General features: G+C 68.1%; 51 protein-coding genes and 1 pseudogene (2 of these 52 only partly in view). 28 read left to right on the top strand and 24 right to left on the bottom strand.

Features of this window, described 5'->3' with window-relative positions; all coding sequences use genetic code 11:
• From HNP48_RS17085 to HNP48_RS17045, 9 genes are all read left to right on the top strand, one after another.
• Window positions 1-390 carry the 3' end of an alpha-D-ribose 1-methylphosphonate 5-phosphate C-P-lyase PhnJ gene (locus tag HNP48_RS17085; RefSeq protein ID WP_311773829.1) on the top strand. The gene continues 525 nt to the left of window position 1, outside the view, so the window shows 390 of its 915 coding nt (coding positions 526-915); its start codon lies beyond the left edge, outside the window; its stop codon occupies window positions 388-390.
• On the top strand, window positions 387-845 hold the full coding sequence (locus tag HNP48_RS17080) for a GNAT family N-acetyltransferase (RefSeq protein WP_184859131.1): 459 nt from the start codon (window positions 387-389) through the stop codon (window positions 843-845). Before HNP48_RS17085 ends, HNP48_RS17080 begins: the two co-directional genes overlap by 4 nt.
• A 5-nt stretch (window positions 846-850) precedes the next feature.
• The gene (gene phnK / locus HNP48_RS17075; RefSeq protein ID WP_184859130.1) at window positions 851-1,639 is read left to right on the top strand and encodes a phosphonate C-P lyase system protein PhnK; all 789 of its coding nucleotides are present in this window, start codon (window positions 851-853) and stop codon (window positions 1,637-1,639) included.
• Window positions 1,639-2,370, top strand: a complete 732-nt coding sequence (gene phnL / locus HNP48_RS17070) for a phosphonate C-P lyase system protein PhnL (protein WP_184859128.1) — start codon at window positions 1,639-1,641, stop codon at window positions 2,368-2,370. Before phnK ends, phnL begins: the two co-directional genes overlap by 1 nt.
• Window positions 2,367-3,524 (top strand): alpha-D-ribose 1-methylphosphonate 5-triphosphate diphosphatase, encoded by a 1,158-nt coding sequence (locus HNP48_RS17065; protein WP_184859126.1) that lies wholly within the window; start codon window positions 2,367-2,369, stop codon window positions 3,522-3,524. Before phnL ends, HNP48_RS17065 begins: the two co-directional genes overlap by 4 nt.
• 89 nt (window positions 3,525-3,613) lie before the next feature.
• Window positions 3,614-4,474 (top strand): phosphonate ABC transporter ATP-binding protein, encoded by an 861-nt coding sequence (phnC, locus tag HNP48_RS17060; protein WP_184859124.1) that lies wholly within the window; start codon window positions 3,614-3,616, stop codon window positions 4,472-4,474.
• A 70-nt stretch (window positions 4,475-4,544) separates the two neighbouring features.
• Window positions 4,545-5,492: a phosphonate ABC transporter substrate-binding protein gene (gene phnD, locus HNP48_RS17055; protein ID WP_184859122.1), complete on the top strand. Its 948-nt coding sequence runs from the start codon at window positions 4,545-4,547 to the stop codon at window positions 5,490-5,492.
• Window positions 5,493-5,517: 25 nt separating this feature from the next.
• Entirely contained in the window at window positions 5,518-6,324 is an 807-nt protein-coding gene (gene phnE / locus HNP48_RS17050) for a phosphonate ABC transporter, permease protein PhnE (protein WP_184859119.1), read from the top strand.
• A 3-nt stretch (window positions 6,325-6,327) separates the two neighbouring features.
• Complete coding sequence (locus HNP48_RS17045; RefSeq protein WP_184859117.1) at window positions 6,328-6,894, top strand: phosphonate degradation HD-domain oxygenase; 567 nt, start codon at window positions 6,328-6,330, stop codon at window positions 6,892-6,894.
• Here HNP48_RS17045 and HNP48_RS17040 read toward each other — a convergent pair.
• The 4 genes from HNP48_RS17040 to HNP48_RS17025 form a co-directional block, all read right to left on the bottom strand.
• Window positions 6,891-7,397 carry a hypothetical protein gene (locus HNP48_RS17040; protein WP_184859115.1) on the bottom strand — a complete coding sequence of 169 codons (507 nt, stop codon included), beginning with the start codon at window positions 7,395-7,397 and terminating at the stop codon, window positions 6,891-6,893. The two genes, HNP48_RS17045 and HNP48_RS17040, sit on opposite strands and share 4 nt — an antisense overlap.
• A 135-nt stretch (window positions 7,398-7,532) precedes the next feature.
• Window positions 7,533-8,399: a VOC family protein gene (locus HNP48_RS17035; RefSeq protein WP_184859113.1), complete on the bottom strand. Its 867-nt coding sequence runs from the start codon at window positions 8,397-8,399 to the stop codon at window positions 7,533-7,535.
• Window positions 8,400-8,442: 43 nt separating this feature from the next.
• Complete coding sequence (locus HNP48_RS17030; RefSeq protein WP_184859111.1) at window positions 8,443-9,471, bottom strand: tripartite tricarboxylate transporter substrate binding protein; 1,029 nt, start codon at window positions 9,469-9,471, stop codon at window positions 8,443-8,445.
• Window positions 9,472-9,582: 111 nt separating this feature from the next.
• Window positions 9,583-10,503 carry a LysR family transcriptional regulator gene (locus HNP48_RS17025; protein ID WP_184859109.1) on the bottom strand — a complete coding sequence of 307 codons (921 nt, stop codon included), beginning with the start codon at window positions 10,501-10,503 and terminating at the stop codon, window positions 9,583-9,585.
• An 82-nt stretch (window positions 10,504-10,585) separates the two neighbouring features.
• Between HNP48_RS17025 and HNP48_RS17020 the strand changes: the two genes are divergently transcribed.
• The 7 genes and pseudogenes from HNP48_RS17020 to HNP48_RS16995 all read left to right on the top strand — a co-directional run bounded on the left by HNP48_RS17020 (window position 10,586) and on the right by HNP48_RS16995 (window position 17,102).
• On the top strand, window positions 10,586-12,712 hold the full coding sequence (locus tag HNP48_RS17020; protein WP_184859107.1) for a xanthine dehydrogenase family protein molybdopterin-binding subunit: 2,127 nt from the start codon (window positions 10,586-10,588) through the stop codon (window positions 12,710-12,712).
• A 27-nt stretch (window positions 12,713-12,739) separates the two neighbouring features.
• A complete protein-coding gene (locus HNP48_RS17015; RefSeq protein WP_184859105.1) occupies window positions 12,740-13,720 on the top strand; it encodes a dihydrodipicolinate synthase family protein in 981 nt (326 codons plus the stop codon).
• Window positions 13,721-13,745: 25 nt separating this feature from the next.
• Window positions 13,746-14,237, top strand: a complete 492-nt coding sequence (locus HNP48_RS17010) for a (2Fe-2S)-binding protein (RefSeq protein WP_260420258.1) — start codon at window positions 13,746-13,748, stop codon at window positions 14,235-14,237.
• A pseudogene (locus tag HNP48_RS35825) lies at window positions 14,234-15,046 on the top strand (FAD binding domain-containing protein); the annotation flags it as partial. The gene HNP48_RS17010 and the pseudogene HNP48_RS35825, both read left to right, overlap by 4 nt.
• Window positions 15,035-15,661 (top strand): CoxG family protein, encoded by a 627-nt coding sequence (locus tag HNP48_RS35820; RefSeq protein WP_409362564.1) that lies wholly within the window; start codon window positions 15,035-15,037, stop codon window positions 15,659-15,661. The pseudogene HNP48_RS35825 and the gene HNP48_RS35820, both read left to right, overlap by 12 nt.
• Before the next feature lie 8 nt (window positions 15,662-15,669).
• Window positions 15,670-16,278: a 3-hydroxyanthranilate 3,4-dioxygenase gene (locus HNP48_RS17000; RefSeq protein WP_184859099.1), complete on the top strand. Its 609-nt coding sequence runs from the start codon at window positions 15,670-15,672 to the stop codon at window positions 16,276-16,278.
• Window positions 16,275-17,102 carry an aspartate dehydrogenase gene (locus HNP48_RS16995; RefSeq protein WP_184859097.1) on the top strand — a complete coding sequence of 276 codons (828 nt, stop codon included), beginning with the start codon at window positions 16,275-16,277 and terminating at the stop codon, window positions 17,100-17,102. The genes HNP48_RS17000 and HNP48_RS16995 overlap by 4 nt, the downstream gene beginning before the upstream one ends.
• A 215-nt stretch (window positions 17,103-17,317) precedes the next feature.
• On the opposite strand, the gene HNP48_RS16990 is transcribed toward HNP48_RS16995, so the two are convergent.
• Entirely contained in the window at window positions 17,318-17,806 is a 489-nt protein-coding gene (locus tag HNP48_RS16990; protein WP_221480241.1) for an Lrp/AsnC family transcriptional regulator, read from the bottom strand.
• A gap of 70 nt (window positions 17,807-17,876) precedes the next feature.
• On the opposite strand from HNP48_RS16990, the gene HNP48_RS16985 reads away from it, so the two are divergent.
• Entirely contained in the window at window positions 17,877-18,830 is a 954-nt protein-coding gene (locus tag HNP48_RS16985; RefSeq protein ID WP_184859095.1) for an EamA family transporter, read from the top strand.
• 14 nt (window positions 18,831-18,844) lie between these two features.
• On the opposite strand, the gene HNP48_RS16980 is transcribed toward HNP48_RS16985, so the two are convergent.
• The 7 genes from HNP48_RS16980 to HNP48_RS16950 all read right to left on the bottom strand — a co-directional run bounded on the left by HNP48_RS16980 (window position 18,845) and on the right by HNP48_RS16950 (window position 27,069).
• Window positions 18,845-19,822: a molybdopterin-binding oxidoreductase gene (locus tag HNP48_RS16980; protein WP_184859093.1), complete on the bottom strand. Its 978-nt coding sequence runs from the start codon at window positions 19,820-19,822 to the stop codon at window positions 18,845-18,847.
• 266 nt (window positions 19,823-20,088) lie between these two features.
• Window positions 20,089-20,490 carry a RidA family protein gene (locus tag HNP48_RS16975; RefSeq protein ID WP_184859091.1) on the bottom strand — a complete coding sequence of 134 codons (402 nt, stop codon included), beginning with the start codon at window positions 20,488-20,490 and terminating at the stop codon, window positions 20,089-20,091.
• The gene (locus HNP48_RS16970; protein ID WP_184859089.1) at window positions 20,487-22,148 is read right to left on the bottom strand and encodes an AMP-binding protein; all 1,662 of its coding nucleotides are present in this window, start codon (window positions 22,146-22,148) and stop codon (window positions 20,487-20,489) included. The genes HNP48_RS16975 and HNP48_RS16970 overlap by 4 nt, the downstream gene beginning before the upstream one ends.
• Before the next feature lie 19 nt (window positions 22,149-22,167).
• Window positions 22,168-23,367: an acyl-CoA dehydrogenase family protein gene (locus tag HNP48_RS16965; protein ID WP_184859087.1), complete on the bottom strand. Its 1,200-nt coding sequence runs from the start codon at window positions 23,365-23,367 to the stop codon at window positions 22,168-22,170.
• 4 nt (window positions 23,368-23,371) lie between these two features.
• The gene (locus HNP48_RS16960) at window positions 23,372-24,226 is read right to left on the bottom strand and encodes an enoyl-CoA hydratase family protein (RefSeq protein ID WP_184859085.1); all 855 of its coding nucleotides are present in this window, start codon (window positions 24,224-24,226) and stop codon (window positions 23,372-23,374) included.
• The gene (locus HNP48_RS16955) at window positions 24,223-24,714 is read right to left on the bottom strand and encodes a MarR family winged helix-turn-helix transcriptional regulator (RefSeq protein ID WP_184859083.1); all 492 of its coding nucleotides are present in this window, start codon (window positions 24,712-24,714) and stop codon (window positions 24,223-24,225) included. The genes HNP48_RS16960 and HNP48_RS16955 overlap by 4 nt, the downstream gene beginning before the upstream one ends.
• Window positions 24,715-24,717: 3 nt before the next feature.
• The gene (locus HNP48_RS16950; protein WP_184859081.1) at window positions 24,718-27,069 is read right to left on the bottom strand and encodes a bifunctional salicylyl-CoA 5-hydroxylase/oxidoreductase; all 2,352 of its coding nucleotides are present in this window, start codon (window positions 27,067-27,069) and stop codon (window positions 24,718-24,720) included.
• 320 nt (window positions 27,070-27,389) lie between these two features.
• Here HNP48_RS16950 and HNP48_RS16945 point away from each other — a divergent pair, with 320 nt between their 5' ends.
• Together HNP48_RS16945 and HNP48_RS16940 are read left to right on the top strand one after the other, a co-directional pair.
• Entirely contained in the window at window positions 27,390-27,716 is a 327-nt protein-coding gene (locus tag HNP48_RS16945) for a DUF1840 domain-containing protein (protein WP_184859079.1), read from the top strand.
• A gap of 30 nt (window positions 27,717-27,746) precedes the next feature.
• Window positions 27,747-28,358, top strand: a complete 612-nt coding sequence (locus tag HNP48_RS16940; protein ID WP_184859077.1) for a GyrI-like domain-containing protein — start codon at window positions 27,747-27,749, stop codon at window positions 28,356-28,358.
• Between the two features lie 30 nt (window positions 28,359-28,388).
• Here HNP48_RS16940 and HNP48_RS16935 read toward each other — a convergent pair whose 3' ends face one another.
• From HNP48_RS16935 to HNP48_RS16895, 9 genes are all read right to left on the bottom strand, one after another.
• Window positions 28,389-29,417 (bottom strand): tripartite tricarboxylate transporter substrate binding protein, encoded by a 1,029-nt coding sequence (locus HNP48_RS16935; protein ID WP_184859314.1) that lies wholly within the window; start codon window positions 29,415-29,417, stop codon window positions 28,389-28,391.
• A 287-nt stretch (window positions 29,418-29,704) separates the two neighbouring features.
• Window positions 29,705-30,691 (bottom strand): tripartite tricarboxylate transporter substrate-binding protein, encoded by a 987-nt coding sequence (locus HNP48_RS16930; protein WP_184859075.1) that lies wholly within the window; start codon window positions 30,689-30,691, stop codon window positions 29,705-29,707.
• Between the two features lie 406 nt (window positions 30,692-31,097).
• On the bottom strand, window positions 31,098-32,345 hold the full coding sequence (locus HNP48_RS16925; RefSeq protein ID WP_184859073.1) for a phenylacetate--CoA ligase family protein: 1,248 nt from the start codon (window positions 32,343-32,345) through the stop codon (window positions 31,098-31,100).
• 135 nt (window positions 32,346-32,480) lie between these two features.
• Entirely contained in the window at window positions 32,481-33,293 is an 813-nt protein-coding gene (locus tag HNP48_RS16920) for an ABC transporter ATP-binding protein (protein WP_184859071.1), read from the bottom strand.
• A 229-nt stretch (window positions 33,294-33,522) separates the two neighbouring features.
• On the bottom strand, window positions 33,523-34,851 hold the full coding sequence (locus tag HNP48_RS16915; RefSeq protein ID WP_184859069.1) for an ABC transporter substrate-binding protein: 1,329 nt from the start codon (window positions 34,849-34,851) through the stop codon (window positions 33,523-33,525).
• A 121-nt stretch (window positions 34,852-34,972) separates the two neighbouring features.
• Complete coding sequence (locus HNP48_RS16910; RefSeq protein WP_184859067.1) at window positions 34,973-36,049, bottom strand: branched-chain amino acid ABC transporter permease; 1,077 nt, start codon at window positions 36,047-36,049, stop codon at window positions 34,973-34,975.
• Window positions 36,050-36,200: 151 nt separating this feature from the next.
• Entirely contained in the window at window positions 36,201-37,130 is a 930-nt protein-coding gene (locus tag HNP48_RS16905; RefSeq protein WP_184859065.1) for a branched-chain amino acid ABC transporter permease, read from the bottom strand.
• A 21-nt stretch (window positions 37,131-37,151) separates the two neighbouring features.
• Window positions 37,152-37,937: an ABC transporter ATP-binding protein gene (locus tag HNP48_RS16900; protein ID WP_184859312.1), complete on the bottom strand. Its 786-nt coding sequence runs from the start codon at window positions 37,935-37,937 to the stop codon at window positions 37,152-37,154.
• Between the two features lie 41 nt (window positions 37,938-37,978).
• A complete protein-coding gene (locus tag HNP48_RS16895) occupies window positions 37,979-39,925 on the bottom strand; it encodes a long-chain fatty acid--CoA ligase (RefSeq protein ID WP_184859063.1) in 1,947 nt (648 codons plus the stop codon).
• 230 nt (window positions 39,926-40,155) lie between these two features.
• On the opposite strand from HNP48_RS16895, the gene HNP48_RS16890 reads away from it, so the two are divergent.
• On the top strand, window positions 40,156-41,916 hold the full coding sequence (locus HNP48_RS16890; protein WP_184859061.1) for an ExeA family protein: 1,761 nt from the start codon (window positions 40,156-40,158) through the stop codon (window positions 41,914-41,916).
• Between the two features lie 5 nt (window positions 41,917-41,921).
• The gene (locus tag HNP48_RS16885) at window positions 41,922-42,689 is read left to right on the top strand and encodes a general secretion pathway protein GspB (RefSeq protein ID WP_184859059.1); all 768 of its coding nucleotides are present in this window, start codon (window positions 41,922-41,924) and stop codon (window positions 42,687-42,689) included.
• A 12-nt stretch (window positions 42,690-42,701) separates the two neighbouring features.
• On the opposite strand, the gene HNP48_RS16880 is transcribed toward HNP48_RS16885, so the two are convergent.
• The gene (locus HNP48_RS16880; protein ID WP_184859057.1) at window positions 42,702-43,871 is read right to left on the bottom strand and encodes an ABC transporter substrate-binding protein; all 1,170 of its coding nucleotides are present in this window, start codon (window positions 43,869-43,871) and stop codon (window positions 42,702-42,704) included.
• Between the two features lie 140 nt (window positions 43,872-44,011).
• Between HNP48_RS16880 and HNP48_RS16875 the strand changes: the two genes are divergently transcribed.
• Window positions 44,012-44,761, top strand: a complete 750-nt coding sequence (locus tag HNP48_RS16875; RefSeq protein ID WP_184859055.1) for a Crp/Fnr family transcriptional regulator — start codon at window positions 44,012-44,014, stop codon at window positions 44,759-44,761.
• Here HNP48_RS16875 and HNP48_RS16870 read toward each other — a convergent pair.
• A complete protein-coding gene (locus HNP48_RS16870) occupies window positions 44,758-46,449 on the bottom strand; it encodes a methyl-accepting chemotaxis protein (RefSeq protein ID WP_184859053.1) in 1,692 nt (563 codons plus the stop codon). The two genes, HNP48_RS16875 and HNP48_RS16870, sit on opposite strands and share 4 nt — an antisense overlap.
• A gap of 392 nt (window positions 46,450-46,841) precedes the next feature.
• Between HNP48_RS16870 and HNP48_RS16865 the strand changes: the two genes are divergently transcribed.
• The 5 genes from HNP48_RS16865 to HNP48_RS16845 all read left to right on the top strand — a co-directional run bounded on the left by HNP48_RS16865 (window position 46,842) and on the right by HNP48_RS16845 (window position 53,006).
• Entirely contained in the window at window positions 46,842-47,741 is a 900-nt protein-coding gene (locus tag HNP48_RS16865) for a DUF4394 domain-containing protein (RefSeq protein ID WP_184859051.1), read from the top strand.
• Window positions 47,742-47,812: 71 nt separating this feature from the next.
• On the top strand, window positions 47,813-48,379 hold the full coding sequence (locus tag HNP48_RS16860; RefSeq protein ID WP_260420273.1) for a methylamine utilization protein: 567 nt from the start codon (window positions 47,813-47,815) through the stop codon (window positions 48,377-48,379).
• A complete protein-coding gene (locus tag HNP48_RS16855) occupies window positions 48,376-50,727 on the top strand; it encodes a bifunctional diguanylate cyclase/phosphodiesterase (RefSeq protein ID WP_184859047.1) in 2,352 nt (783 codons plus the stop codon). The genes HNP48_RS16860 and HNP48_RS16855 overlap by 4 nt, the downstream gene beginning before the upstream one ends.
• Window positions 50,728-51,192: 465 nt before the next feature.
• Entirely contained in the window at window positions 51,193-51,921 is a 729-nt protein-coding gene (locus HNP48_RS16850; protein ID WP_221480251.1) for a pseudouridine synthase, read from the top strand.
• Between the two features lie 149 nt (window positions 51,922-52,070).
• Window positions 52,071-53,006, top strand: coding sequence for an exopolyphosphatase (locus tag HNP48_RS16845; protein WP_184859045.1), 936 nt, complete (start codon window positions 52,071-52,073; stop codon window positions 53,004-53,006).
• 8 nt (window positions 53,007-53,014) lie between these two features.
• Here the strand turns inward: HNP48_RS16845 and aqpZ are convergent, their stop codons facing one another.
• Window positions 53,015-53,710 (bottom strand): aquaporin Z, encoded by a 696-nt coding sequence (gene aqpZ / locus HNP48_RS16840; protein WP_184859043.1) that lies wholly within the window; start codon window positions 53,708-53,710, stop codon window positions 53,015-53,017.
• Between the two features lie 284 nt (window positions 53,711-53,994).
• Between aqpZ and htpG the strand changes: the two genes are divergently transcribed.
• Window positions 53,995-55,589 carry the 5' portion of a molecular chaperone HtpG gene (gene htpG, locus HNP48_RS16835; RefSeq protein WP_184859041.1) on the top strand. It continues 382 nt past the right edge of the window, so only the first 1,595 of its 1,977 coding nucleotides appear in the window; its start codon is at window positions 53,995-53,997; its stop codon lies beyond the right edge, outside the window.

Here is a 55,589-nt window from a genome sequence, read left to right as displayed (position 1 = left end):
GACATCGCGCGCTACGGCCACATCGCCACCACCTACGACTACCCGGTGCTGGTCAACCACCGCTATGTGATGGCGCCGTCGCCCATCCCCAAGTTCGACAACCCCAAGATGCACATGAACCCCGCGCTGCAGCTCTTCGGCGCGGGCCGTGAAAAGCGCATCTACGCCGTGCCGCCCTACACGCCCGTGGAGAGCCTGGGCTTCGAGGACCACCCCTTCGAGGTGCAGCGCTGGGACTGCGGCTGCGCCCTGTGCGGCGCCACGGACAGCTTTCTCGACGAGGTCATCACCGACGACCAGGGCACGCGCATGCATGTGTGCTCTGACTCCGACTACTGCCAGGAGCGCCAGGCGTCTGCGGCTGCCGTGCCGGCCGGGGAAGGCGCATGAGCGCCGTGCTCGTGCGCGAGGCCACCGAGGCCGACCTGGACGAGGTGCTGGCCCTGTACCAGGGCATCGAGGACAGCCCCGAGCATGTGCTCACGCTCGCTGAAGCGCGGGCTGCGCTGGCGCAGTTCCGCGCTTACCCGAGCTACCGCCTGTGGGTGGCCTGCGAGAGCGCCGAACCCGGTGCCGACGTGCTCGGCACCTACAGCCTGCTGGTCATGCACAACCTGGCCCATCGGGGCGCGCCCTCGGCCATCGTCGAGGACGTGGTGGTCGCCGCTGACCGCAAGGGCCAGGGCATCGGCCGCCAGATGATGGCCCACGCCCTGCAGCAGGCGCGCGAGGCCGGCTGCTACAAGCTGGCGCTCTCGTCCCACCGCAAGCGCACCGACGCGCATGCCTTCTACGAATCCCTGGGCTTTGCGCAGCATGGCCTGAGCTTTTCCATAGAACCCTGATCGCCATGGACGCTACCCCTTCTTCTTCCCCACTGCTCAGCGTGCGCGGCATCGGCAAGCGCTATGGCCAGCGCGTGGCGCTGCAGGACGCCTCCTTCGACCTGTGGCCCGGCGAGGTGCTGGCCGTGGTCGGCGAGTCCGGCTCGGGCAAGTCCACCCTGCTCAACGCCGTGGCGGCGCGCAGTCGGCCCGATGCGGGCAGCGTGCACTTCCAGGACCGCAGCGGCGCCTTGCAGGACGTGCTGGCCATGAGCGAGGCCCAGCAGCGCCTGCTGGCGCGCACCGACTGGGGCTTCGTGCACCAGAACGCGGCCGACGGCCTGCGCATGGACGTGTCGGCCGGGGCCAATGTGGGCGAGCGCCTCATGGGCCTGGGCGAGCGCCATTACGGCCGTCTGCGCGCCGCCGCCACCGAATGGCTGCAGCGCGTGGAGATCGACGCCGGGCGCATCGACGACGCACCGCGCGCCTTCTCGGGCGGCATGCGCCAGCGCCTGCAGATCGCGCGCAACCTGGTCACCCGGCCGCGCCTGGTGTTCATGGACGAGCCGACCTCGGGCCTGGATGTTTCGGTGCAGGCGCGCCTGCTCGACCTCTTGCGCCAGCTTACGCGGCAGATGCAGCTGGCGGCCATCGTGGTCACGCACGACCTGGCCGTGGCCCGGCTGCTGGCCCATCGCATGGTGGTGATGCAGCGCGGCCGCGTGGTCGAGTCGGGCCTGACCGACCAGGTGCTCGACGACCCCCAGCACCCCTACACCCAGCTCCTCGTTTCCTCGGTACTGCAACCATGATGACGACCCCCACCAATGCACCCATCCTGGAACTCCAGGGCGTGGCCAAGCGCTTCACGCTGCACCACCAGAACGGCATCGAGCTGCCCGTGCTCGCCCAGGTGAATCTCTCCGTCGGTCCCGGCGAATGCGTGGTGCTCGATGGCCCCTCGGGCATGGGCAAGAGCACGCTGCTCAAGCTGGTCTATGCCAACTACCGCGCCAACGCGGGCCGCATCACCGTGCAGCCGGCGCACGGTCCGGCCGTGGACGTGACCCAGGCCACGCCGCGCGAGCTGGTGCAGCTGCGCCGCGACACCGTCGGCTACGTGAGCCAGTTCCTGCGCGTGATCCCCCGCGTGGGCGCGCTCGACGTGGTGGCCGAACCGCTGGCTGAAGATGCAGGTGACGACGAGGCCGCCCTGGAGGCGGCACGCGACACCGCGCGCGCCTGGCTCACCCGCCTGCGCATCCCGGAACGCCTGTGGCACCTGCCGCCCGCCACCTTCTCGGGCGGCGAGCAGCAGCGCATCAACATCGCGCGCAACATGATCAAGCCCAAGCCTCTCTTGCTGCTCGACGAGCCCACGGCCTCGCTCGACGCAGCCAACACCGATACAGTGATCGCCCTGGTCCGAGAGGCCGTGGAGCGTGGAGCTGCTCTGGTCGGCATATTCCATGATGCGCATGTGGGCGCGGCCGTGGCCACGCGCCGCGTGAATGTGGCGGACTTCCGCGGGGTGGTGGCATGAGTGCGAACGCAGTGTTCCACAACGCCCGCATGGTGCTGCCTGGCGAGGTGGTGCAGGGCTCGCTCTCGGTACAGGGCGGGCGCATAGCCGCCCTGGCATCGGGCGGCACGGCGGCGCTGCAGGGCATCGACCTGGGCGGCGACTACCTGCTGCCCGGTCTGGTCGAGGTGCACACCGACAACTTCGAGCGCCACCTCATGCCGCGCCCCAAGGTGCAGTGGGCTGCGATGCCCGCGCTGCTGGCGCACGATGCCGAGATCGCCGCGGCCGGCATCACCACCGTGCTCGACGCGCTGGGCGTGGGCGAGGCCGATGCGGAGAGCCTGCGCGGCAGCGCCTGGAACCAGGTGCTCGACACCATCGACACCTGCACCGAGCGCCATCTGCTGCGCGCCGACCACCACCTGCACGTGCGCTGCGAACTGCCGGCGCCCAACACCATCGACCTGTTCGGCCCCTTCCACGGGCACCCGCGCCTGTCGCTGATCTCGCTGATGGACCACACCCCCGGGCAGCGCCAGTGGGAGAACATCGAGCAGGCGCGCACCTACTACACCGGCAAGAAGGGCTGGAGCAGCGAGAAGTTCGAGCGCCAGGTGCAGCATGCCGCCACCCTGCAGGCGCAGTACGCCGAGCCGCACCGCGCCTACTTCGTGGACTACTGCCGCACCCATGGCATCGCCCTGGCCAGCCACGACGACACCACGGTGGCGCATGTGGAGCAGGCCCATGCCGAGGGGGCGGGCATGTCCGAGTTCCCGACCACGCTGGCGGCGGCCCAGGCGGCGCACGCGTGCGGCCTGCTCACCGTGATGGGCGGGCCCAACGTGGTGCGCGGTGGCTCGCACTCGGGCAATGTCGCGGCGTCCGACCTCGCGCGCCAGGGCCTGCTGGACATCCTCTCGTCCGACTACGTGCCGGGCAGCCTGCTCGGCGCCGTGATGCGCCTGGTGCACGACGGCATCTTCACGCTGCCCGAGGCCGTGGCCACCGTCACGCGCAACCCGGCGCGGGCCTCGGGCATGGCCGACCGCGGCGAGCTGGCAACCGGCCTGCGCGCCGACCTGGTGCAGGTGCACCTGGTGGAGCTGCCCGGCGGCGCGCAGCAGGCCGTGGTGCGCGGCGTGTGGCGCGAGGGCGTGCGGGTTCTGTGAGCTACTGACTTGCAAATTTCCCGCAACTGTCAACGCACTGTCACGCCGCGCTTCCACACTGCATTTGTATAGACGACCTGGAGCCGGCCATGCCCATTGCCCTTCGCATCGAGCAACTGAACAAGCATTTCGCCAATGGCAAGCACGCGCTGCGTGGCATCGACCTCACGGTGCATGCCGGTGAGATGGTGGCCTTGATCGGTGCCTCGGGCTCGGGCAAGTCCACCCTGCTGCGCCATGTGGCCGGCCTGGTGGTGGCCGATGGCGACAGCCACTCGCTGGTCGAGGTCGACGGCCGCTGCGTGCAGCAGGGCGGGCGCATCCACCGTGACATCCGCAAGGTGCGCTCGCAGGTGGGCTTCGTGTTCCAGCAGTTCAACCTGGTCGACCGCCTGCCCGTGATGATGAACGTGCTGGTGGGCATGCTGCACCGCACGCCCCGCTGGCGCGGCTGGCTGCGCGTGTTCCGCCCGCACGAGCGCGCCCTGGCGCTGGAGGCGCTGGCCCGCGTGGGCATTGCCGACTGCCATGCGCAGCGTGCCTCCACGCTCTCGGGCGGGCAGCAGCAGCGTGCGGCGATTGCGCGCACCCTGGTGCAGGGCGCCAAGGTGGTGCTGGCCGATGAACCCATCGCCTCGCTGGACCCCGAGTCCTCGCGCAAGGTCATGGACATCCTGGCGCGCATCAACCGCGAAGACGGCAGCACCGTCATCGTCTCGCTGCACCAGGTGGACGTGGCCATCAAATACTGCCCGCGTGTGGTCGCGCTGCACCAGGGCCGCGTGGTCTACGACGGCCCATCGGCCGATCTCACGCCCGCGCTGCTGCGTGAGCTCTATGGCGTGCAGGCCGACGAAATCCTGGGCGCGGCCTTGCCGCAGGCGCCTGCCACCGCCCCCGTGCAGCAGCCCGCCCATGGCTGGGTGCAGCCTCTGGCGCAGGCGGCCTGAGCCCTTCCCCGATCCCATCCCGCGGTTTCCGCATTCCTTCCGACCGTTCTCCCTTTCACTGGAGCCACCCATGTTCAAGAAACTGTGCGCAGCCCTGGCCCTTGGCCTGGGCCTGACGACGGGCGCCCACGCCCAGGACATCAACTTCGGCATGATCTCGACCGAGGCGACGCAGAACCTCAAGGCCGACTGGCAGCCTCTGCTGGACGACATGGCCAAGCAGACGGGCCTCAAGGTCAACGCCTTCTTCGCCTCCGACTATGCCGGCCTGATCGAAGCCATGCGCTTCAACAAGATGCAGGTCGCGTGGCTGGGCAACAAGTCGGCCATGGAAGCCGTGGACCGCGCCAACGGCGAGGTGTTCGCGCAGATGGTCAACGCCGACGGCACCCAGGGCTACTACTCGCACCTGATCGTGCACAAGGACAGCCCGCTGGCCACGCTGGACGATGTGCTCAAGAACGGCAAGTCGCTGAGATTCGGCAACGGCGACCCGAACTCCACCTCGGGCTTCCTGGTGCCCGGCTACTACGCGTTTGCGCAGAACAAGATCGACGCCAAGACCCACTTCAAGGTGGTGCGCAGCGCCAACCACGAGACCAATGCCCTGGCCGTGGCCAACAAGCAGGTCGACGTGGCCACGAACAACAGCGAGAACCTCGAAAAGATCAAGGAGCGCCAGCCCGAGAAATTCAAGGACCTGAAGATCGTCTGGACCTCGCCGCTGATCGCGCTCGACCCGCTGGTGATGCGCAAGGACCTGCCCGAGCCGCTCAAGGCCAAGATCAAGGACTTCTTCTTCAACTACGCCAAGACCGATGCGCGCGAGAAGGAGATCGTGATGAAGATCTCCAAGCTCTCGGGCTTCAAGCCCTCGACCAATGCACAGCTCATGCCCATCCGCCAGCTCGACCTGTTCGGCAAGCGCAACAAGATCGAAGGCGATACCACGCTGGCCGACGCCGACAAGAAGACCCGCCTGGCCGAGATCGACCAGCAGCTAGCTTCCCTGAAGTAAGCAACGCAGCCGGCCAGTGCCCACCATGTCTTTCGCATTGACCCCTTCGCTCGCAACCCTGGCGGGCACCACGGCGCCCAAGCGCAGCCTTGCCTGGTACCTGTCCTGGGGCATCCTGCTGCTGGTGCTGGCCGCATCGTGGAAGGGTGCCGACATGCGCCCGCTCGACCTCCTCCGCGATTCGGGCAACATGGCCCAGTACGCGTCCGAGTTCTTTCCGCCCAACTTCGGGCAGTGGCGCATCTATGTGCAGGAGATGCTGGTCACGCTGCAGATCGCGCTGTGGGGCACGGCGCTCGCGGTGCTCACGGCCATTCCGCTGGCGCTGCTGGCCTCCTCCAACATCGCGCCCTGGTGGGTCAACCAGCCGGTGCGCCGCGTGCTCGACGCCTGCCGCGCCATCAACGAGATGGTGTTCGCCATGCTCTTCGTGGTGGCCGTGGGCCTGGGGCCCTTCGCTGGCGTGCTGGCGCTGTGGATCCACACATCGGGCACGCTGGCCAAGCTGTTCTCCGAAGCCGTGGAAGCCATCGACCCTCAGCCCGTGGAGGGCATCCGCTCCACTGGCGCGAGCGCGCTGCACGAAATCATCTACGGCGTGATCCCGCAGGTGATGCCGCTGTGGATCTCTTACACGCTCTACCGCTTCGAGGCCAATGTGCGCTCGGCCTCGGTGGTGGGCATGGTGGGGGCCGGCGGCATCGGCGTGGTGCTGTGGGAGATCATCCGCGGCTTCCAGTACGCCGAGACCTGCGCGGTGATGCTCATCATCGTGGTCACCGTGAGCCTGATCGACCTGGTGTCGGCGCGCATCCGCAAGACCATGATCTAGGCCATGGCTGTGACCCTGCACGACATCGCCCTGCTGCTCGCCGAACGTGGGCAAAAGCAGTACGGCCGCGAGGCCGTGAGCCAACTCGACCACGCGCTGCAGTGCGCGCACCTGGCGGAAGAAGCGGGTGAAACCCCGGCCACCGTGGTCGCTGCCTTGCTGCACGACCTGGGCCATCTGCTCGCGCCCGCGGCCGCAGAGCACGAGGCCCGGGCGCCGCGCCAAGACGACCTGCACCAGTACGTGGCCCTGCCGTTTCTGCGCGGTGTGCTGCCCGAGGCGGTGCTCGAACCCATCCGCATGCATGTCGACGCCAAGCGCTATCTGTGCGCGGTGGATGCGGGCTACTGGGCCGCGCTCTCGCCCGCATCGCAGCACAGCCTGGAACTGCAGGGCGGTGCCTATGGCCTGGTCGAATGCGCCCGGTTCGCCGAGCAGCCTTTTGCGCAGGAGGCGATTCGCCTGCGCCGCTACGACGACCTGGCCAAGGTGCCGGGCCGGGGCACGCCGCCGTTGCCGCACTACCTGGCCATGCTGGACGCAGTGCGCCAGACCGCAGGCCCCGACTAGCGCTCGACGCGCAAGGGTGCTGACAGCTCCAGCTGGCGTTGGGCCACCCGGTCCGACAGGCGCGCGCGCACGGTGTAGCTTCCCAGGTCCTCCTCGCCATGGAAGGCTAGGGTCGCGCTGGCCGCCCCGAGCATGAACTTCTGCCCCAGCGGCGCGGCGGACCACAGCTTGGCCGAACCGGCGTTCTGCGCCTTGCCATCGGGGCCTGCGACCTCAAACTCGACGTCCACGTCGCAATGTCCCGCCGGGTCGGGCGCGCAGCCCTTGAAGATGATCACGGTGCTGGCGCTGGCACCCAGGCGTGCCCGGTCCGTGACGGGCAACCGGGGCGGGGTGGGCGATGTCTCCCAGATGTGCCGCAGCGCCTTCTCGTCTGCGGTCAGCAACAGGCGTGCCTGCAGGCCACCGGGGCTGCTTGCGCCATTCTCTGCCGCGTGGACCGGGAGGGATGTGAGTGCCGTGATGGCTGCCAGAGCGAGGCAGGCAGGGTGGTCGGTGGGCATCGTGGGTGGCCTGGTGGTGAAAGACCGCGACCCTAGATGCCCCGCAGCGAAAAGCCTGCGGGCAGGTGCCGCAGTATCGCGGCACGCTACCAGCGGGTGGCTCAGATGCTCCCGTCCCCTGGTGCCGGAAGCGCTTCAGCGGAACTCGGGGATATCCGGCACCGACCCCCACATGCAGAACGAGGTGGGGTGGAACGGGAACTGGCGCGGTGGTGCATCGGGGTCGGTGACCATGCGCACGCCGCTGGAGAACTCGTAGACCATGCCGTCCGGCCCCTCGAAGTAGAGGAACATGGCGCCCGAGGTCGGGTGTTTGCCCGGCCCGAACACCACGCGGATGCCGCGCGATTGCAGCAGGTACCAGGCGCGCATCAGGTCGTCGATCGAGGCCACTTGGTGGTTGATGTGCTGCACTCCGGCATACGCCGAGGGAAACAGCGCGATCTTGTGGTGCACCTCGTCGATGCGCAGGAGCGGCGCGGCGCCGATGCGGTCGCTGACCTTGGCGCTGAGCACCGTGGTCCAGAAGCGTTCGTCGCGCGCCGGGTCGGTGCTGCGCAGGCCCACGTGCGAGAAGCCGGTGTTGCCCGTGTCGCGTGTCGGGAAGAAACGCACGCCGCTGTGGAAGGGCGCGACGGCGAGCTCGATGGCGTTGCCGCTCGGATCGTTGAAGCCGATGAAGGCCTGCACCCGGCGCTGCTCGCATTCATCGGGCCGGCCTTCGCGCACGGCGTGGCCCAGGCGTTCGAGCTCCGCGGCGGCGGACTGCAGCTCGGCCATGGAGGAAAGCTCGAAGCCGGTCGTATGGTCGGCCGGGTCGCCGTCAAAATACACCAACGTCTGCTCGCGCGCGTCGCTGCGAAAACCCACGGCCCTGCCATGGCGCGGCGGCCCGTAGCGCTGGCCTTCGCGCAGGCCCAGGATGTCGTTGGCATAGCGGCAGGCGCCATCGAGGTCGCGCGTGCCCAGGCGCACGTAGCTGATGTCCTTGAGTGCAATCATCTTCGTTCTGTCTCCGTTGTTCTTGTGCCGGCCGCGCTGCTGCCTAGTCGAGCTTGAGCTTGGCCTCGGTGATCACGCGGCCCCACAGCTGGGTCTCGCGGCCAATGTACTCGCCGAATTCGTCGGGCTTCTGGTCGAAGCGGTTGTAGCCCAGGTTGCGGTAGCGGTCGGCGATGTCCGGCGTGGCCAGGATCTCGGTGATGTCCGCCGCAATCTTGTCGCGCAGCGGCTTGGGCGTGTTGCGTGGCGCGAACAGGCCGAACCAGGCATTGGCCACGAAGGCCTTGGCCTGCGTAGAGCCCGCCATGCCGGGAACTCCGGGGGCGAACGGCGAAGGCTGCGGCGCCGCCACGCCCACGAAACGGATGCGGCCCGATTTCTCCATGGGGCCGGCGCTGGCGATGCTGCCCAGGGCCCATTGCACTTCGCCGGTGGCGACGGCGGCGAACAGCTGCGGGATCTCCTTGTAGGGCACGTGCGTCATGCGCGTGTTGGTGGCGGCCAGCAGGCGCAGGGCGCCCAGGTGGCCTGGGCTGCCCAGGCCCCAGGAGCCGTAGGTGACACGGTCCGGTGCGGCCAGGGCAGCCTGCACGATGTCGTCGACCGATTTGAAGGGGCTGTCCTTGGCCACGGCGACGAAGAAGTCGGTCTGCAGCGTGGGGCGGATGGGGGCAAAGTCGCGCTGCGGGTCGTAGGGCAGGCGGCTGTACAGGTGCACATTGGAGGTCAGCATGGTGCTGTCCAGGTGGATCAGCTCGTGGCCGTCCGATGCCGCGCTGCGGGTTGCGTTGAAGGCCACCACGCCGTTGCCGCCGGGCTTGTTGTCCACGATGACTGGCTGGCCCCAGCGGCGCGCGAGCTGCTCGGTCACCAGGCGCAGCGACACATCGGGGCCGCTGCCGGTGGAGGCCGCCGTGGTGACCTTGACAGGCTTGGAAGGCCAGGTGTTGGCCAGCGACGGGGTGGCGTACAGCCAGGCAGCGGTGCTGCCGGCACCCAGCGCCAGCAGCTGGCGGCGGGACACGGGGGAGGAAGAGGCCTGGAAGGGGCTGGCGCCGCAAAGGGGTTTCATGGATCGGTTTCCTTGTGTGTGCGCCGGGACGTGTGAGGGCGCCTTACTTTTGTACTGGCGCGCTGCCACGCTGAACAGAGGCAACACCAGCAAAACCGATCGAAAAGCCGCCTAAATCGTGCTCTGGTCCGCGTATTTTGTGAACAGCTTCAAGAATGCTTCAGCGGCCATTGAAAATGGCCGCGCGCGGGTGCACAGCGCGACGATTTCGCGCGTCACCACGGGGTCGGTCAGCGGCACCGAGACCACGCGCTGCCCATCCACACGCGACAGGCTGTAGGCCGGCAGCACCGAGATTCCGAGGCCCGCGGCCACGAGGCCGACGGCGGTCTGGATGTTGGCCACCTCGAAAGCGGGCTTGAGCCGCAGCGTGAGTTGCCCCAGGGTCTGGTCGGCCAGCCGGCGCAGGCCGGTGTTCGACGTCAGCAGGATCAGGCTCTGGTCCGTGAGGTCGCCCCAGCTGGCCTCGCGCCGCTCGGCCAGCGGGTGGTCGGGGCTGCAGGCCAGCACCAGCGTGTCCTTGTAGAGCACCTGCGAGACCAGGTCGGTCGAGGCCAGGTCGGCGGTGCAGATGCCGAAGTCCGACTTGCCCTCGCGCACATGGGCCACGACCTGGTCCACGGGAGCGTCCACCAGGGTCACGGTGACGTTGGGGAACTGCTCGCGAAAGCGCGCAATGACCTCGGGCACCAGGCTGGCTGCCAAGAGCGGCGAGGTCACCAGCGACAGCCGTTCGCTCTTGCGGCGCTTGCTTTCCTGCAGGGTCTGCAGGCCCGAGTCGAGCGCGAAGAACACGTCGCGCACCGTGGGCAAAAACTGGCGGCCGGCCTCGGTCAGCTCGATGCGGCGCGTGGTGCGCTCGAACAGGCGCACGCCGAGCTCCTCTTCGAGCGTGCGCACGAGCATGGACAGCGCCGAGATGGTCAGGTGCATGCGCGCCGCGGCCCGGGTCATGGTGCCTTCGTGCGCGACGAGCCAGAAGGCACGCAGCTGCCGCAGGCTGAGGTTGGAGGGGTTGTCCAGCAGGTCCATGGTGCGATTGTGTCGGCAAACTTCAAAGTCTTTCAAAATTATGCGATTGCCCGGTGCGGGGGGCGTCGGTCTAATCCGACCCATGCTGAACACGGCCTTCACACCCCTTCGCCGAGAAGACACCGCCCTGCTGATGGGGCGCGGCCAGTACACGGGCGATGTGCCGGCCGAAGGCGCGCTGCATGCGGTGTTCGTGCGCTCGCCACTGGCGCACGGCCGCTTGCTGGGCGTCGATGCCCGGGCCGCAGCCCAGGCCGAGGGCGTGGTCGCTGTGCTGACCGCCGAGAACCTGGTGGACGCGCAGGGGGAACGCCGCGTCCACATGCCGCCGCCCAACCCCTTGCTGCCCGTGGCCCCGGTCACCCCCATCGAACCGCTGGCCCATGGCGAGGTGGTCTATGTGGGCCAGCCGGTGGCTCTGGTGCTGGCGCGCTCCCTGGTTGCGGCGCAGCAGGCGGCGTTGCAGGTGCAGCTGGACATCGAGCCGCTGGCCCCGGTGACGGACTTTGACGGTGCCCGGCCGGTGACACAGGTGGCACACCAGGTGGCCGGGCCGCAGGCCGCCGCTGCGGTGGCCTGCGAAGCCAGCGCCACACTCGATGTGCCGCGCGTGCTGGCTTTGTCGATGGAGCCGCGCGGCATGGTGGCGCAGTGGCATGGTGACGCGCCCGCGCGCCTCACCGTGCACCTGGGAACCCAGGCCCCGTCGCGTGCCCAGGCGGACATCGCTGCCGCGCTCGGCTGGGACGATACTGCGCGTGTGCGCGTCGTCACCGGCAACGTCGGCGGGGCCTTCGGCGCCAAGTCCTCACTGTGCCCTGAGGACCTGGCCATCGCACTGGCCGCGCGCCGCATGCAGGCCTCGGTGCGCTGGATTTCCTCGCGCTCGGATGAGTTCACCTCGGGCATGCACGGCCGGGGCGCGCGCCTCGCGGGCCGTCTGTCGGTCACGGCCGAAGGGCACTTTGCCGCCCTGCAGGCCGAGCTCCAGTTCACGCTGGGCGCCTGGCTGCCGTTCTCGGCCGTGGTGCCGCTGCGCAACACGGCGCGCATCCTGCCCGGGCCCTACCGCGTGGCGCAGCTCGATGTGCAGGGCCGTGCGGGCCTGGCGCACAGCGCGCCGGTCACCATCTACCGCGGCGCGGGCCGGCCTGAGGCCGCACTGCTCATGGAAACCCTGGTCGAGCAGGCCGCGCGTACCGTAGGCATCGACCCGGTGGAGCTGCGCCGGCGCAACCTGGTGGAGGCGGCCGACATGCCTTACACCACCCCGACCGGCGAGGTTTTCGACAGTGGTGATTACCGGCGCGCGCTGGAGATGGCCTGCGAACGCTTCGGCTATGTGGAGCAGCGTGCGCTGCAGGCGCAGCGCCGCGCCGACGGCGAGGTGGTGGGTATCGGCATGGCGCTGTATGTCGAGCCCTGCGGCGTGGGCTGGGAATCGGCGCGTGTGGACTGGCACGAAGACGGGCGCGTGACCGTGGCGACCGGATCACCGGCGCAGGGCCAGGGCCATGCCACCACCTATGCCCGCATTGCCGGCGAAGCGCTGGACATCGCTGCCGAGCGGGTCGAGGTCGTGTATGGCGACACCGCGCTGTGCCCGCCCGGGGTCGGTGCGCTCGCCAGCCGCAGCACGGCCCTCGCGGGCGGCGCCATCGTGCAGGCCTGCCGGGAGCTGCAGGCACGGCGCGCGGCGGGCGAAGCGCTGCCGCTCTCGGCCAGCACGCGCTTCACGGGCGGCGAGGCCTGGAGCTATGGCTGCGTGATCGCGCGCATGGCCGTGGACCGTGACACCGGCCGCCCCGGCATTGAGCAGATCACCTGGGCCGACGACGCCGGCCACATCGTCCATCCCGAGCTCGCCAAGGGCCAACTCGTCGGCGGCCTGGCGCAGGGCCTGGGCCAGGCCCTGCTGGAGCGCCTGGTCTACGACGGCGCGGGCCAGCTCGTGACCGGATCCCTCATGGACTATGCCGCGCCGCGCGCCGACGACATGCCGGCCGCCATCGACATCGCGAGCTTTGCCACGCCCAGCCCGCACAACCTGCTGGGTGCCAAAGGCGTGGGCGAGGCCGGCTGTATCGGCGTGCCGGCCGCGCTGATGAATGCGGCACGCGATGCGCTGGCGCCGCTGGGCGAATGCGCGCTGCAGTTCCCCCTCACCTCCGAACAGTTCTGGCGCGCGATGAGCGGCCGGAGCCTCTGAACCTCCATGTCTTGAAAGGAAAACACCATGGATTACAAGAAGTCTGAAGCCAAGGAATACGCCCGCGAGCACTTCACCGGCGTCTGGGCCGCCAACCTCACGCCCTTCGACGAGGCGCTGCGCATCGACGAGAAGGCCCTGCGCCAGAACATGGACCACTGGATCCGCGACCTGAACCTGGGCGGCCTGTTCATCGCCGGCAAGCAGGCCGAGTTCTTCGCCATGTCGATCGAGGAGCGCAAGCGCCTGATCACCCTGTCGGTGGAGGCCGCGCAGGCCGCGGGCAACCGCGGCGGCATCGGCCGCTGCGGCATCATCACCTCGTGCTCGGACACCAACCTCGATGTGGTGCTGGACCTGGCGCGCCATTCGGCGAACGCCGGTGCCGACTACGTGATCGTGCACAGCCCGGTGCTGCACTTCGGTGCCGACACCGAAGAGACCATCTACGAGTACTACCGTTACCTGTCGGAGCAGCTCGACATCGGCATCGCCATGTGGAACCACCCCGACTGCGGCTACACCATGAGCCCGGAGCTGTGCAACCGCATCGCCGACCTGCCCAACATCGTGGCCATCAAGTACAGCGCCGACCGCGCGCGCTACAAGCGCCTGACCGAGCTGGCTGGCCACAAGATCCAGGTGAGCAACCCGTCCGAGGAGGACTGGCTGGAGAACATCATCGAGCTCAACTGGAAGCTCTACCTGTGCTCCACGCCGCCCTTCCTGCTGCAGACCAAGGTCGACCAGCGCATGAACGAATACACCCGCCTGGCCTTTGCCGGCCAGCATGCCGAGGCACGCAAGGTGCGCGACAGCCTGGAGCCCGTGCGCGCCGCCTTCCGCGCCAGCAAGCCCGCCGGCAAGCCGCAGGCCCATGGCAAGGCCTGGCAGGAGCTGCTGGGCCAGCATGGCGGCCCCGTGCGCCGCCCGCTGCTCAACATGACCGAAGCCGAACTGGCCGCCACGCGCGAAGCCTTTGCAGGTTGCGGCCTGCGCCTGGCCTGAGGCCAGCAGCCGCATGAACCAGTGCATGCCGATCCGGTTGCAGGTCAATGGCAGCGCCTGCAGTGTGCAGGTGGAAGCCAACATGCTGCTGGTGGACTGCCTGCGTGGCCCCCTGGGCCTGCGCGGCACCCACCAGGGTTGCGACACGGCCCAGTGCGGCGCCTGCACCGTGCAGGTGGATGGCCGCGCCGTGAAGTCCTGCAATGTGCTGGCCCTGCAGGTGCAGGGCCGTGCCGTGCGCACGGTCGAAGGCCTGGCGCAGGCGCCGGACCGGCTGCATCCCATGCAGCAGGCGTTCAGCCGGCACCATGCGCTGCAGTGTGGCTTTTGCACGCCGGGCTTTCTGATGCGCGCGGTGGCCCTGGCCGGTGAACCCGAGGCCGCCGAGGCGTCCATCGACCCGCACTGGGTGCGCCATGCCCTGGGCGGCAACCTGTGCCGCTGCACGGGCTACGAGGGCATCGTGAAGGCAGTCTGTGAAGGCCTGGCCGCGATGCGCGGGACGGAGTGGGCATGAACACGCTGGATTTTCAACGGCCCGCCTCGCTGGCCGAGGCACTGGCGCTGATGGCCCCCGCGCAGGCAAGCGGCCGCAGCTGGCTGGCCGGCGGCCAGTCGCTGCTGGCTGCGATGAAGCTGGGCATGGCCACGCCGTCGGTGCTGGTCGACCTGCAGGATGTGCCGGGCCTGCGCGACATCCGCGTGGAAAGCGGGCCGGACGGTGCACAAACGCTCTGGATCGGCGCCATGGCCACGCATGGCAGCGTGGCGGCCAGCCCTACGGTGCGCGGCTTCGCGCCGGGCCTGGCGGCCCTGGCCGGCGGCATTGCCGATGCGCAGGTGCGTGCCATGGGCACCCTCGGCGGCTCGCTGGCCCACAACGACCCGGCGGCCTGCTGGCCCACCGGGGTGTTGGCCGCAGGCGCCACCATCGTCACCGCGCGGCGTGAGATCGCAGCCGACGATTACTTCCAGGGCCTGTACAGCACGGCGCTGGAACCGGGCGAGCTGATCGTGGGTGTGCGCTTCCCCCGGCTGCAGGGGCTGCACTACCTCAAGTTCGAGCAGCCGGCATCGCGTTTTGCGCTCGTGGGCGTGGCCGTGGCCCACACCGGGCCTGGGCCGGTGCGGGTGGCCGTGACCGGACTGGGCATGGGCATCACACGCTGGCCCGCGGCAGAGCAGGCACTGCACGGTCGTCTCAGCCTGCCTGCCCTGTCGACCGTGGCAGCCGATGGTCTCACGGCGCTGGGCGACCTGCATGCCTCGGCCGACTACCGCTGCCATCTGGCCGGGGTGCTGGTACGGCGCTGCGTGGCGGCCCTCACGGGCGAGGCGCTGCCACGGCATGCGCCGTTGGCGCCATCCGCCGCGGGGGCACCCGCAGCACCCGGCGCCGAGGAGGTTCCGAAGGACGGCTTCGGTGGTCGCCAGCTGCTGGCGGCATCGCCCGAGCGTGTCTGGCAGGCCATTCTCGACCCGCAGAATCTGCAGGCCAGCATCCCGGGCTGCGAGACCCTGGCCCAGCGCAGCGCCAGCGAGTACGAGGCCACGGTCAAGGTCGGCCTGGGGCCCCTGTCCGTGCGCTTCCAGAGCGATGTCACGCTGCGCGACCTGCAGCCCCCCCGGTCGCTGACCATGGTCTTCGTGGGCCAGGCCGGTGCGCTGGGCAGCGGCCAGGGCACGGCGCGGGTGCGCTTCGAGCCCACGGCCGATGGCGGCACGGTGCTGCACTGGTGGGTGCAGGTGCAGCTCAGCGGGCGCCTGGCGCAGTTCGGCAACCGCCTGGTCGAAGCCAGCTCGCGCAAACTCAGCGAAGAGTTCTTCGAGCGCTTTGGCCGGGTGCTGGGCGTGCCCGCCGGCCAGTTGCCTCCCCCCCTTTCTCCGTGGCGCAGGCTGCAAGGCCTGCTCGCGCGGTGGTTTTCTGTGTTCCGAAAGTGAGTGTCTCCATGCCTTACCAACCGGCCGATGTGGCCTACGACCATTACAGCAAGCCCCTGAACTTCCAGCAGTGGCTCGATGCCCACAGCGCGCGCCTGCAGCCGCCCGTGGGCAACCAGCAGATCTGGAAGAACGCCGACCTGGTCTGTACCGTGGTGGGCGGCCCCAACGAGCGCACCGACTTCCATGACGACCCGTACGAGGAGTACTTCCACCAGTTCAAGGGCAATGCCTCGCTGCTGATCGCCGACCGCGGCAAGTTCGAGCGCGTGCACCTGCGCGAGGGCGATATCTTCCTCTTGCCCGCGCATGTGCGCCATTCGCCCCAGCGGCCCGAGCCGGGCAGCCTCTGCACGGTGGTGGAACGCAACCGGCCCGTGGGCTCCATCGACGCCTTCGAGTGGTACTGCGCCGCCTGCGGCGGCCTGGTGGTGCGCAGCGAGCTGCAGCTCACCAGCATCGTCGAAGACCTGCCGCGCACCTACACCGCGTTCTACGATTCGGCACCGGCCGAGCGCACCTGCGCCCACTGTGGCGAGGTGCACCCGGGCCGCGACTGGCGCAGCTGGCATGCGCGCTGTGCCGAGCATTTTCCGAACACGGCGGCTGCGGCATGACGCGGGTCCAGGCACCGCTCACGCTTGCCGTGGTCGGCTTCGGCGCCATCGGCGAGGCCCTGGCGCGCGCGCTGTTGGGTGACGACCGTGTGCGGCTGGCCCAGGTCGTGGTGTCCCCGGCCTCCCTCGATGCGGCCCAGGCGGCCTGCGCGGCCCTTGCGCTGGATGTGCGCGTGGCCAGCACGCTGGACCTCGGGCCGGGGCAGCGCCCCGATCTAGTGGTCGAGTGCGCGGGCCATGCGGCGGTGCTGGCCCATGTGCTGCCGGCGCTGCGGGCGGGCATTCCCTGCGCCATGGCCTCGGTCGGAGCCTTGCACGATGCGGAGCTGTTCGCGCAATTGGAGGCTGCCGCGCAGGAGGGGGGGGCCCGGCTGCAACTGGTGTCCGGCGCCATCGGCGCCATCGATGCCCTGGCCGCGGCGCGCTTTGGCGGGCTCGACGAGGTGACCTATGTGGGGCGCAAGCCGCCGCTGAGCTGGACCGGCACGCCGGCCGAGCAGGCCTTCGACCTCGCCCGCCTGGCATCGCCCCAGGTGATCTTTCGCGGAAGCGCGCGCGAGGCCGCCCGGCAGTTCCCCAAGAATGCCAATGTGGCGGCCACGGTCTCGCTGGCGGGGCTGGGGCTGGACCGCACCCAGGTGGAGCTGGTCGCCGACCCGGGCGTCACCCGCAATGTGCACGCCGTGATCGCGCGCGGCGCCTTCGGTCGATTGGAGCTGCAGATGGAGAACCTGCCGCTGGCCGCCAACCCCAAGACCTCGGCCCTCACCGTCTACAGCCTGGTGCGCGCCGTGCGCAATGCCGCAGTGGGCATCGCCATCTGACATCTCAGTGGTTCATCGCGGCGCATGAAACTGGCGCGGCCAAGGCCAGTGCTCCCGCGCAAGGGCCGCCCCGCCGCGCTGGGAGCGTCCCCCTCCCAGATTGCGAAGCAATATGAGAGAGGGGCTGAGGGCCGCGGCTCCAAGCCTGCCTGCGCAGGCTTGGACGTGCCCGAAGAGCCGCCGCCTCTGGCGGTGGCACCGAGGCGCGAAGCGACTCAGGGGGTGCTTTTGTCATTCATCCAGTTGAGGTCCAAGGGGCGGTCCTCGAACTCGGTGTTCAGCACCACCGTGCTGGTGGTGCGGGCCACGCCGGCAATCGCCTTGATTTCGTAGATCACGTCTTCCAGCGCACGCGCATGCGTGGTGCGGATCTTGGCCAGAAAGTCGTACTCGCCGGCCACGCTGTGCAGTTCTTCCACCTGGGGCATGGCGCGCAGGCGCGGCGCCACATCGCGGCAGTGGATGCCGCCATCGTTGCGGATGGCGACGAAGGCCGTGAAGTTCAGCCCCACGCGCTCGTGGTCCACGCTGATCGAAAAGCGGCGGATCACGCCCTTGTCCAGCATCTTCTTCACCCGCTCATGCACCGCGGCCGTCGACAGGCCCACTTCGGCCCCGACGTCGGCGTAGGAACGTCGGCCATCGGTGCCCAAGGCAGAAATAATTCTGGCGTCTATCTCATCTGTCTGAATATTTGCTTGCATAAGCGCATGAATTTGGTAAAAATTCCGAAATCCCTGTGATTTCCATAAATTTTCCGGTCAGGTGAAGAATATGCCGACATTTTTCAATGCGCAAGCAGGCAACCGCCGCGTGTGGGCTATCGCCATCGCCCTGCTGCTGGTGTACATCGTCTGGGGCACCACCTATTTCGCCATCGGTATCGCGGTGCAGACCATGCCGCCGCTGCTGATGAACGCCATCCGCTTCCTCTGTGCCGGGGCCATCATGCTGGCAGTGGCGCTGTGGCAGGGCCACGCCCTGCCCACGGCCACGCAGTGGCGCAACTCGGCCGTGGTGGGCGGGTGCATGGTGTTCCTGGCCATGAACCTCATGGGCTTTGCGCAGAAGATGGGCATTGGCTCGGGCCTCATGGCCACGGTGGTCACCACCATGCCGATGTGGCTGGCCCTGTGGTCGCGCTGGGGCGGTGAGCGTGTGCCCGTGACCAGCTGGATCGGCCTGGCCCTGGGCGTGGTGGGCGCGCTGCTGCTGGCGCTGGAAGGGGATTTCTCGGCCACCTGGCTGGGCGCTCTGCTGGCCTTTGGCGCGCCGCTGTGCTGGAGCATCGGCTCCTACGCCTCGCGCAGGCTTTCGCTGCCGGCACCGGCCATGGCCTCGGCCGCGCAGTGGTTCACGGGCGGGGCCATGGGCCTGGTGGTGGCGCTGTGCTTCGAGCCGGTGAGTGCCCTGGGCCAGGTCAGTGCCAGGTCCTGGGCGGCCTGGGTGTACCTGCTGTTCTTCGGCACGCTGGTGGCGCTCAATGCCTACCTGTGGCTGCTGCAGAACACCTCGGCCGCGCTGGCCGGCAGCTACTCGTTCGTGAACCCGGCCGTGGCCCTGTTCGTGGGCGTGGCACTCGGCGGCGAGCTGCTCACGGGCTGGGTCTACGCTGCGCTGCCCTTGATCGGTGCGGCGCTGGTGTTCATTCTGTATGGCAAAGCCCTTTCCGCACTCTGGGCGCGCCGTGGGGCACCGGTGCCCCCGGGTGGCGCGCCGGTGCGCTGAGGGCCCGTACCGGGTCAGGGGGCGGCGGTGATGACCTCGATGTGGGTGAGGTTCGAAACCGATCGGCTTTGCTTCACCTCGCCGGGCACGATGAGGCGGGCCACCCCGTTGGGACCCAGGCCTTCGCCGTTGGCGGCGTAGGCCACCAGCGCGGCCTTGTTGCCAAAGCCCGGGTCGATCTCGCCCAGTGACACCAGGGCCTTGTAGCCATCGCTGCCCGTGGCCACGGCCACCATGGCCAGCGTGGGGTTCTTGGCGCTGGCATCCGTCTTCAGACCGGTGGTGCTGCTCAACAGCGTCCACAGGTTCACGCCCGTGTAGGTGGTGCCCGCCACCGTGACGGTGCTGGCCGGCAGGGCCTGCAGCGTGGCCAGGTCAAAGCTGGCCGGCTTGGTCACGGCGCCCGACACCGCGAAGCCGTTGGACACACCGCCTCCCGTGCCCGCGGCCGTGGAACCCGATGTCCGTACCTCCAGCCGCACGAGGTTGGAGACATAGCGCCCGCCCTTCACGTCGCCGGGCGCCGTCACGCGGAACGGGCCGTCGGCGCTGGCCAGCGGGCCCGAGCTGCCGTTCTGCGTCTCGGCATAGGCGAGCACGCTGGCCTTGTTGCCGTACTCGGGGTTGATCTCGCCCAGGCCGAAGGCCACGCGGTAGCCATCGCTGCCCGTGGCCAGCACATAGCGGTTCAGGCCATCGTTCTTCTTGGTGGCATCGAGGGTGATGCCGGCGTCGTTCAGCACCGACCACAGCGTGGCGCCCGTGTAGGTGCGCGACTGGGTTCCGCTGCCGCTCGTGAACGTGACCGATTGCGTGACGGCCGGCTGGCGCTGCAGTGCGGCGGTGTCGTAATTGCCGGGCCTGTCGACCGCCCCCTGGACGCGGATGGATGCTCCCTCGTCGCTGCCGCCGCAGGCCGCCAGGGCCAGCAGCAGGGTGGTAGCCAGGCCGACGGCCAGGCATCGGTGGGGACGTGGTGTTCTGGATTGCATGCGTTCTCCTCCATGTTGGTTCGCTATTCCATTTTGTCATAGCGATTTCATGGAGGTGCCAAGTGACTGCAAGGGAAATCGATAGACTGCTTCCCGCCAGCCGCCAAATCGACGCGGCATGTGCGAGGGCCGCTGCTGACAGTCGCGTGCTACCTGAGATGCCTGCAACTGGCGCGGCCAAGGCCAGGGCCCTCGCGCAAGGGCCGCCCCGCCGCGCTGAGGGCGTCCCCCTGGGGGGAAGGCGCGAAGCGACTCAGGGGGGCTTCCTATCCAGCGTCGGGGATGACGGCGGTGGCTTCGATCTCGATCCTGGCGCGCTCTTCCATCAGGCCGGCCACCTGCACGCAGGCCATGGCCGGGAAGTGCTTGCCCAGCACCTCGCGGTAGACCACGCCCAGTTCCTTCAGGCGGGCGTTGTATTCGTTGCGGTCCACCACGTACCAGGTCAGGCGCACCAGGTGCTCGGGGCCGGCACCGCCGGCTTCGAGCACGGCGCGCACGTTGAGCAGGGTCTGGCGCGTCTGGGCGATGAAGTCATCGCTCTCGAACTGCTGCTGTGCATTCCAGCCGATCTGGCCGCCGGTGAAGATCATGGTGCCGCGTGCGGCCACGCCGTTGGCGTAGCCTTTGGGGGTGACCCAGCCGGCCGGTTGCAAGGTGGTGTTCATGGTGTGTTCGTCGTGGAGTGGGTGGCCGCTGCTGCCGCTTCGCGCTGGCGCAGCCGAAAGCGCTGGAGTTTGCCCGTTTCGGTGCGCGGCAGGGCGGTGGCGAACTCGACCAGGCGTGGGTATTTGAAGGGCGCGATGGTGGCCTTCACATGGTCCTGCAGGTTCTTGGCCATGGCGGCATCGCCGGTGTGGCCGGGCTTGAGCACGCAGAAGGCCTTGACCACCATGCCGCGCTCCTCGTCGGGCACGCCGATCACGGCGCACTCGGCCACGGCCGGGTGGCGCAGCAGGGCGTCTTCGACCTCGGGGCCGCCCACGTTGTAGCCGGCGGTGATGATCATGTCGTCGTCGCGCGCCTGGTAGAAGAAATAGCCGTCCGCATCCTGCACGAAGGCATCGCCCGGGTAGTTCCAGCCGTCCTTCACGTACTTGGCCTGGCGCGGGTCATCGAGGTAGCGGCAGCCCGTGGGGCCGATCACGGCGAGCTTGCCCACCGTGCCGCGCGGCAGCTCCTGGCCCTGGTCGTCCACCACCCGGGCCTCGTAGCCGGGCACCACCTTGCCGATGGCGCCGGGGCGGCTTTCGCCGCCCGCGGCCGAGATGAAGATGTGGAACATCTCGGTGGCGCCGATGCCATCGGTCATGTCGATGCCCGTGGCCTCCTTCCACAGCTGGCGCGTGGCGTCGGGCAGGGCCTCGCCCGCGCTCACGCTGGTGCGCAGCGTGGGCAGGCCGAGCTGGCGCGCGAACGGTGCCATCTGGCGGTAGAAGGTGGGCGCGGTGTAGCAGATGGTCACGCCGGCCTCGCGCATCAGGCGCACCATGGTCTCGGGCGTGTAGGGCTGGTCGGGGAAGTAGATGCTGGCGCCGGCCCACATCGGGAACACCAGCAGCCCGCCCAGGCCAAAGGTGAAGGCCAGCGGTGGCGAGCCCGCCACGATGTCCTCGGGCCGGGCGCGCAGCACATGGCGTGGCCAGGCCTCGCAGGCGGCCAGCACGTCGCGGTGCGCATGCACGGCGGCCTTGGGGGCCCCCGTGGTGCCCGAGGTGAAGGCCATCAGCGCCACGTCGTCCGCCGACGTGGGGCAGGCAGGCTGCGTGCCTGCCATGGCCTGCGCGCGCACCAGCAGGTCGGCGGCATCGGGCGCCGTGTGAAAGGGAACGATGGTGGCGAGCACCGGGTGCTCCGCCTGTGCGGTCTGCAGCTCGGCCAGCAGGCGACCGTCGCACAGCGCCAGCACGGGCTGGGCGCGCTCGATGATGCTGCCCAGCTCCACCGCGCGCAGCAGCGGCATGGTGGCCACGGCCACGAGGCCGGCATGCACCACGCCCAGCCAGGCCAGCGCCATCTCCACCGTGTTGCCGCCGCGCAGCAGCACGCGGTTGCCGGGTACCAGGCCGTGTTCTTTCGTGAGCAGCTCGGCGATGCGCGCGGCCTCGGTGTGGGCCTCACGGTAGCTGTAGGTGCGCTGCGGACCGCGCAGCAGCGGGCGGTCGCCATGGCCGGCGCGTTCGGCCTGGTCGAACAGGGCCTGCACCAGGTTGGTCTGTTCAGGGATTTGCAGCTCTGGCGTGTCGTAGCGCAGCGTGGGCAGGGCCGGCGCCGGCGGCAGGCGGTCGTGCACGAAATGGTCGGGTTGGGCGCTGGGGTGGGCCATGGTGGCGCTCCTTCCTGGGTCAGGGGGTCTGCAGGGCGGCTTTGCCGATGATGAGTTGCTGCACCTCGGTCGCGCCTTCGTAGATGCGCAGCGAGCGGATGTCGCGGTACAGGCTCTCGACCTTGCTGCCCACTTCCACGCCACGACCGCCGTGCAGCTGCAGCGCCATGTCGATCACGCGTTGGGCGTTCTCGGTGGCGGTCATCTTGGCCATGGCCGCCTCGGCGGTCACGCGGGTGCCGCCGCGCTTCTCGCCCTCGTCGCGCAGCCAGGCGGCGCGGTAGGTGAGCAGGGCGGCGCTGTCCACCAGCGCGGCCATTTCGCCGATGCGCGCCTGCGTGAGCTGGAAGTCGGCCAGCGACTGGCCGAACATGCGGCGCTGGCGCGCATGGTGCACGGCCTCGGCCAGGGCGCGGCGGGCCATGCCCAGGGCGGCTGCGGCCACCGAGGCGCGGAAGATGTCCAGCGTGCGCATGGCCAGCTTGAAGCCCCCGTTCAGCTCGCCCAGCAGCGCCGAGCTTGGCACCTCGCAGCCCGTGAAGGCCAGCGTGGCCAGCGGGTGCGGCGCCATCACATGGATGTGGCGCGAGGTATCAAGCCCTTTCGCGGTGGCATCGACGATGAAGGCGCTGATGCCGCGCGTGCCGCCGTCCGGCTCGGTCTTGGCGAACACGCAGTAGAAGTCGGCGATCCCGCCGTTGCTGATCCAGGTCTTGCTGCCGTCGAGGGTGTAGGCGCCGCCAGCAGCGGGCAGCGCCGTGGTGCGCATGGCGCCCACGTCCGAGCCGGCCTCGGGCTCACTCAGCGCGAAGGCCGCGATCAGCTGGCCGCTGGCCACGCCTTGCAGGTAGTGGGCCTGCTGCGCGGGGCTGCCGGCCAGGGTGATGGCGCCGCTGCCCAAGCCCTGCATGGCAAAGGCGAAGTCGGCCAGCGGCGAGTGGTAGGCCAAGGTCTCGCGCAGCAGCACCAGCGCGCGCGAATCGAGGGCGGGCAGGGCGCCGCCATGCGCGGCGGGCACGCAGTAGCGCAGCCAGCCGTCTGCTCCGAGGCGGCGCACCCATTCGCGGCAGGCGGCGCGGTCATCGGTTTCGTCCACGTCCTGGGCGGCGGCCCAGGGCACCAGGCCGCGCGCCAGGGTTCGGTGCGCGTCGTCGAAGAAGGGCAGATCCAGGTGGGCCGTGGAGGGCGGGCAGGGCGCCGGTGGGGTGGCGATGTGCATGGTGTCAGTCCCCCTGGAACACAGGCTTTTGCCTGGCCGCGAAGGCCTCGTAGGCGCGGCGGAAGTCCTGCGTCTGCATGCAGATGGCCTGGGCCTGGGCTTCGGCCTCGATGGCCTGGTCGATGGTCATGGCCCATTCCTGGCTGAGCATGGTCTTGGTCATGCCGTGCGCGAAGGTGGGGCCGCTGGCCAGGGCACGTGCGGTTTCCTGCACCTGGGCCAGCAGGTCGGCGGGCTCGTACAGGTCGTTGAAGAAGCCCCAGGCCAGGCCTTCCTGGGCCGTCATGGAGCGGCCGGTGAACAGCAGCTCCGAGGCACGGCCCTGGCCGATGAGGCGCGGCAGCAGCGCGCAGGCGCCCATGTCGGCGCCGGCCAGGCCCACGCGGGTGAACAGAAAGGCCGTCTTGGCCGCGGCCGTGCCGTAGCGCATGTCGCAGGCCAGCGCCATCATGGCACCGGCGCCCGCGCAGATGCCGTCGATGGCGCCCAGGATGGGCTGCGGACAGGCGCGCATGGCCTTGACCAGGTCGCCCGTCATGCGCGTGAACTCCAGCAGCTCGGGCATGCTCATGCCGGTCAGTGGGCCGATGATCTCGTGCACATCGCCGCCCGAGCAGAAGTTGCCGCCCGCGCCCGTGACCACCACGCACTTCACATCGGTGGCAAAGCGCAGGGCGTTGAAGAAGTCGCGCAGCTCTGCATAGCTCTGGAAGGTCAGCGGGTTCTTGCGCTCGGGCCGGTTCAGCGTGACGGTGCCCACGCCATCGGCAAAGCTCCAGGCGAAGTGCTGCGCCGTGTACGGGGCCTTGGGTTCGAACTGCGCGCGCATGGGGTTGCCGGCGCCGATGTTGTGCTTCATGGTTCTGTCTCCACGGGGTTTTTGAGGGTGTGTTCCTTGACCTTGCCCAGCAGCCGGTGCAAGGTGGCGATGTCGCGCTCGCCCAAAGCGGCGAAGGCCTCGACGATCCACTCTTCGTGCTGGCGGGCCATTTCGTTGAACTGGGCGCGGCCTTGCTCGGTCAGGCGCACGCAGTAGGCGCGGCGGTCGCCTTCGACCTCCACGCGCTCCACCAGGCCTTCGGCCACGAGCTGGTCGGTGATGCCGGTGACGTTGCCGCTCGTGACCATCATGCGGCGCGAGAGGTCCTTCATCTTCAGGCCTTCGGGCGAGCGTTCGAGTTGCGCCATCAGGTCAAAGCGCGGCAGCGTGGTGTCGAAGCGCTCGCGCAGGCCGGCGCGCACCTGCTTTTCGATCAGCTGCGTGCAGGTCAGCATGCGCAGCCACAGGCGCAGGGCCTCGGGGTGCTCGCTGGGCGCGGCGCCGTGCAGTCGGGCTTCCAGGTCCATGGCTCAGCCCTCTTCCTCGCTGGCGCCGCGCTTGTGCTGGGCCTCCAGTGCGGCCTGCATCTGCTTTTGCTTGCCGATCTCGCGCTGCATCTGGTCGCGCCCGCTCCAGTACTGCACGGGCCAGTCGGTGTGGGCGGCGGCCACGGGGCTCAGCTGGGCTGCGGCATGCAGTGTCCAGGCCGGGTCGGCCAGGTGGGGGCGGGCAATGGCGCAGAGGTCGGCACGGCCCGCGGCGATGATGCTGTTGGCGTGATCGGCCTCGCTGATCGCGCCCACGGCCATGGTGGCGATGCCCACCTCGTTGCGGATGCGGTCGGCAAACGGCGTCTGGTACATGCGGCCGTAGACGGGTTTGGCGGCGCGCGTGGTCTGGCCCGAAGACACGTCGATCAGGTCGCAGCCCGCGGCCTTGAACAGGCGCGCGATCTCGATGGCATCGTCGGGCGTGGTGCCGCCGGGCGCCCAGTCGTGCGCTGAGATGCGCACGCTCATGGGCTTGTCGACCGGCCACACGGCGCGCAGCGCGGCAAACACCTCCAGCGGGTAGCGGCAGCGGTTGGCCAGGCTGCCGCCGTACCCGTCGGTGCGCTGGTTGGTGATGGGGCTGATGAAACTGGCCAGCAGGTAGCCGTGGGCGCAGTGCAGTTCCAGCCAGTCGAAGCCGCAGGCGGCGGCGCGGCGCGCGCTCTCGGTGAAGGCGGCGGTCATGGCATCCATGTCCGCGCGGCTCAGGGCCGCGGGCGTCTGGTTCTGCTCGCCATAGGCCAGCGGGCTCGCAGCCAGCAGGGGCCAGTTGCCTGCCTCCAGCGGTTCGTCCGTGCCCTCCCAGCCCACGCGGGTCGAGCCCTTGGGCCCGCTGTGGCCCAGCTGCATGCCGATCTTGGCGCTGCTGCTGGCGTGCACGAATTGCACGATGCGCGTGAAGGCGGCCTGCTGCGCATCGTTCCACAGCCCCGTGCAGCCGGGGGTGATGCGGCCTTCGGGCGTGGGGCTGGTCATCTCCACCATCACCATGGCCGCGCCGCCCAGCGCGCGCGCGCCCAGGTGCACCAGCAGAAAGTCCTGCGGCACGCCGTCGACCGCGCTGTAGGTGGCCATGGGCGAGACGACGATGCGGTTCTTGAGCGTGAGGCCGCGCACGGTGAACGGCGTGAGCATGGGCGGCACAGCGGCCTTGCCGCCCGCCAGCCAGCTTTCGTAGCCTTCGAGCCACTGCGCATCGCGCAGGCGCAGGTTCTCGTGGCTGATGCGCTGGCTGCGCGTGAGCAGCGAGTACGCGAACTGCTCGATCTGCATGCCCGTGTAGCGCGTCACGTTCTCGAACCATTCGGTGGAGTTGCGCGCCGCGTTCTGGATCTTCAGCACCTCGACGCTGCGGCGCGCCTCGTAGTGCGTGAGCACTTCATCGATGGGCAGGCCCGTGGCGAACTCGTTGGCCAGGTCGATAGCGTCTTCGAGCGCGAGTTTGGTGCCGCTGCCAATGGAAAAATGCGCGGTGTGCGCCGCATCGCCCATGAGCACGATGGGCACCGGCTTGCCGCCAATGGCTTCGCGGTGCACCCAGGTGTTGCAGATCACGCGCGGAAAGCGGATCCAGTTGGCCGAACCGCGCAGGTGGGTGGCGTTGCTGATCAGGGCATTGCCGTCGAGGTATTTGGCGAACAGGCGCTCGCAGAAGGCGATGGCCTCGGGCTGCTCCATCTGGTCCAGGCCATGGGCCTTCCACACCGCCTCGGGCGTCTCCACAATGAAGGTGGAGGTGTCGGCGTCGAACTGGTAGGCATGGGCCTGGAACCAGCCGTGCTCGGTCTGTTCGAAAGCAAAAGTAAAAGCGTCAAACTTCTTGTGCGTGCCCAGCCAGACAAAGCGGCACTGGCGCAGGTCGATGTCAGGCTGGTAGGTGGCGGCGTAGCGGGTGCGGATGCGGCTGTTCAGGCCATCGCTGGCGATCACCAGGTCGGCGTTGTACTTGGCCGCGGCCTCCTGGTCGTCCTGCACCTCGGTCTCGAACACCAGCTCCACGCCCACGGCGAGGCAGCGGTCCTGCAGGATGTTGAGCAGGCGCTTGCGGCCGATGCCGCAGAAGCCATGCCCGCCCGAGCGCACGCTCTGGCCCTTGAAGAACACCTCGATGTCGTCCCAATGGTTGAAGGCATCGCCGATCAGCCCGGCCGTGGCGCCATCCGCCGCCTGCAGGTTGGCCAGTGTCTGGTCCGACAGCACCACGCCCCAGCCGAAGGTGTCAAACGGGCGGTTGCGCTCCAGCACCGTCACACGGTGCGCCGGGTTCTGCTGCTTCATGAGCAGAGCGAAATACAGACCTGCGGGGCCGCCGCCAATGCAAAGTATGTTCATGGAAAAATAGTTTAGACCTAAACAAATTGCTGTCAATGGGGCCATCCCCAGATGGCTTCGGCGCAGGGATCGCGCCCAGCAGGGGGCGGTGCGCGCACACTGTGGGTCTGGTCTGACCGGCGGGAGGTGCAACTGCCTGCAGCGCGTGGGGTGTTTGCCGCACAGGGTGGGGCAGCGCTGGGCGTTAAGGTGCTGTGTAGCTACCGGTTGGATGGGGGTACCCGGAGCGGCACCCTGCGCGGCGCACAATCGGATGGCCCGTTCACGCGCGACTCCATGTACAAAGAGAACATTGCCACTTGAGAGGACCTCTGCACACCATGCTTTACAAATTCAAGTCCAAGGCCGCGGCCGATCTGATCATGCTTGAACCCCAGGGCCGCCAGATCCTGGAGATCATCGGCAAGACCCCGGGCGGCAGCGGCATCGTGACCGCGGCGCAGATTCCCGGGGCCATCGCGGCCCTGGAGGCCGCAGTCAAGGCCAGCGAAGCCCAGCCCCCCGCGCCGGAGGGCAAGGAAGGGGACGAGGACGAGGAGCAGGGCGGCCGCGCAGACACCGTGAAGCTGCGCCAACGCGCGGCGCCTTTCATCGAGATGCTGCGCAAGAGCGCAGCCGAGCAGGCGGATGTGGTCTGGGGAGTGTGACCATGGCGTGCGCGCGAACCGGGGCCGCCTGTGGACAAGATTGACCTGAAGAAGACGGACCTCAAGCACCTGTACCAGCCCTCGGCCCGCAGCGTGGTGGAGGTCGAGGTCCCCGCCTTGCGCTTCCTGATGGTCGATGGACAGGGGGATCCGACTGGCTCGGAGCCTTATGCGCAGGCGGTGGAGGCCTTGTTCGCCGTCTCCTACACGGCGAAGTTCATGGTCAAGAAGGGCCCTGAAGCCATTGACTATGCAGTGATGCCGCTGGAAGGCCTGTGGTGGGCCGACGACATGGCGGCCTTTGTCGCCAATGACCGTGCCCAGTGGCAGTGGACGATGATGGTCATGCAGCCTTCCTTTGCGACGCCGGAGGTGCTTGCCCGCGCCATCGACGAGGTGCGGCGCAAGAAGGCGCTGCCAGGGGTGGAGCGCCTGCGCTCGGAGGTGTTCGCCGAAGGGCGGTGCGCACAGGTGCTGCACCTGGGGCCCTTCACCGAAGAGGGGCCCACCATTGAGCGGGTGCACGACTTCATCGACGCCCGGGCCTCACGGGCCGGAAAGCACCATGAGATCTACCTGAGCGACATCCGCAAGGCGGCGCCCGCGAAATGGAAGACCATCATCCGCCAGCCCATGGCATAGCGGCCGGCTTGGTTTGCCGGCATTTCGGTGTCAGTCCACCTTGGCGCCCGAGGCCTTGACCACCTGGGCCCACTTCTTGTGCTCGGCGTCGATGTGCTTGGCGAACTCGGCAGGCGTGTTGCCGCCGGGGATCGCGCCCTGGGCCATCAGGCGCTCCTTCATCGCGGGGGAGGCCAGGGCCTTGGCGACTTCCTGCTGGATGCGGTTGACCATGTCGGGCGGGGTGCCGGCGGGGGCCAGCAGGCCGAACCAGGAGCTGGCCTCGTAGCCCTTGAGCGTGGGGCCTCCGGCCTGCTCCACCGTGGGCACGTCGGGCAGGGCGCCGGAGCGCTGGCTGCTCGTCACGGCCAGCGCGGTCAGCTTGCCGGCCTTGATCTGGGCCATGGACGAGGGCAGGTTGTCGAACATCACATCCGCATTGCCGCCCACCAGGTCCAGCAGCGCGGGGCCGGAGCCGCGGTAAGGCAGGTGCAGCATGAAGGTGCCGGTCATGCTCTTGAACAGCTCGCCCGCCAGGTGGATGGAGGTGCCATTGCCGCTCGATGCCATGTTGAACTTGCCGGGGCTGGCCTTGGCAACGCGCATGAAGTCCTGCACATTGGTGATGCCCAGGGACTTGGCCTTGTCCACGTTCATCACCATCACGTTGGGCACGGCGGCGACCAGGGTGATGGGCGCGAAGTCCTTGATCGGGTCGTAGGGCAGCTTGGCGTACAGCGCGCGGTTGATGCCGTGCGTGCCCACGGTGCCCATGAGCAGTGTGTAGCCATCGGCCGGGGCCTTGGCCACGATCTCGGCACCCACGTTGCCGCCGGCACCGGCGCGGTTGTCCACCACGAACTGCTGGCCGAACACGCGCGACAGATCAGGCGTCAGTGCGCGCGCCAGGATGTCGGTGGTGCCGCCGGGCGCAAACGGCACGACGATGCGCACCGGCTTGTTGGGCCATGCGCCTGCAGGCGCTGCCGCAGGCTGCTGTGCGTGGGCGGAGCGCGGCAGCAGCAGGGCGCTGGCGGTGGCCACGGCCAGGGCGCCCAGCGCGCTCAGGGTGAAGGCCATGGCAATGGCCTTGCGGCGGCTGCGGGCGCGGGTCTTCGCGGCGATGGCGGGGTGGGTGCTGCGGGCTTGCTGTGCCATGGAAATGCTTTCTTCAAGAGCCGGGTGTATGCCTGCAGTTCTACGCGGGCGCGCGCGCGCCGGGCAGATGGATTACCCGAAGACCAGGCGCGGAATGTGGCCGTGGTGGATGGATGGACATCGGGCCCAGGGTCCGGCTGCCCGGGCAGAAAAAAGCCACCAGGCCCAAGGGCGTGGTGGCTTGTGGTGCAGTGCTGCGCGTGGGCCGATCAGTCGGCGTAGGTGCCGGCGGCCTTGATGACAGCCGTCCACTTGTCGATTTCGGCCGCCACAAACTTCTTGTGCTCGGCGGGCTCGACGCGCTTGTCGGTCACGACCACGGCGCCCAGGCCTTCCTGCTTCTTGATGAAGTCGGGGTCCTTCAGGGCGACCTTGAGTGCGTCGTTGATCTTCTTGGCGATGTCAGGCGGCGTGCCCTTGGGGCCGTACAGGCCGTGCCAGATGGTCACTTCGAAGTTCTTCAGGCCCGATTCGGCCAGCGTGGGCAGGTCCTTGAGCAGGGGCGTGGTCAGGCGTTTCTGGGTGGTCACGGCATAGGCCTTGACCTTCTTGGCTTCGATTTGGCCCGAGGTGTTGGTGGTCTGGTCGCACAGCAGGTCGATCTGGCCGCCGATCAGGTCGGTGATGGCCGGTGCCGTGCCCTTGTAGGGAACGGGGGTCATGTCGATCTGCACGGCGCTCTGGAACATCAGGCCGCACAGGTGCGAGGCGGAACCCAGGCCGGCATTGCCCAGGTTGATCTTGCCTTTGTTCTGCGCGAGCCAAGCCGACAGTTCCTTGTAGTTGTTGGCGGCCATGGTGGGGCGCGCGATCAGCGTCATGGGCACATCGTTGACCATGCCCAGGTACTCGAAGTCGTTGGGCACGCTGAAGGCCAGCTTGCGGTACAGCGCGGGCATGGTGGACATGCCGATGTGGTTGAGCAGCAGGGTGTAGCCATCGGGTGCGGCGCGGGCGACGCGGGCGGCGCCGATGGAGCTGCCGGCACCGGCGGTGTTGTCCACCACCACGTTGGCGCCCAGCGGCTTGCGCAGGGCTTCGGCCAGGTCACGCGCGACGCGGTCGGTCGGGCCGCCAGCGGCGAAAGGCACCACGATGGTGACCGTCTTGTCCTTGGATGGGTATTCCTGCGCAGCGGCGCCAAAAGTGGCTGCTGCCGCTGCGGCGACAAGGGCGAGTTGGATCAGTTTTTTCATGAGTGCTCCTCTGTAAAAGACGGGCCATGATATCCAGCGACCCTTTCGCCAGTATTGCGGGAATTACGTACCATGCGGGGGGTAGTGGCTTTGAGCGAAATGCGCTTTCAAAGCACTGTATGTGGTCGTTTAATGCTATGAATAGAGTAGCGTATTAAGGGTAAACACTGGCGCCGGAATGGGGCAGCGTTTTCCCTTGGATTGACCTTTGTCAGGGGTTTTGGAGGGGCTGCTGAAAATATGCCTTCGCGACGCCTCCATATCTGCTGAATATGTCTATATATGGAGAATATGGGGGTGTCCCGATAATCCCCCATGAGGCCAATGGATTAGGGCCTGCTCACACCAATTTCGGTGACCCCGAAACCAGTGTGAGCAGGCCCTGTTGTAGACAGGCCCTTGGGCCTCAGCGGTAGCTGCGCGCGTCTTCGATCACGCGCCCATCGTTGGGCAGGCTGCCTGGTGGCACCATCTGCACTTCGCCGCGCAGCTTGGTCACCTCGCGGATGGCGTCGCCCAGCTGGCGGGCCAGGCCTTCGGCGGTCTCGGTGGTTTCCACCTGCAGCAGCATCTGGTCGTTGGCCATCTCGCCACTGACCACCAGGCGCGCACGCAGCACCTGCGGAAAGCGCCGCACGATGGCAGCCACCTGGCCGGGGTGCACGAACATGCCGCGCACCTTGGTGGTCTGGTCGGCCCGACCCATCCAGCCCTTGATGCGGCGGTTGGTGCGGCCCGTGGGGCAGGTGCCGGGCAGCACGGCCGAGAGGTCGCCGGTGCCAAAGCGCACCAGCGGGTAGTCGGGGTTCAGGGTGGTCACCACGAGCTCGCCGACCTCGCCCTCGGGCACGGGGTCGCCGGTGCCGGGGCGCACGATCTCCACGATCACGCCTTCATCGAGCACCAGGCCTTCGCGCGCGCTGGTCTCGTAGGCGATCAGCCCCAGGTCGGCCGTGGCGTAGCACTGGTAGCCAGCAACGCCGCGCTCGGTGAACCAGTCGCGCAGCGAGGGCGGAAAGGCCTCGCCCGAGACCAGGGCCTTGGTCACCGTGGGCAGCGCCACGCCCATCTCGGCCGCGCGCTCGACAATGAGCTTGAGAAAGCTCGGCGTGCCGATGTAGCCTGCGGGCCGCAGTTCGGCCATGGCCTGCACCTGTTGCTCGGTCTGGCCGGTGCCGCCGGCAAACACGGTGCAACCCAGCGCATGGGCGCCGGTTTCCATCATGGAGCCGGCAGGAACGAAGTGGTAGCTGAAGCTGTTGTGGATCAGTTCGCCGGGCCGGAAGCCGGCGCTGTACATGGCGCGCGCCATGCGCCAGTAGTCGCGCCGCGTGCCCTCGGGCTCGTAGATGGTGCCAGGGCTGGCGAACACGCGCGGCATGCCCGCGCCGAAGGACAGCGCGCTGAAGCCGCCGAAGACATTGGTGGCGCGGCCGGCCTGCTGGCGCTCGAGCAGCTCGTGCTTGCGCGTCACCGGCAACTGCGCCAGCGCTGCACGGCTGGTGATGGCCGAGGCGTCCACGCCGGCCAGAATACTTGCAAAGGCGGGCGACGCCTTCTGAGCGTGGGCCACCTGGCCAGGCAGGGCGGCGAGCAGGGCGGCTTCGCGCGCATCGGGCGCGCGGGTTTCCAGCGTGTCGTAGAAAGAATTCATGGCGGTTCCTGTGAATGGTGTTTCAGGCAGTGCCTGTGCAGAGGGCGATCCGACCGCCGCCGGGCCGCCCCAAGGCGGTCGGGGCCCCCTTGGGGGGCAGCGACCACACGCAGTGAGGGAGCGTGGGGGTCATATTCAGGCCAGCCAGCGCTTGCGGCGCTTGTAGCTCTTCACGTCCTTGAAGCTCTTGCGCTCGCCACCACCCACGCCCAGGTAGAACTCCTTGACGTCCTCGTTGCTCGCCAGGTCGCTGGCCGCGCCGTCCATCACCACGCGGCCGCTTTCCATGATGTAGCCGTAGTCGGCGTACTTGAGCGCCATGTTGGTGTTCTGCTCGGCCAACAGGAAGGTCACCTTCTCCTTGGTGTTCAGGTCTTTCACGATGTTGAACACCTCCTCCACGATCTGCGGCGCAAGGCCCATCGAGGGCTCGTCGAGCAGCACCATGCTGGGGTTGGCCATCAGCGCACGGCCGATGGCGCACATCTGCTGCTCGCCGCCCGAGGTGTACGCCGCCTGCGAGGTGCGCCGGGTCTTCAGGCGCGGAAAGTAGTTGTAGACCTTCTCCAGGTTGGCGGCGATCTCGGCCTTGCTGCTGCGGGTGTAGGAGCCCGTCATCAGGTTCTCCTCGATGGTCAGGTGGGCGAAGCAGTGGCGCCCTTCCATGACCTGCACCACGCCGCGCTTGACCAGGTCGGCCGGCGAGAGGTTCTCGATGCGCTCGCCGCGCAGCTCGATGCTCCCCTTGGTGACCGCCCCGCGTTCGCCCTGCAGCAGGTTGGAGATGGCGCGCAGCGTGGTCGTCTTGCCCGCGCCGTTGCCCCCGAGGATGGCCACGATGCTGCCTTCGCGCACCTGCAGCGAGACCCCCTTGAGCACCAGGATCACGTGGTTGTAGATGACCTCGATGCCGTTGACGTTGAGAACGATGTTGTTGCTGGAATCCATGGTGTTGCCTTCACTCGCTGTGCCAATCGGGAGGGTTGCATTGCAGCCCTCTCGGTTGGCGGCTGCCTCCAGGGCAACCGATGCGTCACTGTTCGCCGAAACTGTCGCAGCCAAAGACCAGGGCCACCGCGCAAGGGCCGCCCCGCCGCGCTGGTGGCGTCCCCCTTCCCGAATCGCGCAGCGATTCGAGAGAAGGGGGAAGGCGCGCCAGCGCCTCAGGGGGATGCCCTTAGCTTTGGCAATCTGCCGCATCGCGGCGGCTCATCTTCTTGTCGGCCAGCCACTTGTCGGCACCAGCCTTGACCATGGGCTTGAGGATCTGCTCATCGGCCTGGTACCAGTCGGACGAGAAGTTCCACTTGCTGCCATCCCAGGTGTGCACGCGGGCCCAGCTGGAGCCCATGTGGTCGGCGCAGCTGGTGGACAGGGGGCGCATCACGCCGCCGAAGCCCATGGCATCGAGCTTCTTCTGGTCCAGGGCCAGGTTTTCCATGCCCCAGCGCACTTGCTCACCGGTCATGACCTTGCCCTTGCCGAAGCGCTCCTGCGCGCGGCGCACCGACTCCACGGCCAGCATCTGGATGATCACGCCGCGCGTGTACAGCACCGAGCCCACTTCGTCCTTGGGACCCGTGCCCTGGCCCTTTTCGTGCACGTGCTTGAGGATGTCCTGGATCACTTTGGGTTGCGTACCCGAAGTGTTCAGCGCCAGCGCGTTGTAGCCCTTGGCACCTTCGCCCACGTCGCGCACATCGGGTTCTGCGCCGGCCCACCACACGCCATACATCTTGTCGCGCGGGTAGCCTGTGGCCTGGGCTTCCTTCAGGGCGGTCGAGTTCATCACCCCCCAGCCCCACAGCAGCACGTAGTCAGGGCGGCTTTGGCGCACCTGCAGCCAGGTGGCCTTCTGTTCCACGCCGGGTGCGGTCACGGGCAGCATCTGCAGCTCGAAACCATGCATCTTGGCGCGTTCCTGCAGCAGCGGGATGGCTTCCTTGCCGAAGGGGCTGTCGTGGTAGACGTAGGCTATCTTCTTGCCCTTGAGCTTGTCCAGGCCGCCCAGGCTCTTGCCGATGTGCTGGATCAGGATGTCGGAGCCGGTGAAGTAGCTGCCCATGAAGGGGAAATTCCACTTGAAGGCCTGGCCATCCTGCGAGGCCGACAGTGCGTAGCCCAGCGTCATCAGCGGGATCTTGTCCACGGGGGCCTTCTCGGTCAGCGCGAACGCGATGCCCGTGGCCTGGGGGTCGAACAGCGTCACGCCGGGCTTGCCCTTCAGGCGCTCATAGCATTCCACGCCGCGGTCGGTGGCATAGCCGGTCTCGCACTCTTCAAAGGTCAGCTTCACCCCGTTGATGCCACCGTCGCGTGCGTTGATCATCTTGATGTAGTCCTGCTTGCCGTTGGCCCATGGCACACCGTTGGGCGCGTAGGGGCCGGTGCGGTAGGACAGCAGCGGGAAGAACTGCTCCTTGGCTTGCGCGAAGGCGCTCGTCGCCACGGACGAGGCGCCTGCGGCAACCACCGCGGCAGCGATCACGAGTTTCGAAAGCTTCATGGATGTCTCCTTTGGATGAATGTGTTGAAGCACGGGAAAAACCAAGTTAACGGCTACGCGCAAAGGCGGTATGAGGACTTGCGTGTAAGGGGTTTCCTGAGGGGACGGCGCGGCGCACTGATCAGTGCGGGAAGGGCCACAGGCGCAGCTTCTGCTTGCCCGTAGACCACAGCTTGGCCAGGCCATGGGGCTCGACGATCAGGAACCACACGATGAGTGCGCCGAAGATCATCAGCTCGGCATGCGAGACGCCGGCCGTGGAGATGGTGATGCCGAAAAGCCCCAGCAGCGCAGGCAGGAACTGGTTGAGCACGATGGGCAGCACCACGATGAAGGCGGCACCGAAGAAGGCCCCCATGATGGAGCCCAGGCCGCCGATGATCACCATGAACAGCAGGCGGAACGAGATCTCCACCGAGAAGGCCGCCGGCTCCCAGGCGCCCAGGTAGACGAAAGCCCAGAGTGCGCCGGCCATGCCGATGATGAAGGAGCTCACGGCGAAGGCGCTGAGCTTGGCGTACATGGGGCGGATGCCGATCACGGCCGCTGCCACGTCCATGTCGCGGATGGCCATCCACTCGCGGCCGATGGCGCCGCGCACCAGGTTCTTGGCCAGCAGGGCCACTACCACCAGCACGGCCAGGCAGAACAGGTACTTGCTGGTGGCGCTCTCGATGGGCAGTCCGAAGACCTGCAGGTTGTTCACCGACACCGAACCCGAGTCGGAGTTGTTGGTGAACCACTTGATGCGCAGGAACATCCAGTCGCTGAAGAACTGCGCCGCCAGTGTGGCCACCGCCAGGTACAGGCCCTTGACGCGCAGGCTGGGCAGCCCGAACAGGATGCCGAAGAAGGTGGCGCACAGGCCCCCGAGGATCAGCGCCGGGATCAGCGGCATGCCGGGAATGCGCACGAAGAAGTTGTAGGCGCCGTAGGCCCCCACGGCCATGAAGGCGCCCGAGCCCAGCGAGATCTGGCCGCAGTAGCCCACGAGGATGTTCACCCCCAGGGCGGCCAGCGCCATGATGACCAGGGGGATCAGGATGGCGCGGAACAGGTAGTCGCTGGCCAGCATGGGCACGGCGATGAAGGCCACGGCCAGGATGAGGCCGATGGCAAGGCGGTCCTGCGCGATCGGGAAGATCTGCTGGTCCGAGCGGTAGCTGGTCTTGAACTGGCCGTTTTCGCGGTAGAGCATGAGAGTCTCCTGGTGGTTCTTGTTATTGGTTAAGCGCGATCGATGATCTTTTGCACGGGGGCGCACCTGCGGTGCCACGCGGCGCCTGCGGCTCCGCTGACAACGCGCGTTGCGCCTTGTGCCTCCTTCGAAAAATCATTGCTCCCGTATTTCATACGCGATCAATGATTTTTTCTCCGAACAAGCCTTGCGGCCTGAAGAGAAGAAACACCAGCGCCAGTACATACGCAAACCAGATCTCGATGCCCCCACCCACATACGGGCCCAGGTAGACCTCGGAGAGCTTCTCGCCCACGCCGATGATCAGCCCGCCGATGATGGCGCCGGGCACCGAGGTGAGGCCGCCCAGGATCACCACGGGCAGGGCGCGCAGGGCCACCGTGGTCAGTGAGAACTGCACGCCGAGCTTGGAGCCCCAGATCATGCCGGCCACCAGGGCCACGACGCCGGCCACGCACCAGACGATCACCCAGATGCGGTTGAGCGGGATGCCGATGGACTGGGCGGCCTGGTGGTCGTCGGCCACGGCGCGCAGGGCGCGGCCGGTGGAGGTCTTCTGGAAGAACACGCTGAGCAGCACCACCAGCGCGGCGGCGATGCCGGCGGCGATCACGTCCTCCTTGTTGACCAGAATGCCGCCCTGGAACATGGATTCGAGCAGGAACACGGGGTCCTTGGGCATGCCCACGTCGATCTTGTAGATGTCGCTGCCGAAGATCGTCTGGCCCAGGCCTTCGAGGAAGTAGGTGATGCCGAGGGTGGCCATGAGCAGGGTGGCGCCTTCCTGGTTCACCAGGTGGCGCAGCACCAGCTTTTCGATGAGCCAGGCGACCGCGAACATGATGGCGCCCGCGATGACGAAGGCGGCCACCGCAGCGAACACGGGGCTCGCAATGCCGGTCCACTTGGGGATCCATTCGGCAAAGCGCGCCATGGCCAGGGCGGCGAACAGCACCATCGCGCCCTGTGCGAAATTAAAAACGCCCGAGGCCTTGTAGATCAGCACGAAGCCCAGTGCCACCAGCGAGTACAGCATGCCGGCCATGAGGCCGCCGATCAGTGTTTCAAGAAAGAATGCCATGGTTGTTGTTCTCCGGATCGGTCAATGCGAGGTGCCCAGGTAGGCGCTGATCACGTCCGGGTTGCTGCGCACCTCGTCGGGCGTGCCGTCGCCGATCTTCTTGCCGTAGTCGAGCACCACCACGCGGTCGGAGATGTCCATCACCACGCCCATGTCGTGCTCGATGAGCACGATGGTGGTGCCGAACTCGTCGTTCACGTCCAGCACGAAGCGGCACATGTCCTGCTTTTCCTCGACGTTCATGCCGGCCATGGGCTCGTCGAGCAGCAGCACCTGCGGCTCCATGGCCAGGGCGCGGCCCAGGTCCACGCGCTTTTGCAGGCCATAGGGCAGTTGGCCCACGGGCGTCTTGCGGTAGGCCTGGATTTCCAGGAAGTCGATGATGTGCTCGACGAACTCGCGGTGGCGGATCTCCTCGCGCTCGGCCGGGCCGATGCGCAGCGCCTGCATGAGCAGGTTGCTTTTGATCTTGAGGTTGCGCCCGGTCATGATGTTGTCGATCACGCTCATGCCCTTGAACAGCGCCAGGTTCTGGAAGGTGCGCGCCACGCCCATCTCGGCCACCTGGCGCGAGTTCATGTGCGAGAAGGTCTTGCCGCGGAAGGTGATCGAGCCCTCGGACGGCGTGTACACGCCGTTGATGCAGTTGAGCATGGAACTCTTGCCCGCGCCGTTGGGGCCGATGATGGCGCGGATCTCGTGCTCCTTGACGTTGAACGAGATGTCGGTGAGCGCCTTCACGCCGCCGAACCGCAGGCTGATGTTCTTGACGTCGAGGATGACGTCGCCGATCTTCTTTTGGTTCATGGTGGGCTGCTGTTGCTTGTCGGGCGGGTAGAGCGTGGGCTTCATGCGGCGGCCTTGACGGGGGTGAAGGTCTTTGTGTCCGACAGCTTGAGCGTGGCGCTCACGCTGCCCGTGCGGCCGTCTTCGAACTTGACCTGGGTTTCGATGAACTGCTCGCTGCGGCCGGCATAGAGGGCCTCGACCAGCACGCCGTATTTCTCGGCGATGAAGCCGCGGCGGACCTTGTTGGTGCGCGTGAGCTCGCCGTCGTCGGCATCGAGTTCCTTGTGCAGCACCAGGAAGCGGCTGACCTGGCTGCCGGCGAGCAGGGCGTCGTTCGCCAGGTCAGCGTTGACCTTTTCCACGCACTCGCGCACCAGTTCGTAGACCTCGGGCTTTTGCGCCAGGTCGGTGTAGCCGGCGTAGGGCAGATTGCGGCGCTCGGCCCAGTTGCCCACGGCGTCGAAGTCGATGTTGACCATCACGCACACCTTCTCGCGGCCGTCGCCCAGGGCGACGACTTCCTTGATGTGGGGGAAGAACTTGAGCTTGTTCTCCACGTACTTGGGCGCGAACATGGCGCCGTCGTTGGCGCCGCCCTTGATGCGGCCCACATCCTTCACGCGGTCAATGATCTTGAGGTGGCCCTGCGCGTCGAGGAAGCCCGCGTCGCTGGTGTGGTACCAGCCGTCGGCCGTGAGCACCTCGGCCGTGGCCTTGGGGTTCTTGTAGTACTCCTTGAGCAGGCCGGCCGACTTGACGAGGATCTCGCCGTTGTCGGCCACCTTGATCTCCACGCCGCGGATGGGCACGCCCACGGTGTCGGCGCGGGCCTGGTTGTCGGGCTGCAGGCAGACGAACACGGCGGTCTCGGTGGAGCCGTAGAGCTGCTTGAGGTTGATGCCAATGGAGCGGTAGAAGGTGAACAGGTCCGGGCCGATGGCCTCGCCCGCCGTGTAGGCCACCCGCACGCGCGAGAAGCCGAGGTTGTTGCGCAGCGGGCCGTAGACCAGCAGGTTGCCGAGGGCGTACTTGATGCGGTCAAGCGTGCCCACAGGCTGGCCGTCCATGAGCGCCGGGCCCACGCGCTGGGCCACGGCCATGCAGGCCTGGAACATCTTGCGCTTGACCGTGCCCGCGTCTTCCATGCGGATCATCACGCTGGTGAGCAGGCCCTCGAAGATGCGCGGTGGTGCGAAGTAGTAGGTCGGACCCACTTCCTTGAGGTCGATGGTCACGGTGCTGGCCGACTCGGGGCAGTTGACCACGTAGCCGCAGGCCAGCCACTGTGCGTAGCTGAAGATGTTCTGGCCGATCCAGGCCGGGGGCAGGTAGGCCAGCACCTCTTCGCTGCCGGTGAGCTTGTCGAACTCGGCACCGGCCGAGGCGCGGTCGAGCAGGGTGCTGTGCGTGTGCACCACGCCCTTGGGGTTGCCCGTGGTGCCCGAGGTGAAGAACATGGCCGCCACGTCGGTGGGTTGCGCCTTGGCCACTTCGTCGCGGAACCAGGTGGGGTGCTGGGCGGCAAAGGCTTTGCCCGATTCGATCAGGGCGTCCAGGGACGACAGGCCCTCTTCCTGGTAGTTGCGCAGGCCGCGCGGGTCGTCGAAGAAGATGCGCGCGATCAGCGGGCACTGCTCGCGGATCTCCAGCATCTTGTCCACCTGTTCCTGGTCTTCCACAAGGCAAAAGCGCACCTCGGCGTTGTTCAGGGGGAAGATGCATTCGGCGGCCACCGCATCCTGGTACAGCGGCACGGGAATGGCGCCCAGCGATTGCGCTGCGAGCATGGTCGCGTACAGGCGGGGGCGGTTGGCGCCGATCACCACCATGTGCTCGCCGCGCGTGAGGCCCGCCTGGTGCAGGCCGGCCGCCACATGCTCCACCAGCAGTGCCAGGTCGGCCCAGCTGTGGGACTGCCAGATACCGTATTCTTTTTCGCGCAGGGCCGCGGCCGTGGGGCGTTCGGCGGCATGCTGGAGCAGCAGTTGCGGAAACGTGGTCTTCATTCCGGTTCCTAAAAGTGAAAGGTGTCCGCCCGGTGACAGCCGGGAGCGCGGCCTTGTGGCTGCGTACGGGATGAATGCTAGGACCGACTTTGACGTCGCCTTGTCTTGCCGACGACAATTTACGGGAAACTACTCCTTGGGTGAAACCCTGAACCCCTTGAAACAAGCTTGGGAGGCTGCTGTGGACGGGTGTCGGGGAACGCTTCACCTCAGGGCGGTATCCTCAGAGGATGTACGCCCCGTTCTTCGGTCTCCAGCACCCGCCGTTTTCCATCGCCCCCGACCCGCGCTATCTTTTCATGAGCGAGCGGCACCGGGAGGCCCTGGCCCACCTGCTCTACGGGCTGGATGCCGGGGGCGGCTTCGTGCTGCTCACGGGCGAAGTGGGCGCGGGCAAGACCACGGTGTGCCGCTGCTTCCTGGAGCAGATTCCCGAAAACTGCAACGTCGCCTACATCTTCAACCCCAAGCTCACGGTGGGCGAGCTGCTGCGCTCGATCTGCGACGAGTTCGGCGTGCCGCACAAGCCGGCCGTGCCGGGCCTGGAAACCGTCAAGGACTGCATCGACCCGCTCAATGCCTCGCTGCTGGCGGCGCATGCGAGCGGGCGCAACAATGTGCTCATCATCGACGAGGCGCAGAACCTCGAGGCCGATGTGCTGGAGCAGCTGCGCCTCTTGACCAACCTGGAAACCGCCGAGCGCAAGCTGCTGCAGATCATCCTGATCGGCCAGCCCGAGCTGCGCAGCATGGTGGCACGCCCCTCGCTGGAACAACTCGCCCAGCGCGTGATCGCGCGCTTTCACCTGGATGCGCTGAGTGCACACGAGACGCAGCAGTACATCGCCCACCGCATGGCCGTGGCCGGCCTGCACGGGCCTGTGCCCTTCAGCCGGCGCGCCATCCGGCGCGTGCATGCGCTCGCGCGCGGCATACCGCGGCGCATCAACCTGCTGTGCGACCGGGCCCTGCTCGGCGCCTATGCGGCCGGCACGCGCGAGGTGAGCACGGCCATCGTGGAGCGTGCTGCGCGCGAGGTCTTCGGTGCGCCGGTGTCCGCCGCGGTGGCCACGCCCCGCGCCGCCCGGGCGGGCCTGCCCCGCTGGGCCCTGGCCGGCGCCGGGGTGGTGGCGGGGGCCGCCCTCGTGGCGGTTGCCGGGTGGTCTTTGGGCATGCGACCGGCGCAGCCGCAAGCGGCCGCGGCGAAGGCGGCCAGCACGGCCACCCCCGCGGCGCCGCTGCGCGCTGCATCGTCGGCCGTGGCCAAGCCGCCCGCGGTCGCCGCGTCCGCGCCGGTGGTGGCTGTGGCCCCGGCGGCAGCGCCGGCATCTGCCGCGGCCTCGGCCGCCGTGCCCGCGCCGGCCCCGGTGTCTGGCCTGCAGCAGTTCCTGCTGGCGCAGTCCGCGAACGACACCGTGGCCTGGCAGTCCCTGGCTGCGGCCTGGGGAGCCAAGCTGGCCGATGGCGCGGACGCCTGCACCACGCTGCCGCGTGACGGGCTGCGCTGCTACCGCAACCGCCGCGCGGGGTTGAACCTGATCCGCCAGATCGACCGGCCCGTGCTGCTCACGCTGTTCCCTTCGGAAGAGGGCGACAACGCCGTGGCGGCCGTGCTGCGCAGCCTGGACGACGAGGTGGCCACGCTGGAGAGCGGTGGCCGCACCCTGCATGTGCCCGTGGCCGACCTGGCCCAGGTCTGGCGGGGTGACATGGCCACGCTGTGGCGTGCCCCGCCCGGTATGCCTGAGAAAGGCGAGATCACCGAAAGCCCGGCCGGCACGGCCTGGCTCGATGCGCGCCTGGCCTCCAAGGCGGCCGGCGGCTCCGGCCCCAGCAGCCGGCCTGTGACGCCTGCGCTGCGGCAATCGCGCATCCACCGCTTCCAGCTGGCCCAGGGCGTCACGCCCGATGGCCGTGCCGGCCCCCTGACCCTCATGCTGCTCAACCGCGCCGCCGGCGTGAAAGAACCGCGCCTGCGCACTGGAGCCTGATCCCCATGTCCTACATCCTTGATGCGCTGCGGCGCGCAGAAGCCGAGCGGGGCCGGGGTGCCGTGCCGGGCATCCATACGCAGGCCATGCCGGCGGGGGGCGCGCCCGCAGAGCGGCCCGCTCCTGCCAACCTGGTGCTGGTGGGAACGGCCGTGCTGGCCGTGGCCGCCCTCGCGGCGGGTGGGACCTGGTGGGCCATGCAGCGGCCTGCGGGCGGCGGTGCTCCCGCCGGCACGGCGGCTGTCGCCGTGGCCCCACCGGTGGCCCCTGCGCCGGCACCGCCAGCGCCGGCCGTGGTCGCGCCCCTGGCGGTGCCGCCCCCCGTGCCGGCGGCCACGGTCGCACCAGCACCACTGCCAGCCCCTGCACCCACCCAGCCTGTGGTCGCGTCCACGGTGGAGCCACGGCCCGTGGCGCCCAAGCGTGCGGCCGAGCCCGTGCGCGAGCGGCCGGTGCGCGAGGCCGAGCCTGCCCGGCGTGAAGCCGCGCCCCCTGCGCCCAGTCCTGCGGCGGTGGCTGCTCCCGCGGCGCCTGCCAATGGTCCCGTCTTTGCCCAGAACGAGTTGCCGCCCTCGGTGCGCGAACAACTGCCGGTGCTCCAGGTCACGGGCGCCACCTACTCGAGCAATCCCGCCCACCGCATGGCCATCGTCAATGGCCAGGTGCTGCAGGAGGGGGACCAGGCCGCACCGGGGCTCAAGCTCGAACGCATCGAGCAGGGCCGCACGGTCTGGTCGTTCCGCGGCTACCGCTACGCGGTGGCGCCGCAGTGACCGCTTCAGGTCCTAGCGCAGGAAGCGCCCGTCGCGGCCGATCAGGGTGAGCTCGACGAAGCGCGAGGCATTGCGGTCTGGGGTGCTGGCGTTGACCTCGAAGCCGCCCAGATCCCACTTCTTGAGGTTCCAGGTGGCGTCGATGAAGGCGGCGCGCGTCGGATTGCGGCCCGCGCGCTGCAGCGCTTCGGCAAACACGCGCGCATTGAGATAGCCCTCCAGCGCCAGGTGCGAGGGTTCGGCCGTGGCGCCCGAAGCCTTCCACGCGGCCTGGAAATCGCGCACCACCGGCATCACCACGTTGGAGGGCAGGGGCACGACCTGCGAGATGGCCATGCCCGTGGCGTCGGCGCCCAGGGCCTTCACCGTGGCGGGCGTGCCCATGACCGACAGGGCATACAGCGTCACGCCGCGCTTGAGCGCGCGGAAGGCCTTCACGAACTCCAGCGTGGGCTTGCCCGCCAGGCCGATGACGATGGCCTCCAGGTCGGCGCCTGCCAGCTTGGCCGCCGCTGCACCGGCGTCCGAAGCATTGCTCTCCACCGTCACGGTCACCGCGGCCGGCAGCTTGAGCCGGCCCATGGACTGCTCGGCGGCGCTGAAGACTTCCTTGCCGAAGGAGTTGTTCTGGTAGACGATGCCGATGCGCTGGATGCCGATGGTGGACAGGTGCTGCACGAGCTTCTCGGCCTCGTCGGCGTAGCTGGCGCGGATGTTGAACACGCTGCGCGCGCTCTTCGTGCGGCTCAGCAAGGCGCCGGTGAAGGGCGCGAAGAAGGGCACGCCGCTCTCGACCACCTTGGGCAGCATGGCCTCGATCATGGGCGTGCCCATGCAGTTGAAGAGGGCGAAGTTGCCCGCATCGGCCAGGAACTTGTCCACATTGGCCAGGGCCTTGGGCACTTCGTAGGCATCGTCCAGCGTGGTCAGCTCGATGCTGCGGCCATGGACGCCGCCCTTGGCGTTGATACCGGCAAAGGCCGCCTTGGCGCCCTGGTGCATGGCCGAGCCCAGATCGCCCAGGGGGCCGGTGAGAGCGGTGGACTGGCCGATGCGGATGGGTGCGTCCTGTGCCAGGGCACGGCTGCTGCCCCAGTGTGCCAGCGGCAGGGCGATGGCGCCGGCCAGCAGGGTGCGCCGGCGCAGCGCCGGCTGGGTGGGGTGGATACCGCCTGTCGTCATGTCGTGATGTCTCCGTACGCTTGGAATGGGGGCCCGGGTCCCCTCGGAAGGCCATCATCCGCAGCCGATTGGTGAAAATCTATCGTTGCGGCGACAATTCGCATCGTGGTATTCCCTCACGCATTCCGCCACCGAGCCCCATGAACCAGGACCTGTCACTGCACCAGCGCCGGCGCCTGCCCACAGAGGCCGAACTGGCCAACATCCCCTGGCTGACGCAGCTGCAGCCGGCCGAGCGCGAACGTGCCGAGGCGGCGCTGCTGGTGGGCGACGCGGCTCCGGGCGACTATGTGTGCCGCGTGGGCCGGCCCGTGACCTACTGGTTCGGCGTGGTGGAGGGGCTGCTCAAGATGAGCAGCGACAACGCGCAGGGCCAGACCATGACCTATACCGGCGTGCCGCCCGGCGGCTGGTTCGGCGAGGGCACGGCCATGAAGCGCGAGCCCTACCGCTACAACATCCAGGCGCTGCGCAAGAGCATCGTGGCGGGCCTGCCGATCGACACCTTCCACTGGCTGCTGGACCACTCCATCGGCTTCAACCGCTTCGTGATGAACCAGCTCAACGAGCGCCTGGGCCAGTTCATCGCGGCACGCGAGATCGACCGCCTGAACAATCCCGACGTGCGCGTGGCGCGCAGCCTGGCCTCCCTCTTCAACCCGGTGCTCTACCCCGGGGTGGGCGAGGTGCTGCGCATCACGCAGCAGGAGCTGGCCTACCTGGTGGGGCTGTCGCGCCAGCGCGTGAACGAGGCGCTGGCGGCGCTGGAGGTGCAAGGGGCCATCCGCGTCGAATACGGAGGCCTGCGCGTGCTCGACCTCGCGGCGCTGCAGTCCAGCATCTTCCAGCGGCTGGCGGACCCGCGCGCCGCTGCTTCCGGCGCGTCCTAGCCGCGCGGCAGGGCGGGGAGACCGGGCTTGCGCTGGCCCACCGCCGGGACGGGCGCGGGAACGGCTGCCACGGCCTCGGGCGCGCCCTGCCATTCGCGGTCATCGGCGCGGTCGCGGCGCAGGCGGAAGGTGTGCACCATCTGGGTCAGGCGGCCGGCCTGCTCTTTGAGGCTGTCGGCCGCGGCAGCGCCTTCCTCCACCAGGGCGGCGTTCTGCTGTGTCATCTCTTCGAGCGCGCCCACGGACTGGCTGACCTCGCCGATGCGCTGGCTCTGCTCCTGCGTCGCTGCGGTGATCTCGCCCATGATGTCGGACACGCGGCGCACGGACATCACCAACTCCTCGATGGTCTTGCCCGCATGGTTCACCAGGGTGCTGCCCTCCTGCACATGCTCGACGCTGGCGCCGATCAGGGTCTTGATCTCCCGCGCCGCCTGGGCGGCGCGGCCGGCCAGGTTGCGCACCTCGCTGGCCACCACGGCGAAGCCGCGGCCCTGCTCCCCGGCCCGGGCAGCTTCCACGGCGGCGTTGAGGGCCAGGATGTTGGTCTGGAAGGCGATGCCGTCGATCACGCTGGTGATGTCGGCAATCTTGCGCGAGCTGCCGCTGATGGTGTCCATGGTGCGCACCACCTGCGAGACCACTTCGCCACCGCGCGTGGCCGCCTCCGATGCCGAGGAGGCCAACTGGTTGGCCTGGCGTGCGGCATCGGCGCTCTGCGACACGGTGCCCGTCAGGTCGGCCAGGGCATTGGCGGCACCCTGCAGGTTGTGCGAGGTCTGCTCGGTGCGCTGGCTCAGGTCGAGGTTGCCCGAGGCCACTTCAGAACTGGCCACGAGGATGGATTCCGCCGTGCCGCCGATATCGCCCACCAGGCTGCGCAGGCGGTCCTGCATGGCGGCGATGGCTTCGAGCAGGCGGCCGGTCTCGTCGTGGATGCGCACTTCCACCTGCGAGGTCAGGTCGCCGCGCGCAATGCGCTCGGCCACCACGACCGCGCGGCCGATGGGGGCCGTGATGCTGCTGGTGATGCGCCAGGCGATCAACGCCCCCAGGCCGATGGCCAGCAGCACCAGCAGGCCGCCGGTCCAGCGCGCGCGGCTCTGCGTGACCTCGGCCGAGGCCGTGGCCTCGCTGTTCAAGGTGTTCTGCAGTTCGATCAATTGGGCCAGCTTGCCGCGCCAGGCGGCTTCCAGCGGGGCCACCTTGGTCATCAGGTTCAGCGTGGCGCTCACGGTGTCGCCGTCATCGGCGGCCTTCATCGCGGCATCCAGTTCCGGGCGCGTCTTGCGGCCCAGCTCCTGGGCCTCGGCCAGCAGCTTGCGCTCCGCCTCGCTCGTGCCATCGGCCTTGAGCAGGTCGGCCAGGCTGGCTTCCTGGCGGGCATAGCCCTGCAGGGATTTCTCGGCGTTCTTGATCTGGTCGCGGGCCTGCTTGGGGTCGATCTCGTTGAGCATGGCGGCCGAGCGGCTCTGGATGCCGATGGCGCTCACGCTGTCGAGCATCTCGTTGACCAGCCGGGTCTTGGTGGCGCCCGCGCCGGTGACCTGCTGCAGGTGCTCATGCAGCTTGCCGACCGAGAACTGGCCCACGGCGGCCACGGCGATCAGCAGCACCAGCAGGCAGCCGAAACCCAGGCCCAGGCGGCTGGAGATCGACAGAGATTTGAGGGACGAGGCGGCCGGCATGGGGGTCCTTGGCTGTTGAATTCGATAGGGTGGCACGAAGCAATAACGGTGCCCAGGCAGGCGCAGGGCCGGCAACGCTGGTGGCGCAGGAGGGCATACACAGTGTAGGGATAAATGTCACAAAATGTTATGACGCTTCAGGATGGCCCCATGCAGCGCCAGCATAGGGCTTGTTACAAATGGGCGTTTCTTCCGCAAACGGACGACGGGCGCATTCGCGGCAACGGATGCCGGCCTGCCGGCAGGCATGGAGCTGTCCGTTGTTACACATATCCATTGGCATGGGCGCTATCTTTTTTGATGATGGCCAGGGGAATGCATGGTCACTGTAATACGCCACGCCCAGGGTCTATCGGGTATAAACCCGTTACAGTTTCTGCAAAGGATCTTCCATGAGCCGCTTCCACACCTCTCTTCATCTGCGTGGTGTCCTGGGCACTCTGGTGCTGATGGGTTTGGCCGCTTGTACCGGCGGCCCGATGCCCGATGCATCCGAGCGCCGTGAACGCCTTGTGGCGGTGACGGCAGACCACGAACTCATCGTGTTCGATGCGCGCCGGCCCGACACCATCCTCGAGCGCCGGCGCGTGACGGGACTGGCCTCCGGCGAGCGCTTGATCGGCGTGGATTTCCGCGTGGCCAAGGGCGTGCTGTATGCCCTGTCGCAGGCCGGGCGCCTGTACACACTGGACATCTCCAGCGGGGCCTTGACGGCGGTGGGCGCCGCCCCGGCCGCGGTGCCGCTCACCGGGGCGTCCTTCGGTTTCGATTTCAACCCGGCGGCGGACCGCATCCGCGTGGTGTCCTCTTCCGGGCTCAACCTGCGGCTGCATCCCGACACCGGGGCCCTGGTCGACGGCGACCCTGCCCAGCCGGGTGTGCAGCCCGACCCCGCGCTGCACTATGTGGCCGGTGACGTCAACGTCGGCAGCGTGCCTGACGTGGTGGCTGCGGGCTACACCTACAACCCGCAGGACAGCAAGATCACCACCAACTACGCCATCGACCGTGCCCGCGGCGCACTGGTGATGCAGGGCTCGCGCGAAGGCGCCACGCCCGTGGTCTCACCCAATACCGGCCAGCTGCGTACCGTCGGCCCCCTGGGCCTGGGGCCGCTCTCCGATGCCTCCTTCGACATCTCCGATGTGGGCAATGTGGCCCTGCTGGCCGCGCGCACGACGGGCGATCCGCGCTCGCGCCTGTACAAGGTGGACCTGGCGACCGGCCGTGCCACCTCGCTGGGCGTGATCGGCACCGGGGCGGCACTCGCGGGCATGGCCATAGAACCATGAGCGCGCAACCCGTCCTGGCGCGGCAACGCTCGCGGGTGCACGGGCGTGTGCTGGCGGGCTGTGTGGCGGCCATGGCGGGCCTGGTGCAGGCCGCCTCGGTGCAGGTGGACCTGAGCGACGCGGCGGGCAAGCCCCTGGCCGATGCCGTGGTGTTCCTCGAATCGGCAGAGGCCAGGCGCCTGGTCAAGCCCCAGCCCGGTGTGGAGATGGCACAGGAGAAGCGCCAGTTCGTGCCGGTGGCGATGGTGATCCCGGTGGGCACGGAGGTGCTGTTCCCCAACCGCGACACGGTGCGGCACCATGTCTATTCCTTTTCACCCACCAAGAAATTCGAACTCAAGCTGTATACGGGAACACCGAGCAAGCCCGTCCTCTTCGACCAGGCCGGTGTGGTGGTGCTGGGCTGCAACATCCATGACCAGATGGCCGGCTGGATCCTCGTGGTGGACACACCCTACTACGCCAGCTCGCCCGCCACCGGCAAGGCGCAGATCGACAATGTGCCCCCTGGCACCTACAAGCTGCGCACCTGGCACCACCGGCTGCCGGTGGGCGCGCCGGCCCTGGAGCAGGCACTGACCGTGCCGGCCACGGGCATGGCCAGTGCCTCGGTGCGCATGGCGGGGCTGCAACCTTGAACCTGTCCGTGCTGCGGCGCAGCCTCATCCTGAGGCTGGTGGGCATCTCGCTGCTGCTGCTGCTCATCGTGCAGGCGGCCGGGTTTGCGGTGGTGCGGGCCTCCATCGAGCGCAATGCACGCAGCCAGATCGCGCGCGCCCTCGATACCGACGAGAACGTCTGGCGGCGCCTGCTGGACCAGAATGCGGAGAAGCTGCGCCAGGGCTCAGCCCTGCTGGCGGCCGACTACGGCTTTCGCTCGGCCATCAATTCGGATGACGAGGAAACCATCCAGTCGGTGCTGGAAAACCATGGCAATCGCATCGGTGCGGCCGTGACAGCGCTGCTGGGCACCAACCTGGAGCTGCGCGCGGCCAGCCTGTCGGACGATATGCTGGACTTTCCCGCAACGCTGCGCCAGGTCGTGCCGCCGCTGGCCGCCCAGCCGCAGGGCAGCCAGGTGGCGATGATGGCCGGCGTGCCCTACCAGTTCGTGATGGTGCCCATGCGGGCGCCGGTGGTCATCGGCTGGGTGCTGATGGGTTTCCCCATCGGCCAGCCCCTGGCCGAGGAAATGCGGCGCCTGCTGTCGGTGCAGGTGGCCGTGGTGGTCCAGGCGGCGGATGGCAGTGTGTCGGTGCCCGTGACCACGTTGTCGGCCCCGGCGTTGGCCAGCCTGCACCGCCAGGGCCTGCCGCTGGTGGAACTGAAGACCGGCGAAGGGACGCTGCTGGCGCGCGAGGCCCCCCTGGGCAACGCGGGCAACGAGGTGAAGACCCTGCTGCTGCGTTCGGTGGACGAGGTGGTCGCGCCGTACCAGCAGCTGCAGGTGCTGCTGGCCATCATCACCGTCGCGGGCGTGCTGCTGTTTGCGGTCGGCACCGGGCTGGTGGCCCAGCGCCTGACGACGCCCCTGCGTTCCCTGCTGGCCGCCACACAGCGCCTGTCGCGGGGTGAATACGGGGTGCCGCTGGGTCACACCGATCGCAAGGACGAGATCGGCAACCTGGCTCGCTCCTTCGATCGCATGCGTTTGGACATTGGCAGCCAGCAGGCCGAGATCCGCCGCCTGGCCTACTGGGACCGGCTCACCGGCCTGCCCAACCGGGAGCGCTTTCGCGAGGCCGTGGTGCATGCCATCGACGCCCAGGTGGGCGACGCTCTGCGGCCCCTGACGGTGCTCACGCTGGATCTGGACCGTTTCAAACACGTGAACGATGTGCTGGGCTATGCTTTCGGCGACCGCCTGCTGCAGGCCGTGGCCGAGCGCCTGCAAAAGCAGGTGCCGGGCGATAGCGACATGGTGGCAAGGCTCGGTGGCAACGAATTCGCCATGCTGCTGCTGCGCACCGATGCCAAGGGGGCCCATGCGGTGGCCCAGCGCATCACCCAGTCGTTCGAGGAGCCTCTGGCTTTCGAGGACCAGACCGTGGACCTGAGCGCCGGCATGGGGTTTGCCTGCTGGCCCGCGGATGCGGAGGACGCCGACACGCTGCTCAGCCGCTCCGAGATCGCCATGTACGCCGCCAAGCGCAAGCTCAGCGGTGCCTTGCGCTACGACGAATCCCTGGATTCGGCCAGCGCCCTGACGCTGTCGCTGCTGACGGAACTGCGCCGTGCCGTGGAGCACGACGAGCTGCGCCTGTACCTGCAGCCCAAGGTGCCGCTGCACGGGCAGGGCGGGCTGGCGGCCGAGGCCCTGGTGCGCTGGCAGCACCCCCGGCGCGGCCTGGTGCCGCCCATGGAGTTCATCCCGTTTGCCGAGCAGACGGGCTTTGTGCGCCAGCTCACGCTGTGGATGTTCGAGGAGACGGCGCGCCTGCTGGCCGACCCGCGCACGGCAGCCATGCCGCTGCGCATCTCGGTCAACCTGTCCACGCGCGATCTGCTGGACCCCGAACTCCACACCCGGCTGGGCGCCATCCTGGCGCGCCACGGCGTTCAGGCCAGCGCCTTCTGCCTGGAGATCACGGAGAGCGCCATCATGGATGACCCCCTGCGCGCCGAAGCCATGCTCAACCGCCTGTCCGAGCAGGGCTTCAAGCTCTCCATCGACGACTTCGGCACCGGGTACTCGTCGCTGGCCTATCTCAAGCGCCTGCCGGTGGACGAACTCAAGATCGACAAATCCTTCGTGATGGGCATGGAGTCGGGCGAGGACGACGCGATGATCGTGCGCTCCACCATCGACCTGGCACACAACCTCGGGCTCACGGTGGTGGCCGAGGGGGTGGAGAATCTGGCCATCCTGGACCGGCTGCGCGCCCTGTCCTGCGACGAGGCCCAGGGCTACCACATCAGCCGCCCGCTGGGTGCCGAGGACTTTCTGGTCTGGCAGGCGCGCCAGCTCACCGCCTCCAGCGCCTAGAGACCACAGGCACCCGTTCCAGGGGCCGGACGCTGCCGTCTGGCGCCTTCTTGGCCCCGGTATGGCACCAACCCCTGCGAAGGGGGGAAAATACGGGCAATGCCTTCTTCCCGTACCCCTGCCACCCCGCCCGCCGAGCCCGAGAGCCCGCCCCGGCGCGCCGTGCTGCGCCGCCCGGCCGCGCCAGCGGCGCCAGCCGCCCCCTCCACCGCCACGCAACGCGCCCTGGCTGCTTTGCAGGGCAGGGCCGAACCGGCCCCCCGCCCTCCAGCGCGGCCCGCCAGGCCGCCCGCGCGCGGCAACGTCTGGCGGGCCGATGCCGCGCCGCCAGCGGCCCCGCGCGGCGCCGTGCAGGCCGCAGCTGGCCGGCCAGCAGGCCCGGGGGCTGCCTCTGCGCCCGCGCGCCCACCCGTGCCGGTCAAGCCCGCCGCTGCGGCCGATGGCAGTGCGCGCCTGAACAAGCGCATGGCCGAACTCGGCCTGTGCTCGCGGCGCGAGGCCGATGACTGGATTGCCCAGGGCTGGGTCAAGGTCAACGGCGCAGTGGCGGCCATGGGCCTGCAGGTGCTGCCCACCGACCGCATCGAGGTCGACAAGCGCGCCCAGGGCCGCCAGGAGCAGCAGGTCACCATCCTGCTGCACAAGCCGGTCGGCTACGTGAGCGGGCAGGCCGAAGACGGCCACACCCCGGCCGTGGCGCTGATCAACCCGCGCACCCATTGGCGCGACGATCCGGGCCGCATGCGCTTCTCGCCGCCGCAGCTGCGCGGCCTGGCGCCTGCCGGGCGGCTGGACATCGACTCGGTGGGGCTGCTGGTGCTCACCCAGGATGGGCGCGTGGCGCGTCAACTGATCGGCGAGGACTCCACGGTGGACAAGGAGTACCTGGTGCGCGTGCAGTATGGCGAGGTGGCCACCGACGTGCAGGCCGTGTTTCCGTCCGCACAGCTGGCGCGCCTGTGCCATGGGCTGGAGCTCGATGGCCAGCCGCTCAAGCGCGCCAAGGTCGAGTGGCAGAACCCTGAGCAGCTGCGCTTCGTGCTCACTGAAGGCAAGAAGCGCCAGATCCGCCGCATGTGCGAACTGGTCGGTCTCAAGGTGGTGGGGCTCAAGCGCATCCGCATCGGGCGCGTGACCCTGGGCAACCTGCCGGTAGGGCAGTGGCGCTACCTGCTGCCGCATGAAAAATTCTGAACCTGGCCGGTGGGCAGGGTGCCTGGACGGCGACCGTTTGGCACCAAGCCGACACCATCTGTGCCTTTATTTGCAACCGCGTGCCGACATCGGCCCGCGCATTGCTACCATCGTGGCATACGCACTCGAATGTAACAAGGAGAAACACTGTGAGTGACAACAAATACCGCCTCGTGACCCGCAGTGACTTTGACGGCCTGGTGTGCGCTGTGCTGCTCAATGAGCTGGACCTGATCGACGAAATCACCTTCGTGCACCCCAAGGACATGCAGGACGGCAAGGTGCCGATCACCGCGCGTGACATCACCACCAACCTGCCCTATGTGCCCGGTGCGCACCTGGTGTTCGACCACCACGAGTCGGAAACCATCCGCAATTCGGGGCGCCGCGACAGCAACCACATCATCGAGGCGCATGCGCCTTCGGCGGCGCGCGTGGTCTACAACCACTACGGCGGCAAGGCGGCCTTTCCGCGCATCACCGACGAGATGATGGCGGCCGTGGACCAGGCCGATTCGGCCCAGTACTCGCGCGAGGACATCCTGAACCCCGAGGGCTGGGTGCTGCTCAACTACCTCATGGACTCGCGCACCGGCCTGGGCCGTTTCCGCGAATTCCGCATCAGCAACTATGCGCTGATGATGGACCTCATCAAGTACTGCCGCGACCACAGCATCGAGGAGATCCTGGCACTGCCCGACGTGCAGGAGCGCGTGGCGCTCTACCGTGAGCATGCGCCCAAGGCCAAGGAGCAGCTGCAGCGCTGCGCCATCAAGATCAGCAACCTGGTGGTGCTGGACCTGCGCGACGAGGAGACCATCTGGGCGACCAACCGCTTCATGATCTACGCGCTGTTCCCCACGGCCAACATCTCGATCCACATGATGTGGGGGCTGCAGAAGCAGAACACGGTGCTGGCCACGGGCAAGTCCATCCTGGACCGCAGCAGCCAGACCCATGTGGGCAACCTCATGCTGGAGTTCGGCGGTGGTGGCCATGCCGCAGCGGGCACCTGCCAGGTGGCCAACGACAAGGCCGACACCATCCTGCAGGCGCTGATCCAGCGCATCACGCTGGACCGCTGAGCTCTGGCTCAGTCTTCTCCGAACAGCACCCGGTACAGCGCGGCACCCAGCAGCGCGCCCGCCATGGGGGCGGCCCAGAAGACCCACAGTTCCGACAGCGCGTGCGCTGGGCCGAACAGGGCCGGGCCGGTGCTGCGCGCCGGGTTGACCGAGGTGTTGGTCACCGGGATCGAGACCAGGTGGATCAGCGCCAGGCACAGGCCGATCGCGAGCCCGCCTGCGCCCTCGGCTGCACGGCGCGAGGTGGCGCCCAGGATCACGATGAGGAAGATGGCCGTGAGCACCACTTCGGTCACCAGTGCGGCCACCAGCCCATAGCCCCCCGGGGAATGTTCTCCATAGCCATTGGTGGCAAAGCCGCCGATGTCGGCTCCTGGCTTGCCGGTCGCGACCAGGTACAGCAGGCCTGCCGCGACCGTGGCGCCCAGCACCTGGGCCGCGACATAGCCCGGCAGTTCCGAGGCCTTGAACCGCCCTCCGATCACCAGGCCGAGCGACACCGCCGGGTTGAAGTGCCCGCCCGAGATGGGCCCGAGCGCGTAGGCCGCGGTCAGCACCGCGAGGCCGAAGGCCAGCGAGACGCCCAGGAAGCCGATGCCCAGTTGTGGAAACGCCGCGGCCAGCACGGCACTGCCGCAGCCGCCGAAGACGAGCCAGAAAGTGCCGAGAAACTCGGCCGACCATTTTTGAAGAGAAGTGGGCATGGGGAAACGCGTCCAAAGGCTTGGCTGGCAGCACCCGCCGCAGCACGAAGCGCATCTTATTGCGCCCAAATGGCCGTTACCAGCGCCAACGACCCTCCAATTGTCAACAATGCGCGGTAAGCTCGCCCCGGTGCTGCCGTTGGCCGGCCGGTGTCTGCATGACCGGGGCCTTGAAATCGACAACGGTGCCCCGAAATGAACACGCGCGAATGACCTTCTCACGCCAGGTTCCGGCGTGCGGAAAGACCTTCCCCGAGACCGTACGAAAGCAACTCCAAGACACCATGAGCAACAAACAAACCCTGTCGTTCCAGGCCGAAGTGGCCCAGCTCCTGCACCTGGTCACCCACTCGCTGTACTCCAACCAGGAAATCTTCCTGCGCGAGCTGATCTCCAATGCATCGGACGCCTGCGACAAGCTGCGCTTCGAAGCCCTGAACAACAATGCCCTGTACGAAGATGCGCCCAACCTCGAAGTGCGCGTGTCCTTCGACCAGGCCGCCAAGACGCTGACCATCACCGACAACGGCATCGGCATGACGGCGCAAGAGGCCATCGAGCACCTGGGCACCATCGCCAAGAGCGGCACCAAGGACTTCATGGGCAAGCTCTCGGGCGACCAGAAGGCCGATGCCCAGCTCATCGGCCAGTTCGGGGTGGGCTTCTACTCCGGCTTCATCGTGGCCGACAAGATCACCGTGGAATCGCGCCGCGCCGGTGTGGCGCCCGAAGAGGGCGTGCGCTGGACCAGTGGCGGCACGGGCGACTTCGAGGTCGAGGCCATCACGCGCGCCGCGCGCGGCACCAGCATCATCCTGCACCTGCGCGAAGAGGCCGAGGAGTACCTCAACGCCTGGAAGCTCAAGTCCGTCATCGCCAAGTACTCGGACCACATCAGCCTGCCCATCCTGATGGAAAAGGAAGAGTGGAAAGACGGCGAACTGATCAACCCTTCGGATGAGAACGGCGGCCGCCAGCCCGGCGGCATGGTCAAGACCGGTGAGTGGGAAACCATCAACAAGGCCAGCGCCCTGTGGACCCGCCCCAAGAAGGACATCACCGAAGAGCAGTACCAGGAGTTCTACAAGGCCATCAGCCACGACCACGAGGCACCGCTGACCTGGGCGCACAACCGCGTGGAAGGCAACACCGAGTACACGCAGTTGCTGTACATCCCCGCCAAGGCCCCGTTCGACCTGTGGAACCGCGACAAGAAAGCCGGCGTGAAGCTCTACGTCAAGCGCGTCTTCATCATGGACGATGCCGAGGCGCTGATGCCCACCTACCTGCGCTTCGTCAAGGGTGTGATCGACTCTGCCGACCTGCCGCTCAACGTGAGCCGCGAGCTGCTGCAGGAAAGCCGCGATGTGCGCTCCATCCGCGAGGGCTCGACCAAGCGCGTGCTGTCCATGCTCGAAGACCTGGCCAAGCACGACAAGCATGAAGCCACCGCTGGCGACGACGGCGTGACCGACGTGGTCGATGCCGACGACAAGGCCAAGGAAGGCAAGTACACGGCCTTCTACAGCGAGTTCGGCTCGGTCCTCAAGGAAGGCCTGGGCGAGGACTTCGGCAACCGCGAGCGCCTGGCCAAGCTGCTGCGCTTTCCCAGCACCAGCAGCGACACGGTGTCGGTCAGCTTTGCCGACTACAAGGCGCGCATGAAGGAAGGCCAGGAGGCCATCTACTACATCACGGCCGACACCCTGGCCGCCGCCAAGAACAGCCCGCAGCTCGAAGTCTTCAAGAAGAAGGGCATCGAGGTGCTGCTCATGACCGACCGCGTGGACGAGTGGGCGCTGAACTACCTGCACGACTTCGACGGCACGCCGCTGCAAAGCGTGGCCAAGGGTGCCGTGGACCTGGGCAAGCTGCAGGA

The organism is Acidovorax soli (assembly GCF_014207955.1).
Lineage (GTDB): Bacteria > Pseudomonadota > Gammaproteobacteria > Burkholderiales > Burkholderiaceae_C > Acidovorax > Acidovorax soli_A.
This window is presented reverse-complemented; position numbering and strand designations above follow the sequence as displayed.

What these genes read in the sequence shown, in the direction of transcription:
- HNP48_RS16945 (WP_184859079.1), top strand. Translation starts at nt 27,390, where the DNA reads ATGCTTTACAAATTCAAGTCCAAGGCCGCGGCCGATCTGATCATGCTT.
- HNP48_RS16930 (WP_184859075.1), bottom strand. Translation starts at nt 30,691, where the DNA reads ATGAAAAAACTGATCCAACTCGCCCTTGTCGCCGCAGCGGCAGCAGCC.
- HNP48_RS17000 (WP_184859099.1), top strand. Translation starts at nt 15,670, where the DNA reads ATGCCTTACCAACCGGCCGATGTGGCCTACGACCATTACAGCAAGCCC.
- phnK (WP_184859130.1), top strand. Translation starts at nt 851, where the DNA reads ATGGACGCTACCCCTTCTTCTTCCCCACTGCTCAGCGTGCGCGGCATC.
- HNP48_RS16860 (WP_260420273.1), top strand. Translation starts at nt 47,813, where the DNA reads ATGGCGGGCCTGGTGCAGGCCGCCTCGGTGCAGGTGGACCTGAGCGAC.
- HNP48_RS17045 (WP_184859117.1), top strand. Translation starts at nt 6,328, where the DNA reads ATGGCTGTGACCCTGCACGACATCGCCCTGCTGCTCGCCGAACGTGGG.
- HNP48_RS16990 (WP_221480241.1), bottom strand. Translation starts at nt 17,806, where the DNA reads ATGCAAGCAAATATTCAGACAGATGAGATAGACGCCAGAATTATTTCT.
- HNP48_RS17025 (WP_184859109.1), bottom strand. Translation starts at nt 10,503, where the DNA reads ATGGACCTGCTGGACAACCCCTCCAACCTCAGCCTGCGGCAGCTGCGT.
- phnC (WP_184859124.1), top strand. Translation starts at nt 3,614, where the DNA reads ATGCCCATTGCCCTTCGCATCGAGCAACTGAACAAGCATTTCGCCAAT.
- phnL (WP_184859128.1), top strand. Translation starts at nt 1,639, where the DNA reads ATGACGACCCCCACCAATGCACCCATCCTGGAACTCCAGGGCGTGGCC.
- HNP48_RS16995 (WP_184859097.1), top strand. Translation starts at nt 16,275, where the DNA reads ATGACGCGGGTCCAGGCACCGCTCACGCTTGCCGTGGTCGGCTTCGGC.
- HNP48_RS16955 (WP_184859083.1), bottom strand. Translation starts at nt 24,714, where the DNA reads ATGGACCTGGAAGCCCGACTGCACGGCGCCGCGCCCAGCGAGCACCCC.
- HNP48_RS16870 (WP_184859053.1), bottom strand. Translation starts at nt 46,449, where the DNA reads ATGCCGGCCGCCTCGTCCCTCAAATCTCTGTCGATCTCCAGCCGCCTG.
- HNP48_RS16905 (WP_184859065.1), bottom strand. Translation starts at nt 37,130, where the DNA reads ATGGCATTCTTTCTTGAAACACTGATCGGCGGCCTCATGGCCGGCATG.
- HNP48_RS16890 (WP_184859061.1), top strand. Translation starts at nt 40,156, where the DNA reads ATGTACGCCCCGTTCTTCGGTCTCCAGCACCCGCCGTTTTCCATCGCC.
- HNP48_RS17020 (WP_184859107.1), top strand. Translation starts at nt 10,586, where the DNA reads ATGCTGAACACGGCCTTCACACCCCTTCGCCGAGAAGACACCGCCCTG.
- HNP48_RS17030 (WP_184859111.1), bottom strand. Translation starts at nt 9,471, where the DNA reads ATGAAACCCCTTTGCGGCGCCAGCCCCTTCCAGGCCTCTTCCTCCCCC.
- HNP48_RS16985 (WP_184859095.1), top strand. Translation starts at nt 17,877, where the DNA reads ATGCCGACATTTTTCAATGCGCAAGCAGGCAACCGCCGCGTGTGGGCT.
- HNP48_RS17035 (WP_184859113.1), bottom strand. Translation starts at nt 8,399, where the DNA reads ATGATTGCACTCAAGGACATCAGCTACGTGCGCCTGGGCACGCGCGAC.
- aqpZ (WP_184859043.1), bottom strand. Translation starts at nt 53,710, where the DNA reads ATGCCCACTTCTCTTCAAAAATGGTCGGCCGAGTTTCTCGGCACTTTC.
- HNP48_RS16970 (WP_184859089.1), bottom strand. Translation starts at nt 22,148, where the DNA reads ATGGCCCACCCCAGCGCCCAACCCGACCATTTCGTGCACGACCGCCTG.
- HNP48_RS17015 (WP_184859105.1), top strand. Translation starts at nt 12,740, where the DNA reads ATGGATTACAAGAAGTCTGAAGCCAAGGAATACGCCCGCGAGCACTTC.
- HNP48_RS17080 (WP_184859131.1), top strand. Translation starts at nt 387, where the DNA reads ATGAGCGCCGTGCTCGTGCGCGAGGCCACCGAGGCCGACCTGGACGAG.
- HNP48_RS16950 (WP_184859081.1), bottom strand. Translation starts at nt 27,069, where the DNA reads ATGAACATACTTTGCATTGGCGGCGGCCCCGCAGGTCTGTATTTCGCT.
- HNP48_RS16885 (WP_184859059.1), top strand. Translation starts at nt 41,922, where the DNA reads ATGTCCTACATCCTTGATGCGCTGCGGCGCGCAGAAGCCGAGCGGGGC.
- HNP48_RS16895 (WP_184859063.1), bottom strand. Translation starts at nt 39,925, where the DNA reads ATGAAGACCACGTTTCCGCAACTGCTGCTCCAGCATGCCGCCGAACGC.
- phnE (WP_184859119.1), top strand. Translation starts at nt 5,518, where the DNA reads ATGTCTTTCGCATTGACCCCTTCGCTCGCAACCCTGGCGGGCACCACG.
- HNP48_RS16925 (WP_184859073.1), bottom strand. Translation starts at nt 32,345, where the DNA reads ATGAATTCTTTCTACGACACGCTGGAAACCCGCGCGCCCGATGCGCGC.
- HNP48_RS16920 (WP_184859071.1), bottom strand. Translation starts at nt 33,293, where the DNA reads ATGGATTCCAGCAACAACATCGTTCTCAACGTCAACGGCATCGAGGTC.
- HNP48_RS17040 (WP_184859115.1), bottom strand. Translation starts at nt 7,397, where the DNA reads ATGCCCACCGACCACCCTGCCTGCCTCGCTCTGGCAGCCATCACGGCA.
- HNP48_RS16850 (WP_221480251.1), top strand. Translation starts at nt 51,193, where the DNA reads ATGGCCGAACTCGGCCTGTGCTCGCGGCGCGAGGCCGATGACTGGATT.
- HNP48_RS16980 (WP_184859093.1), bottom strand. Translation starts at nt 19,822, where the DNA reads ATGCAATCCAGAACACCACGTCCCCACCGATGCCTGGCCGTCGGCCTG.
- HNP48_RS16915 (WP_184859069.1), bottom strand. Translation starts at nt 34,851, where the DNA reads ATGAAGCTTTCGAAACTCGTGATCGCTGCCGCGGTGGTTGCCGCAGGC.
- HNP48_RS17065 (WP_184859126.1), top strand. Translation starts at nt 2,367, where the DNA reads ATGAGTGCGAACGCAGTGTTCCACAACGCCCGCATGGTGCTGCCTGGC.
- HNP48_RS16875 (WP_184859055.1), top strand. Translation starts at nt 44,012, where the DNA reads ATGAACCAGGACCTGTCACTGCACCAGCGCCGGCGCCTGCCCACAGAG.
- HNP48_RS16965 (WP_184859087.1), bottom strand. Translation starts at nt 23,367, where the DNA reads ATGCACATCGCCACCCCACCGGCGCCCTGCCCGCCCTCCACGGCCCAC.
- phnD (WP_184859122.1), top strand. Translation starts at nt 4,545, where the DNA reads ATGTTCAAGAAACTGTGCGCAGCCCTGGCCCTTGGCCTGGGCCTGACG.
- HNP48_RS16975 (WP_184859091.1), bottom strand. Translation starts at nt 20,490, where the DNA reads ATGAACACCACCTTGCAACCGGCCGGCTGGGTCACCCCCAAAGGCTAC.
- HNP48_RS16910 (WP_184859067.1), bottom strand. Translation starts at nt 36,049, where the DNA reads ATGCTCTACCGCGAAAACGGCCAGTTCAAGACCAGCTACCGCTCGGAC.
- HNP48_RS16960 (WP_184859085.1), bottom strand. Translation starts at nt 24,226, where the DNA reads ATGAAGCACAACATCGGCGCCGGCAACCCCATGCGCGCGCAGTTCGAA.
- HNP48_RS16880 (WP_184859057.1), bottom strand. Translation starts at nt 43,871, where the DNA reads ATGACGACAGGCGGTATCCACCCCACCCAGCCGGCGCTGCGCCGGCGC.
- HNP48_RS16900 (WP_184859312.1), bottom strand. Translation starts at nt 37,937, where the DNA reads ATGAACCAAAAGAAGATCGGCGACGTCATCCTCGACGTCAAGAACATC.
- HNP48_RS17010 (WP_260420258.1), top strand. Translation starts at nt 13,746, where the DNA reads ATGCCGATCCGGTTGCAGGTCAATGGCAGCGCCTGCAGTGTGCAGGTG.
- HNP48_RS16935 (WP_184859314.1), bottom strand. Translation starts at nt 29,417, where the DNA reads ATGGCCTTCACCCTGAGCGCGCTGGGCGCCCTGGCCGTGGCCACCGCC.
- HNP48_RS16865 (WP_184859051.1), top strand. Translation starts at nt 46,842, where the DNA reads ATGAGCCGCTTCCACACCTCTCTTCATCTGCGTGGTGTCCTGGGCACT.